The 43,266-nt window shown below is 69.5% G+C and carries 42 protein-coding genes and 4 pseudogenes; 17 read left to right on the forward strand and 29 right to left on the reverse strand.

Annotated features, from left to right (window positions below):
- A pseudogene (locus ACFVS6_RS14825) lies at positions 1-93 on the forward strand (fasciclin domain-containing protein); the annotation flags it as partial.
- Positions 94-197: 104 nt separating this feature from the next.
- Here ACFVS6_RS14825 and ACFVS6_RS14830 read toward each other — a convergent pair.
- Positions 198-920, reverse strand: a complete 723-nt coding sequence (locus tag ACFVS6_RS14830; RefSeq protein WP_389703874.1) for a TetR/AcrR family transcriptional regulator — start codon at positions 918-920, stop codon at positions 198-200.
- A 163-nt stretch (positions 921-1,083) separates the two neighbouring features.
- Here ACFVS6_RS14830 and ACFVS6_RS14835 point away from each other — a divergent pair, with 163 nt between their 5' ends.
- Positions 1,084-2,820: an amidase gene (locus ACFVS6_RS14835; protein WP_389703875.1), complete on the forward strand. Its 1,737-nt coding sequence runs from the start codon at positions 1,084-1,086 to the stop codon at positions 2,818-2,820.
- A 164-nt stretch (positions 2,821-2,984) separates the two neighbouring features.
- On the opposite strand, the gene ACFVS6_RS14840 is transcribed toward ACFVS6_RS14835, so the two are convergent.
- Entirely contained in the window at positions 2,985-3,353 is a 369-nt protein-coding gene (locus tag ACFVS6_RS14840) for a VOC family protein (protein WP_389703877.1), read from the reverse strand.
- Positions 3,354-3,642: 289 nt separating this feature from the next.
- On the reverse strand, positions 3,643-5,253 hold the full coding sequence (locus tag ACFVS6_RS14845; protein WP_389703878.1) for an ATP-binding protein: 1,611 nt from the start codon (positions 5,251-5,253) through the stop codon (positions 3,643-3,645).
- A gap of 119 nt (positions 5,254-5,372) precedes the next feature.
- Here ACFVS6_RS14845 and ACFVS6_RS14850 point away from each other — a divergent pair, with 119 nt between their 5' ends.
- Positions 5,373-6,149 (forward strand): response regulator, encoded by a 777-nt coding sequence (locus ACFVS6_RS14850; protein WP_389703880.1) that lies wholly within the window; start codon positions 5,373-5,375, stop codon positions 6,147-6,149.
- A gap of 446 nt (positions 6,150-6,595) precedes the next feature.
- On the opposite strand, the gene ACFVS6_RS14855 is transcribed toward ACFVS6_RS14850, so the two are convergent.
- Together ACFVS6_RS14855 and ACFVS6_RS14860 are read right to left on the reverse strand one after the other, a co-directional pair.
- Positions 6,596-6,799 carry an EF-hand domain-containing protein gene (locus tag ACFVS6_RS14855; protein ID WP_389703882.1) on the reverse strand — a complete coding sequence of 68 codons (204 nt, stop codon included), beginning with the start codon at positions 6,797-6,799 and terminating at the stop codon, positions 6,596-6,598.
- Positions 6,800-7,258: 459 nt separating this feature from the next.
- Entirely contained in the window at positions 7,259-7,714 is a 456-nt protein-coding gene (locus ACFVS6_RS14860) for a DUF3592 domain-containing protein (protein ID WP_389703883.1), read from the reverse strand.
- A gap of 274 nt (positions 7,715-7,988) precedes the next feature.
- Between ACFVS6_RS14860 and ACFVS6_RS14865 the strand changes: the two genes are divergently transcribed.
- Together ACFVS6_RS14865 and ACFVS6_RS14870 are read left to right on the forward strand one after the other, a co-directional pair.
- On the forward strand, positions 7,989-9,560 hold the full coding sequence (locus ACFVS6_RS14865; RefSeq protein ID WP_389703885.1) for an alpha/beta hydrolase: 1,572 nt from the start codon (positions 7,989-7,991) through the stop codon (positions 9,558-9,560).
- Positions 9,561-10,147: 587 nt separating this feature from the next.
- Entirely contained in the window at positions 10,148-10,291 is a 144-nt protein-coding gene (locus tag ACFVS6_RS14870) for a hypothetical protein (protein WP_389703887.1), read from the forward strand.
- 121 nt (positions 10,292-10,412) lie between these two features.
- Here ACFVS6_RS14870 and ACFVS6_RS14875 read toward each other — a convergent pair whose 3' ends face one another.
- The 7 genes from ACFVS6_RS14875 to ACFVS6_RS14905 form a co-directional block, all read right to left on the reverse strand.
- A complete protein-coding gene (locus tag ACFVS6_RS14875) occupies positions 10,413-10,679 on the reverse strand; it encodes a hypothetical protein (protein WP_389703889.1) in 267 nt (88 codons plus the stop codon).
- Between the two features lie 108 nt (positions 10,680-10,787).
- A complete protein-coding gene (locus ACFVS6_RS14880; protein ID WP_389703891.1) occupies positions 10,788-10,976 on the reverse strand; it encodes a hypothetical protein in 189 nt (62 codons plus the stop codon).
- A 5-nt stretch (positions 10,977-10,981) separates the two neighbouring features.
- Entirely contained in the window at positions 10,982-11,557 is a 576-nt protein-coding gene (locus ACFVS6_RS14885) for a DUF5994 family protein (protein WP_389703893.1), read from the reverse strand.
- Between the two features lie 386 nt (positions 11,558-11,943).
- Positions 11,944-13,449, reverse strand: coding sequence for a SpoIIE family protein phosphatase (locus ACFVS6_RS14890; protein ID WP_389703895.1), 1,506 nt, complete (start codon positions 13,447-13,449; stop codon positions 11,944-11,946).
- Between the two features lie 256 nt (positions 13,450-13,705).
- Positions 13,706-14,218 carry a hypothetical protein gene (locus tag ACFVS6_RS14895; protein WP_389704193.1) on the reverse strand — a complete coding sequence of 171 codons (513 nt, stop codon included), beginning with the start codon at positions 14,216-14,218 and terminating at the stop codon, positions 13,706-13,708.
- A 568-nt stretch (positions 14,219-14,786) separates the two neighbouring features.
- On the reverse strand, positions 14,787-16,250 hold the full coding sequence (locus tag ACFVS6_RS14900; RefSeq protein WP_389703897.1) for an MFS transporter: 1,464 nt from the start codon (positions 16,248-16,250) through the stop codon (positions 14,787-14,789).
- A gap of 376 nt (positions 16,251-16,626) precedes the next feature.
- Entirely contained in the window at positions 16,627-17,568 is a 942-nt protein-coding gene (locus ACFVS6_RS14905; protein ID WP_389703899.1) for an alpha/beta hydrolase, read from the reverse strand.
- A gap of 109 nt (positions 17,569-17,677) precedes the next feature.
- On the opposite strand from ACFVS6_RS14905, the gene ACFVS6_RS14910 reads away from it, so the two are divergent.
- Together ACFVS6_RS14910 and ACFVS6_RS14915 are read left to right on the forward strand one after the other, a co-directional pair.
- The gene (locus ACFVS6_RS14910) at positions 17,678-18,313 is read left to right on the forward strand and encodes a TetR/AcrR family transcriptional regulator (protein ID WP_389703901.1); all 636 of its coding nucleotides are present in this window, start codon (positions 17,678-17,680) and stop codon (positions 18,311-18,313) included.
- Positions 18,314-18,655: 342 nt separating this feature from the next.
- Complete coding sequence (locus ACFVS6_RS14915; RefSeq protein ID WP_389703902.1) at positions 18,656-19,648, forward strand: DUF4344 domain-containing metallopeptidase; 993 nt, start codon at positions 18,656-18,658, stop codon at positions 19,646-19,648.
- Positions 19,649-19,768: 120 nt separating this feature from the next.
- Here ACFVS6_RS14915 and ACFVS6_RS14920 read toward each other — a convergent pair whose 3' ends face one another.
- Both ACFVS6_RS14920 and soxR read right to left on the reverse strand, forming a co-directional pair.
- Entirely contained in the window at positions 19,769-20,293 is a 525-nt protein-coding gene (locus tag ACFVS6_RS14920) for a VOC family protein (RefSeq protein ID WP_389703904.1), read from the reverse strand.
- Between the two features lie 369 nt (positions 20,294-20,662).
- Complete coding sequence (gene soxR, locus ACFVS6_RS14925) at positions 20,663-21,127, reverse strand: redox-sensitive transcriptional activator SoxR (protein WP_389703906.1); 465 nt, start codon at positions 21,125-21,127, stop codon at positions 20,663-20,665.
- A 94-nt stretch (positions 21,128-21,221) separates the two neighbouring features.
- On the opposite strand from soxR, the gene fdxA reads away from it, so the two are divergent.
- Positions 21,222-21,578: a ferredoxin gene (fdxA, locus tag ACFVS6_RS14930; protein WP_389703908.1), complete on the forward strand. Its 357-nt coding sequence runs from the start codon at positions 21,222-21,224 to the stop codon at positions 21,576-21,578.
- A gap of 326 nt (positions 21,579-21,904) precedes the next feature.
- Positions 21,905-22,315, forward strand: a complete 411-nt coding sequence (locus ACFVS6_RS14935) for a RidA family protein (RefSeq protein WP_389703910.1) — start codon at positions 21,905-21,907, stop codon at positions 22,313-22,315.
- A gap of 92 nt (positions 22,316-22,407) precedes the next feature.
- Here ACFVS6_RS14935 and ACFVS6_RS14940 read toward each other — a convergent pair whose 3' ends face one another.
- Together ACFVS6_RS14940 and ACFVS6_RS14945 are read right to left on the reverse strand one after the other, a co-directional pair.
- Positions 22,408-23,067 (reverse strand): response regulator, encoded by a 660-nt coding sequence (locus tag ACFVS6_RS14940; protein WP_389703911.1) that lies wholly within the window; start codon positions 23,065-23,067, stop codon positions 22,408-22,410.
- On the reverse strand, positions 23,064-24,260 hold the full coding sequence (locus tag ACFVS6_RS14945; protein ID WP_389703913.1) for a sensor histidine kinase: 1,197 nt from the start codon (positions 24,258-24,260) through the stop codon (positions 23,064-23,066). The genes ACFVS6_RS14940 and ACFVS6_RS14945 overlap by 4 nt, the downstream gene beginning before the upstream one ends.
- A gap of 130 nt (positions 24,261-24,390) precedes the next feature.
- Between ACFVS6_RS14945 and ACFVS6_RS14950 the strand changes: the two genes are divergently transcribed.
- The 3 genes and pseudogenes from ACFVS6_RS14950 to ACFVS6_RS14960 form a co-directional block, all read left to right on the forward strand.
- Entirely contained in the window at positions 24,391-25,353 is a 963-nt protein-coding gene (locus tag ACFVS6_RS14950) for an SDR family NAD(P)-dependent oxidoreductase (protein WP_389703915.1), read from the forward strand.
- Between the two features lie 360 nt (positions 25,354-25,713).
- Positions 25,714-26,388, forward strand: coding sequence for a hypothetical protein (locus ACFVS6_RS14955; protein ID WP_389703916.1), 675 nt, complete (start codon positions 25,714-25,716; stop codon positions 26,386-26,388).
- 84 nt (positions 26,389-26,472) lie between these two features.
- Positions 26,473-26,796, forward strand: a pseudogene (locus ACFVS6_RS14960) (copper resistance protein CopC); the annotation flags it as partial.
- 44 nt (positions 26,797-26,840) lie between these two features.
- On the opposite strand, the gene ACFVS6_RS14965 reads toward ACFVS6_RS14960, so the two are convergent.
- The gene (locus tag ACFVS6_RS14965; RefSeq protein WP_389704205.1) at positions 26,841-27,020 is read right to left on the reverse strand and encodes a hypothetical protein; all 180 of its coding nucleotides are present in this window, start codon (positions 27,018-27,020) and stop codon (positions 26,841-26,843) included.
- A 201-nt stretch (positions 27,021-27,221) separates the two neighbouring features.
- Here ACFVS6_RS14965 and ACFVS6_RS14970 point away from each other — a divergent pair, with 201 nt between their 5' ends.
- Together ACFVS6_RS14970 and ACFVS6_RS14975 are read left to right on the forward strand one after the other, a co-directional pair.
- Positions 27,222-27,890 carry a DsbA family protein gene (locus tag ACFVS6_RS14970; protein ID WP_389703917.1) on the forward strand — a complete coding sequence of 223 codons (669 nt, stop codon included), beginning with the start codon at positions 27,222-27,224 and terminating at the stop codon, positions 27,888-27,890.
- A 62-nt stretch (positions 27,891-27,952) separates the two neighbouring features.
- Positions 27,953-28,426 (forward strand): DUF3093 domain-containing protein, encoded by a 474-nt coding sequence (locus ACFVS6_RS14975; RefSeq protein WP_389703919.1) that lies wholly within the window; start codon positions 27,953-27,955, stop codon positions 28,424-28,426.
- A gap of 116 nt (positions 28,427-28,542) precedes the next feature.
- Here the strand turns inward: ACFVS6_RS14975 and ACFVS6_RS14980 are convergent.
- The 11 genes and pseudogenes from ACFVS6_RS14980 to ACFVS6_RS15030 all read right to left on the reverse strand — a co-directional run.
- Positions 28,543-29,070: pseudogene (locus tag ACFVS6_RS14980) on the reverse strand (DUF6584 family protein); the annotation flags it as partial.
- A 141-nt stretch (positions 29,071-29,211) separates the two neighbouring features.
- Complete coding sequence (locus tag ACFVS6_RS14985) at positions 29,212-30,027, reverse strand: ABC transporter ATP-binding protein (protein ID WP_389703921.1); 816 nt, start codon at positions 30,025-30,027, stop codon at positions 29,212-29,214.
- A complete protein-coding gene (locus ACFVS6_RS14990) occupies positions 30,027-31,055 on the reverse strand; it encodes a FecCD family ABC transporter permease (protein WP_389704194.1) in 1,029 nt (342 codons plus the stop codon). The genes ACFVS6_RS14985 and ACFVS6_RS14990 overlap by 1 nt, the downstream gene beginning before the upstream one ends.
- A gap of 84 nt (positions 31,056-31,139) precedes the next feature.
- A complete protein-coding gene (locus tag ACFVS6_RS14995) occupies positions 31,140-32,129 on the reverse strand; it encodes an ABC transporter substrate-binding protein (protein ID WP_389703922.1) in 990 nt (329 codons plus the stop codon).
- 152 nt (positions 32,130-32,281) lie between these two features.
- Positions 32,282-33,265 (reverse strand): PLP-dependent cysteine synthase family protein, encoded by a 984-nt coding sequence (locus ACFVS6_RS15000; RefSeq protein WP_389703924.1) that lies wholly within the window; start codon positions 33,263-33,265, stop codon positions 32,282-32,284.
- Positions 33,262-34,404, reverse strand: coding sequence for a histidinol-phosphate transaminase (gene hisC, locus ACFVS6_RS15005; RefSeq protein ID WP_389703925.1), 1,143 nt, complete (start codon positions 34,402-34,404; stop codon positions 33,262-33,264). Before hisC ends, ACFVS6_RS15000 begins: the two co-directional genes overlap by 4 nt.
- The gene (locus ACFVS6_RS15010; RefSeq protein ID WP_389703927.1) at positions 34,401-35,924 is read right to left on the reverse strand and encodes an MATE family efflux transporter; all 1,524 of its coding nucleotides are present in this window, start codon (positions 35,922-35,924) and stop codon (positions 34,401-34,403) included. The genes hisC and ACFVS6_RS15010 overlap by 4 nt, the downstream gene beginning before the upstream one ends.
- The gene (locus ACFVS6_RS15015) at positions 35,921-36,901 is read right to left on the reverse strand and encodes an ornithine cyclodeaminase (RefSeq protein WP_389703929.1); all 981 of its coding nucleotides are present in this window, start codon (positions 36,899-36,901) and stop codon (positions 35,921-35,923) included. Before ACFVS6_RS15015 ends, ACFVS6_RS15010 begins: the two co-directional genes overlap by 4 nt.
- A gap of 76 nt (positions 36,902-36,977) precedes the next feature.
- A complete protein-coding gene (locus ACFVS6_RS15020; protein ID WP_389703931.1) occupies positions 36,978-38,372 on the reverse strand; it encodes an alanine racemase in 1,395 nt (464 codons plus the stop codon).
- A gap of 688 nt (positions 38,373-39,060) precedes the next feature.
- Positions 39,061-39,297 (reverse strand): hypothetical protein, encoded by a 237-nt coding sequence (locus tag ACFVS6_RS15025; RefSeq protein WP_389703933.1) that lies wholly within the window; start codon positions 39,295-39,297, stop codon positions 39,061-39,063.
- 331 nt (positions 39,298-39,628) lie between these two features.
- On the reverse strand, positions 39,629-40,537 hold the full coding sequence (locus ACFVS6_RS15030; RefSeq protein ID WP_389703934.1) for an NADP-dependent oxidoreductase: 909 nt from the start codon (positions 40,535-40,537) through the stop codon (positions 39,629-39,631).
- Positions 40,538-40,962: 425 nt separating this feature from the next.
- Between ACFVS6_RS15030 and ACFVS6_RS15035 the strand changes: the two genes are divergently transcribed.
- Both ACFVS6_RS15035 and ACFVS6_RS15040 read left to right on the forward strand, forming a co-directional pair.
- Entirely contained in the window at positions 40,963-41,319 is a 357-nt protein-coding gene (locus ACFVS6_RS15035; protein ID WP_389703935.1) for a MerR family transcriptional regulator, read from the forward strand.
- Between the two features lie 286 nt (positions 41,320-41,605).
- Positions 41,606-41,974: a VOC family protein gene (locus tag ACFVS6_RS15040; RefSeq protein ID WP_389704196.1), complete on the forward strand. Its 369-nt coding sequence runs from the start codon at positions 41,606-41,608 to the stop codon at positions 41,972-41,974.
- Between the two features lie 330 nt (positions 41,975-42,304).
- On the opposite strand, the gene ACFVS6_RS15045 is transcribed toward ACFVS6_RS15040, so the two are convergent.
- Complete coding sequence (locus tag ACFVS6_RS15045) at positions 42,305-42,496, reverse strand: DUF4236 domain-containing protein (protein WP_389703937.1); 192 nt, start codon at positions 42,494-42,496, stop codon at positions 42,305-42,307.
- A gap of 565 nt (positions 42,497-43,061) precedes the next feature.
- Between ACFVS6_RS15045 and ACFVS6_RS15050 the strand changes: the two are divergent.
- A pseudogene (locus ACFVS6_RS15050) lies at positions 43,062-43,266 on the forward strand (hypothetical protein); the annotation flags it as partial.

Raw genomic sequence — 43,266 nt, forward strand, 5'->3', positions numbered from 1 at the left:
AAGGTCAACGACACCTCGAACGTGGTCTGCGGCAACGTGAAGACCGCCAACGCCAACGTCTACATCGTCGACACCGTCCTCATGCCCAAGTAGCCACCGAAACGACACTGACGGAATCGTGTGGGCCGGACCTCTCCTGAGGTTCGGCCCACGGCCGTGTACCCACTTGCGCCCGCCAGGCCTCGTCGGGCGCGGTGTCATGCCTCAGCGGGTGGACGCAGTTCGCGTTCGAGGGCGGAGAGGGCGAAGGTGTGCGCGGAGGTGTGCTGCCAGCGGGACCGTCCGAACATCACGTCCTCGGAGAGACCGCTCAGCATGGCCACGGCCCGGATGGTGAACTCGGGAAGGTCGACGTCGGCGAACTGGCCCACGTCCCGACCCTCGCGAAGGATGGCTTCCAGCCGTTCGTCCCAGCCGTCCAGGAGCGCGGTGAGGATGTGGCGTCCCTCGGCGTCGTGGCGCTGGGCCAGCACCTGCGTCCACAGCGCGTAGCGTTCGTCGCCCTGGTGGCGGGGCAGGTAGTGGCGGACGAACACATCGAGCTTCTCGGCCGGGGACGCCGCCCGGTCGGCGGCCTCCTGGAATCGGGCCCAGAGGTCCGCCTGGCTCCAGGCGAGGACTTCGAGCAGGAGCCGGTCCTTCTTACCGAAGTGGTAGAGGATGTGCCCGGTGCTCATACCGGCCCGCTCGGCGATGTCCGACATCCGCATGCCGGCGGTTCCCTTCTCCGCGATGACGCTGATGGCGGCCCTCATCGCGCGCCCGCGCGCCTCGTCCCCACTGCGCTGACGCTTCCTGTCGGCCGTGAGTCGGGCGGCGGGCCGGGAAACGGCCTCCGCCTCGACATCCGCCGACCCGACCCCGTCGCGCGGTGGGATGAGGCGCTCGGGCAGCGCGGGCCCGGTCTGCGACGTAGCCATGAGCTCACTTTCGGTTACGGAAATCCAGGCTCCAAGTCTACTTCCGAGAATCTAGATTCCTAGTCTAGACTGAAAATCTAGTTAGCGTGGAGCGCGTGCCGTTTGTGCGAGCGGTGCGCCCCCAGCCGCCGCCTGTGCGAGCAACCCTCAGGGAGAGACCTTCATGACGCGCGGATTCGATGTTGTGGAAACCTGTATCGCCGACCTGCGCACGGCGCTGGAAGAAGGGCGGACCACCGCGGTCGCGCTGCTCGACGCCTACCTCGCGCGGATCGACACGTACGACCGGCCCGGCACGGCCACCGCCCTCAACGCGATGGTCGTGATGAACCCCGACGCCCACACGGAGGCGCGGGCCTCCGACGCGCGCCGGGCGCGCGGCGAGACGCTCGGCCCGCTGGACGGCATCCCCTACACCGCCAAGGACAGCTACCTCGCCAAGGGACTGACGGCCGCCGCCGGCTCGCCGGCGTTCGAGCACCTCGTCGCCCAGCACGACGCCTTCGCCATCGAGCGGCTGCGGGCGGGCGGAGCAGTTCTCATCGGACTGACCAACATGCCGCCCATGGCGAACGGCGGCATGCAGCGCGGCGTCTACGGCCGTGCGGAGAGCCCGTACAGCGCCGACTGGCTCACCAGCGCCTACGGCTCCGGCTCCTCCAACGGGTCCGGCACCGCGACGGCGGCGTCGTTCGGCGCGTTCGGCCTCGGCGAGGAAACCTGGTCCTCCGGCCGGGCACCCGCCTCCAACAACGCGCTGTGCGCCTACACACCCAGCCGCGGCGTCATTTCGGTCCGCGGCAACTGGCCGCTCGTCCCGACCATGGACGTCGTCGTCCCGCACACCCGCACCATGGCCGACCTCCTCGAACTCCTCGACGTGATCGTCGCCGACGACCCGCACACCCGCGGCGACCTGTGGCGCGCACAGCCGTGGGTGACGCTGCCCTCCCCCTCGCAGGTACGGCCCGCCTCGTATCCGGCCCTCGCACCCGTCGACGCCCCGGCCGCCCACGAGGCGCTCGCCGGCAAGCGCGTCGGGGTACCCAGGATGTACATCAACGCCGACCCCGACGCCGGAACGAACCCCGCCGGGGGCATCGGCGGTCAGACCGGACAGCCGGTCGACACCCGCCCCTCGGTCATCGCCCTGTGGGAAGCCGCACGCCGCGACCTGCAGGCCGCCGGCGCCGAGGTCGTGGAGGTCGACTTCCCCGTCGTGTCGAACTACGAGTCCGACCGGCCCGGCGCACCCTCACTGCTCACCCGCGGGCTGGTCGGCCGCGACTACCTCACCTTCGAGATCGAAGACCTCTCCGCCTGGGCCTGGGACGACTTCCTGCGCGCCAACGGCGACCCGGCGCTTCCCACCCTGGCGAATGTCGACGGCGACCGCATCTGGCCCAAGCAGGAAAGCGAACTGCCGGACCGCTACGAGGGCTTCGACGACACCATCGGTGACTACCCGCGCATCGTGCGCGAACGCCCGTACGAGTCCCTCACCGACATGCCGTACCTCCAGCAGGGGCTGCGGGGCCTTGAGGAAACCCGTCGGGTCGACCTGGAGGTGTGGATGGACGCACTGGGTCTGCATGCGGTGGTGTTCCCCGCGGTCGCCGACGTGGGGCCCGCCGACATGGACGTCTCCCCGGCGTCCGCCGACCTCGGCTGGCGCAACGGCGTCTGGGTCGCCAACGGCAACCTGGTCCCCCGCCACCTCGGCATCCCGACCGTGACCGTGCCCATGGGCACGATGACGGACACCGGCATGCCCGTCGGGCTGACCTTCGCCGGCCGCGCCTACGACGACAACACCCTCCTCACCCTCGCGGCGGCATTCGAGAAGACCGGCACCAGGCGCACGGAACCCGCGCGCACACCGCGCCTGCCCGCACAGTGACCCGCCACGGAACACCGGCAACACCCAACAGCCGCTGACGGAAGCGGCGGCCCGGCAAGGAGCCCCGCCGCCGCACCGTCGGGACCGCCGCGGCCGGCGACGCCCACCTGACGGCCGGCTCCCGGGTCAGGGATCTCCGGTACGCCGGCCGTCGATCGAACCGGCTATTCGGGCCGGTGACACACCGCTTCCACGTTGTTGCCATCCGGATCCCTGACGAACGCCCCGTAGTAGGCGAGGTGATACTCCGGCCACGCCCTCGGTTCGTGGAGAACCTCCGCGCCCGCCGCGACCGCCGCTTCGAAGAACGCGCGCACCTGGGCCCGGTCGGCCGCAGCGAACGCGACATGAAGCTCGCGCACCGCCCCCTGCGTAGTCACCGGGCCGATCCAAAATCGCGGCTGGGTGGCACCCCAGCCGATCACCTGGCCGAATTCCATCAGCCGCTTGCCACCGAGCGGTGCGAGGACACGGTCGTAGAAGGAAGCTGAGGCCGCCGGGTCCGCCGCCTGGAGCGAAATGTGATCGAGCATGCTCAGATCGTGGCACACCCGACCGCATGGCAAGGGCAGTTGCCGCCCGCGCGCACCGGTGCCTTTCGGCTGTCCCGGACCTCCACTCGCGCACCCGCAGGTTCTGGGTGGGCCGGCGCGCCTCGGCGAAGTCGGTCCCCTTGGTGAACTCGAACCGCAGGCCCGTGTCGTGGAGGAGTTTCTTCGACGAGCAGGGCGTCGCCGTCTTCGTCCTCCGCGAGGAGGTCGCGGCAATGCGGCTCTTCGATGCGGTACAGCGGCTCTTGACGGACGGGGTCGGGCGTCGCGGTCATCGCTGGGGCTCTGCGCCGGCGCGGGTCGCCTCGGGCATCGTGGGGGGCACGGCCCCCTGCGTCGCCGGCTCGGAGGCGAGGGTGAACGTGATACGGGTGCCGTCCCGGTGGTCGGGGTCGACTGCGATCTTCCCGCCATGGAATTCGACGATCTTCTTGCACATGGCGAGGCCGATTCCGCTGCCGGAGTACGCGTCCTTGGTGTGGAGCCGCTGGAAGATCACGAAGACCTTGTCGGCATACTCGGGGTCGATGCCGATGCCGTTGTCGGTGACCGTGAACCGCCACAGGTCACCTTCCCGAGCCGCAGTGACATGGATCCGCGGGGCCTGGTCCGGGCGGCGGAACTTGACGGCGTTGCCGATCAGGTTCTGCCAGAGCATGCCCATCTGGGTGGGGTCGGCCGCGATGATCGGCAGTGGGTCCGAGGTGACGCTCGCCCCCGACTCCTCGATGCTCACCTCCAGGGACGAGAGGGACCGCGCGAACACCTTGTCCAACTCGACCTGCTGGAGCTGCTGGTGGACCCGGCCGACGCGGGAGAAGTCCAGGAGGTCGTTGATGAGGGTCTGCATCCGGTTGGCGCCGTCGACGGCGTAGTCGATGTACTGATCGGCCTTTGCGTCGAGCTGCCCCCCGTACCGTCGTCGGAGCAACTGGGTGAAGCTGGAGACCTTGCGCAGTGGTTCCTGGAGGTCGTGGGAGGCGACGTACGCGAACTGCTCCAGTTCGGCGTTGGAGCGCTGCAGGTCGGCGGCCTGGGCGTCGAGGCGCTGCCTGGCCTCCTCGGTGAATGCCAGTTCCCGCACGAGGCGTCGGCGCATGAAGTCGATCTCACCACTGAGATGCCGGAGGTCGGCGGGGCCGGTCGAGGTGATGGGGTGGTCGAAGTCGCCGCCGGCGATGGTCCGTGCGTCCGTCCCGAGCTGTTCCAGCGGGGTGGTGATGCCGCGGCGCAGCCCCTCGAAGACGAGGACGGCGAGGAGGACGATGACTGCGGCGATCGTCACGAACACCCAGTTGCGCAAGGTCATCATGGCCAACAGGTCTTCCCTGGCCTGGGCCCGGTCGGTGCGCAACCGGTCCTGCTGGGCGGTCATGGCCGCGCGCAGCGGGTCGAACGTCGTCTTGCCTTCCGCGGCCAGCTCCGAGGCCAGCGCGGAAGGCTGTCCCGCCGGTGAGGCGGCGATCGGCCGGGCGACCCGTTCCTGCCATACCGCGACCGCGTCCTGCACGGCTTTCAGGTCCGCGAGACCGGCACGGTCGCCGCGCAGCAGTTCCTGGAGCCGGGTGGTGAACTCCTTCTCCTCGGCGAGCCCCTTCTGATAGGGCTCCAGGAACTCGGTCGTGCCGGTGAGGCCGTAGCCGCGGATGCCGGTCTCCTGATTGAGGAGGGCCGATTCCAGGCGGAAGGAGGTGGTCAGTGCGGGAGACCGGGTGTCCACGAGCTCCTCGCTCAGGGAGGCGGTGCGCCCGAGCACCCAGGCCCCGGTCATGCCCAGCAGGGCCAGGATCACCAAGGCGGCGGACACGCCGACGCGCAGCCAGCGCCGGGTCGTCCAGTTGGCGAACCTTCGTGCGCGCGAACGTCCTTGATCGCCGGTCATCGTATGCACCCCTCCGAAGTAGAAGCCGTCCTCGTCGGGGGAGTGCGGCCCGCACACTCTAGAGGGCCGACGACAACTTGTGTTGTCCAGGGCCGGCCCGGGGGTCTACAGTGCCCGGTATGCCAGGCAACGATTTCGTATTGCGGACCGGTCCGCAGGAGACCGCCGCGGCCGCGGACGCGGCGGTCGGCAGCATCGCCCGGCGCCTCGCCCTCGACCTGCTGGAAAGCCCCGCCCATCCGGCCCCGGATGATCCGGCGCGGGCCCTGGCCGTGCTGCACCTGCTGGATCACCTCCGGCAGGCAACGGAACGGCTGCAGCGGGAGGCCGCGCAAGCGGCCGCCCGCGCGGGGGCCGGCTACCCACAGCTGGGCGCCGCCTGCGGCATGACCCGGCAAGGTGCTCGCCGGCGCTGGCCGGGACTTTTCAACCACACCGACGAAGCACCCACTCCCACGGAGCATCCGATGATGACCACCCCCGCCCGGCCGTTCGACGTACTCCTCGTCGAGGACGACATGGCCGATGCCCTGCTCATCGAGGAAGCCCTGTCCGAACGCGGAGCCCGCAACCTGGTCCAGGTCACCGACGGGATCGCCGCGCTGGAGCACCTGCGCACCCCGGGCAGCATCCGCCCCGACCTCATCGTCCTCGACCTCAACATGCCGCGCATGAACGGCCGCGAACTGCTCCGCGTCCTGAAGGCGGACGAGAACCTCCAGACCATCCCCGTGGTGGTCCTCACCACCTCCTCCGCCCCCGACGACGTCGCCGGCGCCTACAGCAGCCACGCCAACGCCTACGTGACCAAGCCCGTCAACCTGGACGAGTTCGAGCAGGCCGTGCAGAGCATCGACGCCTTCTACCTCGACACCGCGGCCCGCCCCCGCCCCTGATACAGCCCGGGATCACCCCGGGCCACGACAGGCCACCAGTATCGACGTACAGCCGTCGCCGGACTGGGTCCGGGCCGCCGGAGGACAGGCGAACCGGTCCTGGGCTCGGGGTGACTGCCCCTGCGCGCGACGGCGCGTTGCGACCTGGGGGTGGTGAGGGTGAGCGTGCGTCAGGAACCGGGCCGTCGGGCGCACGACGCCCACGTGATCCCGACGGGCTCGCGCGGCGTCGGTACTCAGCCGGTGGGGGTCGCCGGTCCCTTCTCAGGTCGCGCCTGCATCCCGGTCCGCGACGGACAGGATGCCGGCGAACCCGGTGTTCGGGAACGAATCTTCGCCGGCATCCTGCGCTACGGGCGCCGGCGCCCTCAGCATGGCGGGCAGGCATTCCCACGGGCGACTGGCCCAGGCTCCCCTGAGGCTCGCCCAGGCTGTCAGGCCCGCCGCTACTTCAGCAGGGTGCTGAACTCTTCGAAGTCGAGGACGCCGTCGTGGTTCGCGTCGGCCACCATGGCCTTCTTGACCTCTTCGGAGAGGTGTCCCTGGGCTCCCTCGGCCTTGAACCTCTCCGCCAGTTCGACGATGCTGATCCGCCCGTCACCGTCCGTGTCCATCTCGGCGAACAGCGTCCTGAGCTCGGCCTCGTTCATGGCATACCCCTTCTCACGTTCACGGGCCCCGAAGGGCCGCCTGCCCCACCACCCTGCCACACCATCAACGTCAGTTCGGCGGGCAGGCCTTGGACCTACCGCCACGCTCCGTCCGTAGTGGGCAACCCTGCCTCGCAGGTGCCTTGCCCAGGCACTTTGCCTTGCCCAGCCGCCAACTCCCTGAGTCGAGGGGTGCGCAGTCGGCACGACGTGGGTGCTCCCGTGGTGGGGGGGGCGGCAAGCCAGGGTCCGAAGGCGGTGAACGGCAGGGGGAAACGACTCAGGGGCTCCACTTCAAGGCTGGAGGGCCTCCGCGCCATCGTTACCGGGATCTTCGGTGTGCCGGACGCGGGATCCGTCTGTCCTGGACTTCACTGACTTCACTTACCTCTGGATCGTGCCCGGGTGCCACCATGACGGCGATCGCGTCGGCTCAAGCCCCAACCAGGGCAAGGCCCCTTACGACAGGCCTCCTATGGCGAACCCCAGCCCCAACGCGACGAACAGCGCGCCCAGTACGGTGAACAGCCACCAGAAGGCGGTGCCCTCGGCCGGGAGGATCCAGCGTGACGGGTCCGCCTCGTCGTAGCGGACCTCGACGCGAGCACCGACGCGAAGGGTCCGGTCCTTGGGCCGAGCGATGTTCGTCCTGGTTTCCATTGCGCGGCCGTCGCCCGTGCTCCACGCGATGACCGGGTAGTACACGGTGGTTCCGACGCTCCGGCTGGTGCCACCGCTATCCGAGGCCGGCGCGATCCGGGTCTCCTCGAGACGGGTCACCACGCCCCGCGCGGTACTGCCCTCCCTCAGCAGGAACCGGACGCGTCGGATCTTGAGGGAGGCGACGACCCCGACGACCGATCCCGCGACGGTGAAGATCGATGCGAAGAGCAAGAGGGTTTGGGGAGTGGACACAGGGCTGCCTCGATTCTGGAGCCGAAGAACTCCTGACAGCATGCCAGTGCGGGCGATCTCCCCCTGCGGCAGGGCGTGCGGCCGGTAGGGCCCCCAGCGCGGCCCCGCAGACGGTCTCCTCCCGAAGGAGGAGACCGGACCGGGCCGCAGGTCCCGGGCCAGGGGGTGGACGGGACCGGGGTCCTCGTGCCCTTGGGTGATGTGCCGTACAGGGGCGGGTTCCTAGCCTCGGGGCATGCGATCACACCAAGCGGACGATGCTCAAGAAGGCCGATTGGCCACTGTCAGCCCCACCGCACGCCGAGCCTTGGCCGTGGGCCTCACTCTCGCCGCCTGCCTCACGTCCTCCCCCGTACTGGCCACGGCCGCCGAGACCCCCGCCCAGGGCAGCCCCGGGGACGGACTGGATCGGTACTACCGTCAGCACCTCGGCTGGGGCAGCTGCACCAAGGGCCCCGACGACACCACGGGCCGTGATCTGGACCAGGCGGGCGTGCAATGCGCTGACGTCACCGTGCCCCTGGACTACGCCGACCCCAGGGGGCGCACGATCACCATGGCGATCTCCCGGCTCAAGGCCACCGACTCCCGCAACCGCATCGGCGCGATCCTCCTCAACAACGGCGGTCCGGGCGGTCCCGGACTCCAGTCCCCGCCGCAGGCCCGCGCGTCGATGAAGGAGGTCGGCGCGCGCTACGACATCGTCGGCTTCGACCCGCGCTTCATCGGACGCAGTACCGCGCTGGACTGCGGCTTGCCCGTGGGCATGACCTGGCTGTCCGCCGGCGCCGGCCGGGCGGGCTTCGACCGCCAGGTCACCCTGCAGAAGAGCCTGGCCGACAAGTGCCGGGCCACCGACGCCGCGGTGCTCCCCCACATCACCACGCGCAACACGGCCCGCGACATGGACGTCATCCGCGGCACGCTCGGCGAGCGGAGGATTTCCTTCCTGGGCTACTCGTACGGCACCTACCTGGGCACGGTCTACACGCAGATGTTCCCCGGCCGACACGACCGGATGGTGCTGGACGGGGCGATCGACCCGAGCGACTACCGCCCCCGGCTGTTGAAGGGCACCGAGCACGCGAACGAGAAGGCGCTGTCCGACTGGGCCGCCTGGGCGGCGGAGCACCACGACACCTACGGCCTCGGTCGCAGCCGTGCCGAGGTGCTCGCCGCCGTCGACCGCGTCGTCGCGGCGGCCGCGCGCGGGCCGCTGACCATCGGCGCCGGCGCCGATGCCTTCCGGATCGACGACAGCCAAGTGCCACTGCTCCTCTTCTCGGGCATCGCGGACGACACCGCCCCGGCGCGGGCATCGTTCGGCGAGCTGGTCTCCGTACTGGCCGAAGCCGCGGAGGGCCAGCCGACGGCGGTGCCGCCGATGCTCGTCCCGGAGCTCCGCTACGTGCTGCGCGGTGAGGGCGAGCCCACCGGCGCGCAGTCCGCCGTCATCTGCGGGGACGTGGCCGCGCCGCGCGATCCCGAGCTCTACTGGCGGGACATCGAGCGCAATCGCAGCGCGCACCCGTTGTTCGGCGCTCTGACCAACAACATCAACCCGTGCGCCTTCTGGGACTCGCCGCGCGAAGAACCCACCCGGGTGCGGCGTGATGCCCCTGCACTGATCGTCGCCGCCACCGGTGACCCGCGTACGACGTACAAGGGAAGCGTCGAGCTGCGCAAGCAGCTGCCGAGCTCCAGGCTGGTCACCCTGGAGGGCGCCAACCGGCACGCCCTCTTCGGGCGCTACGGCAACGCGTGCGTGGACGACCAGGTCAACCGGTACCTGGCCACCGGCAAGCTGCCGGCGAGGGACCGGACCTGCGTCAAGGAGGCGGGGTAGCGACCCACGATCCGCGGTTCGCCTTCCGCGCGCGCGGGCCGGCAGCACGATCCAGCAGGTCACCGCAGACGCTGACGGCCCGTGCGCATCGCACGTGCGGCCCGTCGCCATATCGAGGAGGCGCCTACCGGGCTCCGCTGCCGGGGGTGCCGTCCCGCCCGAGCGTGGCCCGCGGGCTCTCGTGAAAGGCCGGGCGCGAATCCGACTCAGGCACGGGACGGCATTCCCGTGTACGACGTTGCGGGCATCGACCCGCCGGCGGCCGGCTCCGGAGGTCACGACGTCGGCGAACGGCGGCACAAGCGGCCGGGCCTTGGGCCATGACGGGGGCGTCGCCCGGCGCGTTGCCCTGCGCGTGCTCCCTCACCTCCGGGACGGTCCGGAGCTCGATGACGTAGGCCGTGCCACCCGTAGTCAGGCCGACTGATCGAAGCCTGCCCCTCCCCTTCCGCTTTGCGACGGTCACTGCCGACCGGGCGGCCACGACCACCGATCCCGCGCCTGGGACCGGTAGGGGTTCACCATCCAATCCGTTGGCACGTGGGCCACGAATCATCGATGCGAGAGAGTTTCCTGAGGTGAGTGCGATGACCGACGAAGAGTTCGAGCGGCTCATGTCCCAAGCGCGGGCCGAAGCGCGCCGAATAGTGTTCTCGGCCCCGGCATCGGACGACGACGCGGAATACGCCTTCCATACGCAGCACGCGGAGTTCGGTGCACCCGCACACTGAGTAGCGAGGCTGTCGCCCTGGACCACCCGGCCCTCGCGCTCCCTGCTCGGTGAACCATCAGCTCCTGGCATCCCCCAGGCGTCGGAACGGCCGGACCCGCGAGCACGGAGGGCCCTTCCGGTCAGACCTCGTCGGAGTGGGCACCGGCGCCGACCGGGGTAGGTCCGGCGGCCGGCCGGGATCGGTCGGGGCCTGCAGGCGTGGCCGTGTCCACGGTGAGGTGGAGGCGGGTGCCACCGTCGGGGCCGGGATAGCTGCGCTGTTCCGCTCCGGCAAAGCAGTGGCGCAGCGCCTGCGCTACCGCTCGGGCGGCTTCGGGCGTCCGCGCGATGATCCGGACCTCGGCGTGCCCGAGCGACGACGAGGGCTGGGTCTGGATGTGGTTCACGTGAGCGGGTTCCCTTTCGGAGTGGGAGGGGAGACGACGGGGCCGGACGCTGTGGCGCCCCGTCCGTTGCCCCTGGTCGGAGGTAGGTCCGTCCGTTGGATGCCTAGGTCACCGGATGGTGTTCGTGCGGTGGGTTTCGCTACCGGTGTCGTGCGGCAGGCCGGGAGGTCTCGGCAGGGGGTCGCTGAAGCGGTAGGCCTCGATCCGTGCGTCGTGCTGGGCGTTGAGGAGGTGGATCAGGCGCATGCCGATGCCGATCACGAGGATGATCACGGCGATGAGGACGAGGGTCTCCACTGAGCTCAACTCCATTCGATCCCGGGCAGCGACGGGCTTCTTCGCTCCATCGGAATCCCGATGGGGGACATGCAGGCCCCGCCCTCGCCCTCCCAGCCGGCTTCCTGGCGCTGGGCATCGCGGACACCGCGTCCGATGGCGGCTTCGTTGGCCATGAGGACGCCTGCGGTCAGGACGCTCCCCGGGACCGCGGCGGCGGACATCAGCCGGGCCGCGGCAGTGGGCTCGGTCTCGGGCGGTATGACGAGGAGGTCCCAGCGTCCGACGCGGTAGGACAGCAGGATCAGTTTGTCGGGGTCCTGTTCGGTGAACCAGCCCACGTGCAGCGTGCGCCCGTCGACGGCGACGGTGTGCGGTACGACGGGCCAGCGGCTGGGGTTCACGGTGACGCGCGTGACGCGGCCCCAGGATTCCTCCAGGGCGGCGGCGAGCGCTGGAAGCTCAGCTACGAGGTCACGGGAGCGGGGCCACCAGGCCCCGTCCAGCCGACCGGCGAGCATGGTTTTCGGGGTGAGGGACAAGCGTGCCGGGAGCTCTGTGGCGAGGTCGCGGGGCGCGGTCCGGTCAACGGTGGTGGTCATGATGCGGACCTGCCCCCGGGCTGCCCGTCAGCAGCCCGGTCTTTAGGCGATCGCCGGAAACGACACCCGCGTGAAAGCCGGTGTGCGAAGTGCTTCCGGTCATTTCACTGTACGCCCGCTCGACGGGCTTTGGACGGTATGACGAGTACCATCCGGCGTTCCTGCCTGCATCCGGGTGGGGCGTATCCGGAGTCCTCCGCTGTCGTGCGTGGCCGACGCGCTCCTCGTCTCTCCCGCTGCCCAGCTGATCGCGGTGGCGCGGCACCCGGACCACTGCTGCGGCACGAAAACCTCGCCGCCCGGGACCTGCGCTCACCGGGCTCAGGCTTCCGCATCCCGCTCATGTCCACCCGGCCACTCCCCCGGTCAGCGGCGGCGATACTCCTTCAACCAGTCGGTCCCGCCGTCGGCGTGGCCCGGGCGATCAGTAGGGCCACGTCGTCGTGGTCTCCCGGGTGGCGCAAGGTTTGCAGAAGTTGATCGCAAGTGGCGTCCAATGAACGGTGTGGGTCGTTGAGGGCGGTGAGGAGGACCGCAAGGCGGGCGTCGATCGGCTCGTCGCGGGTCTCGACCAGACCGTCTGTGTAGAGGACCAGCTGTTCGCCGGCTCCGAAGGCGAGGCTGCTGGAGTGGAAGGCAACGCCGCAACCGCCCAGCGGCGCGCCGGTGGGCAGGTCGAGGAACTCGCGGCTGCCGTCCGGGTGGGAGAGAACCGGAGGCAGGTGCCCGGCGAGGGCAAGGTGAATCTGCGCGGTTCGGGGGTCATAGACCGCGAAAACACAGGTCGCGATGGTGTCCAGGCCCTCGGTGACGTGGTCGAGGTGATGCAGGACCTGCGCAGGGTCGAGATCGAGATCGGCCAGTGTTCGGGTGGCGGTGCGCAGCTGGCCCATGGTGGCTGCGGCTGCGACTCCGCTCCCCATGACGTCGCCGACGACGAGAGCGGTCCTGTCGCCGCTGAGGGGGATCACGTCGAACCAGTCGCCGCCGATCTCCATGGTGGCCTGGGCGGGCCGGTAGCGTGTGGCGACCTCCAGGCCCGGACGCCACGGTGGTGTGTGCGGCAGCAGGCTGTGCTGGAGGGTGAGGGCGGTGTGGCGTTGTTCTTCGACCGCGCGGTGACGCTCGGTGACATCCACGCTGGAGGTGGCCACGCCCAGCACATTTCCGTTCGGGGCTTCCAGTCGGTAGAACGAGATCGACCAGGCATGGTCGTGATCCGGGTCGGCAGGAGTACGGCCGACGGTGTACTGATCCACGATGGGAATGCCCGTGGCCAGGACTTCGCGCATCGCCGCTTCGAAGGACGCGTCCACGGCGGGCAGCACCTCATGGACGTACCGCCCGATGTGCTCGGCGGCCGGCACCCCGTTGAGTCGCTCCTCCGCGGGATTGACCGAGACGTAGCGCAGGTCGGTGTCCAGTACGCCCAGTCCGATCGGCGACTGGGCCACCAGCCGAGCGGATAGGGCCAGGTCGCGTTCGACCTGCCGTACCGTCGCCTGGTCCGCGGCCAGTCCCAGGGCGTAGTAATCCTCCTGGGAGTCCAGCAGCCGCATGTTGCGGAACTCGACCATGCGCGTGCTGCCGTCCTTGTGCCGGATGGGGAAAGTGCCGACCCAGTTGCCCCTGCCCTCCATGACCTGCGCGAACATGTCCAGGACGAGCGCCAGGTGCTCTTCATGGATCAGCAGGCGGCCCGCGAATTCGCCGAGCGCCTCTTCGGCGGTGTAACCGAACAGGTCCTCGGCCTGCGGGCTCCACAGGTCGATGCGGCCTTCGGCATCGAGGAGAACGGCCGCCACACCCAGCACATCGAGCAGGCCGCCCGCCCCGGACTCGGCGGTCCGCACCCGGTCGGTATCGCCGCGCAGTGGCTCGGTGGCATCCATGCTCCGGACTCCTTCCGGCCTCCTACGGCCGCAGCCTCCTGCGAGGCCGGGCCGTGGACCGGCTCCTGCGTTCGTTCCCATCCCATCGTCCCCCTCCACCGGCCGTACGTGCGCGCCATGCTGTTGAGGGGCATGTCGAGGTCACCCACGCTCGCGTCGCCGCTTGTACCGCCTGCCCGACAGGTTCCCCGGGGCACAGCGACGGCGCGCCCGGCCCGGACCACGGCCGCCGTGACCGCGCCGCTGCCCGTCGCATTCAACGGTTCAACGGGTACCGGACGTATTCAGGCGGGGCCGCACCGACCTCGATGCGGTTCTCATCGAGACCATTGACGATCCGCAGACGGCCTCCGCCGAAGACGAACTCCACAGCCACCGATCCGGCCGCCAGGTCGGCGGCTGCCGGGCACCATTCGAGCAGCGCGACCTCGTACAGCTCTTGGCCGACGAACGGCTCGATGAGCTCATGACGGCTTGACCACCGGGGCGTGAGCTCGAACCACTCCCATCCGGTGACGGCCACCGTGGTGTCGATCGTGTCCCAGCCGATCGAGAGTTCGTCGAACTTCGAGTGGCACACCTCCAGCTGCACGTCGTCGAAGTCCAGCAGCACCGGGCAGTCGGCATACCAGTCATCGTCCTCGGCGAAGCGCACCAGCGCGAACCGCGTGAGTCTGCGGCCGGCAAGCTCCGCCAGCCGTGGCCCGTGCGCGTGCCGAACCAGTTCGGTGCCGACCAGAAACGACGGCTTGAAACCAGAGATCCCCATGTCCACAGGGCCCGAGTCTCCCCGGTTTCAGCCCGATCGGCCAGCACGTGCGGCGGAAGAGCATTCGACCGCTGCCTGTTCCTCGTCGCTGACGGCGCGATCCGGGAGACGTCGGAGACGGTGCGCGCCGAGCGGTGGCCGGCCCGGGCTGGGTGAGCCGTACCCGTACCGCCGCCCGGCCGTCCGTGATGCGCCGACGGGCCGATCCGGCCGGTCGACAGGCGTTCGGAATCTTCGTGATCGGTCAGAACCCAGTGACGGTCTTTCGTGCCGTCCGTGTAGGGCACCAGACCGACGGCAGTGCGCAGATCGAGATCCTGCACCGCGTACGACGACCGGGTGAACCGGGCCGGACCCTCAAGGCGAGAGTGTGCGTTTCGATAGCGGGGCTGCGCCGGCGCCTGCGTCCCGTCGGTGCCGGCTGAACAGGACCGAGGCCTGTCCCGCCGCGTCCGCAGCGACTTGAGCCGGTGGTCCCAACCCGGCTCATCCGCCGCCGGACCCCGGCGGAGCTTGGTCTGTTCCGCTCCGCGGGCCTGCTGATCTCCGACGAGCCGGCGGGCCGCTGTCAGCAGCGGCGGGTCTGGTACGGCACCGGGGTGGGGAGCGGTTCTGTGGGGGTCGGGCATCGGGTCACGGCCACGAGGAACGTCAGGGCGATTCCGCCGGCCACGACGAAGAGCGTGTTGCTGATTCCCTCGGCGGTGGCGATGCGCAACTGTTCGCCCGAGAGGCCGTCGAGATCCGCCGTCGCCACCAGGACGAGGAGGGCGAGTCCCACGGCTGCGCCCGTGCCCGAGCCGGTGGAGGCGATGCCCGAGGCGATGCCTTGCTGTCGGTCGGGGATCGCGGTGGCGGCGGCGATGAACATGGCGGTGAAGACCACCCCGTCGCCGACGCTGAGCACCACGAGGCCGGGGACGAGTTCGGCATACGTGCCGTCGGGCGAAATCGCGAGGCCGAGTGCGACCGCGCCGAGCGCACCGACGGCCAGGGCTCCGGCCAGTGTGCGCCTGAGGCCGAAGCGCGTCACCAGACGGCCCGCGATGGTCGAACCGGCCACCACCACTGCTGTGGGGATGAGGAAGCCGGCGCCGGTCTGCAAGGCGTCGTAGCCCAGCACCTCCTGGAAGTGGATGGACAGGAAGTAGAGCACGGAGCCGAAGGTCGCCATGAACATGAAAGCGATGACCACGCCGGTCACCAGGTTGGGGTTGGAGAGCAGCCGGGGCGGCATGAGCGGGTCGGAGCTACGCCGCTCGATGACGACGAAGGCTCCGATCAGCAGGAGACCTGCTGTCGCGCTCCCCAGGATGCCCGGCGAGAACCAGCCCCATCCAGGACCCTGGACGAGGGCGAACACGATGAGGGTGACGCCGAGGGAAATGCTGAGTGCGCCGGGCAGGTCGAACTTGCGTCCCTTCTCGCGTTCGCCGTCCCGAGGGATCACCACGAAGGCGAGCAGCAATGCGGGGCCGGCCAGCGCGACGTTGACGAAGAAGACCGCTTCCCAGCCGAAGGCCTGCGTCAGGAGGCCGCCGAGAAGTACACCGATGACGAGTCCCGCCGCGCCCGCCCCTCCCCAGATCCCCAATGCGCGGTTGCGGGAGCGGCCTTCGGCAAACGTGGTGTTGATGAGGGCCAGGGTGGTGGGGAAGACGAGGGCGCCGCCGAGGCCTTGGACCGCGCGGGCGACGAGCAGTGTTCCGGGGCCCGTCGCGAGTCCTCCCACGAATGCCGCCCCGGCGTAGAGCGCGAGGCCGGCGACAAGGACGCGGCGGCGGCCGAGCAGGTCCGCGGCACGTCCGCCGAGCAGGAGGAACCCGGCCGAGGCCACGGCGTAGGCGCTGATGACCGACTGGAGCGTCCGGGCGGAGTAGCCGAGGTCGCGCGCGATGTCGGGTAGCGCCACGACCACGATGTACTGGTCGAGCGAGACGATCAGCATGGCGAACGACAGGAGCACCAGCGTCGCCGTCCCAGGACTACGACCGGGTTCGCCCGGCACGGACGGATTCTCCACGGGGGCCATGGCAGCACTCCTGACGGCCGGTCCAGTCTGCGCCGGTTCCGAGTTTCCCTGCCGGTCTTCGGCCCGTGCGCAGGCCCAGGCGCAGGCGCAGGCCCAGGCGGGAAAAGACTAGGGGCCCTCAGCATGTCGACCTGCGGGGCACGCCGGCTCCGGGTGATTTCGATTGCCACCTCGCGCTTCTCCCTCCACGTCGGCTCCAGCTCCTGGCGCGGCGGGACCGCGAAGCGCCGGCGCCGACCGGACGGTGCGGCCGGACCCGATCGGCCAGGCGTCACCGAACAAGCTGAAATCAACGCCGTCGGGTGAGGACTTGGGCCATGGCCAGGGTCTTCGGCGGCCTGTCCCTGGTCGTCTCACAAGTGGCGGGCTCAGTGGGTCAGTCGTTGAACGCCGCGGCCACGGCATCTCCGAGCTGGTTCAAGACGTCCCGTGAGAGCTGCACCGACCCGGTGAACGAGAAGAAGGCGTGGGTGGCACCCTTGATCGGAAGGTGTATGACCGGCACGTCGGCGTCGGCGAGCTTCCGCGCGTACCGGTCGCCCTGGTCCCGCAGCGGATCGTGTTCGGCGGTGACGATGACGGCGGGAGGAAGCCCGGCCGGCTCGTCGGAGCGCGCCGGCGAGACGCGCGGGTCGGCGCCTTCGTCGGGAGTGTTGAGGTAGAGGCCCCAGAACCACTCGAGCCAGCTGCGGCTGAGCAGCGGGCCGGCCATGTTCTCGTACATGGAGGGGCTGTCGTCGAACCGGTCGACCGCCGGGTACGCCAGTACCTGCAGTGCGATCCGAGGTCCCCCGCGCCGCTGGGCTTCCTGCACGAGGACCGCGGCGAGGTTGCCGCCGGCGCTCTCGCCGAACACCGCGATGTTGTTCCCGTCCCCGCCGAAACTTTCGGCGTTGGCCGCCACCCATGTCAGGGCGGCGTACGCGTCTTCGATCGCCGCCGGGAAGCGGTGTTCGGGCGCGAGCCGGTAGTCGACGGAGACCACGATCGTGCCGGAGCGGTTGGCCGTGATGCGGGCGATGTGGTCCTGGCTGTCCAGGTCTCCGAGTACCCATCCGCCGCCGTGGAAGAAGACCGTCACGGGCAGCGGCCCGGAGCGCCGGACGGTGGCGGGGGCGTAGATGCGGACGGGGACTTCGAGGCCTTCGGCGGTGGCCACCGCGTCGTGCACGCTGCCGACCGGTTCGACGTCGCCCGCGAGGGTGGCGAGGCTGCTCGCGAGGTCGCGGTTCTCCTGGACCGTTCGACTCTCCGGCGCCGGTTCGCCTCCTGCGGCCAACTTTGCGAGCAGGACATCGATTTGGGGGTCGAGGGACATGATGAGGACCTTCCTGGAGCGGCCGGGACGACACGGATTGGAATGACTGCTCCAAGTTCTACAAGTCGCAGGATTGGAATGGCAATTCCAATGCCGGTACGGTGCAGGTATGAACTCGCCAGCGGACGTCAAAGGGCCTGAGGGGCGCCGACTCACCAAGCCCGGCCGGAAGACCCGTGACCGCATCATCGAGGCCGCCGCGGAACTGATGTTCCACCGCGGCGTCGGGGGTACGAGCATCCCGGACGTCCAGTCGGCCGCCGGGGTCAGCGCGTCGCAGATCTACCACTACTTCGGTGACAAACAGGGCTTGGTCCTGGCCGTCGTTGATTTTCAGACGGACACCAAACTCGACCAGCAGCGCCCCCTGCTGGACAACCTGGACAGCATCGACGCGCTGCGGGCCTGGTGCGCCGGCGCGGCGGACCGGCAGGACGCCATGGGGTGGGTGGGCGGCTGCGAGATCGGCTCGCTCGCCAGCGAACTCGCCGAGACCAACCCCTCGGCCCGCACCGATCTCGCCGCGTCCTTCGACCGGTGGGAAGGACCCATCAGGTCGGGGCTGGCCCGCATGCGGGATCGCGGCGAGCTGAGCGAGGGCGCCGACGTCACCGCACTGGCCACCGCCCTGCTGGCCGCCGTCCAGGGGGGCATGCTGCTGTCCCAGGTCCGCCGGTCGAGCACCGCATACCGACATGCCGTGTCGGCGGTGATCGACCACATCGAGAGCTACGTCCCTCGGTAACCGCTCGGGCCCCGCCGCTGCTCTCGACCCCCGGACCGCCGAGGCGACGGGCCATCCGTCCCCGGCGCCCACTGAGTCGTTCCGACAAGGAATCGCCCCGTGGATCCGTGGCCCCACCGCGCTCCGGTGGTCTGCGCCATGGGCACCTCGGGGGGGGCGGCGTGATGGCAGTCGCCCTGCTCGCACGATGTATCGCTCGTCGCAACGGCGCCCACCTGTCCGGGCGGCCTCCCGAAGGTCGCCCGCACGGCGAACGGTCCCCCGTACGGGCGGCTCGACGGGCACCCGACTGCGGGCGGCCGGAGGATCAGTGCGGGGAAACTCGACGGGAGCCAAACACGGATGCCGAACACCACCGGTCGCTCGAAGAGGGCGCGCATCGTCCTGTCCGCTGCGCTGCTCCTCGCCGGGGTCGTCTCGACCGGGTGCGGCGGCGAGGTCCACGACGCCGGGCAGGGGCCCGGAGCAGGGCCCCGCCCCGAGGTGGCGCGCTCCGGCAAAGTCACCGTCGTCTACGAGCCCCGAACGGTCGAACCGGAGGACCGTGAGGCCGTGGCACTGATCCGGAACTCCCGCGTACTGGAGCGTACGGCCGACTGGGTGAACAGATCACTCACCCTGCCGCACGACCTGGTCGTGCGGGTCACCGCCGCCGTGCCACCCGGCGTCACCGACGCCGTCACCCAGCCCGACGGGAGGACGATCTTCGTCCCGCCGCCGTTCCTGACCGAGATCGAGAAGGCCCTCGCCGACGTCGTGAAGACCGTCGAGCGGCCTGCCCCGTTCCCTGCGTCCGAGTACAACACCGACGGCCTGACCATTTTGTCGACCGAGTTCATCTTCGGCCACGAGATGGGCCATGCCCTGCAGCGCCAGCTCCTCCTGGCCAACCTCGGTCTCGAAGAGGACGCGGCGGACGGCTTCGCGTCCTTCTACACCGTCAACGAGGTCGGGCCGGGCCCGTCGCTGGCCGCCGCGATCCTCTTCGACGAGATCGCACGCAAGGAAGGCACGCCGACCCTGGAGGGCATGTCGAGCGACCACCCCGTCACCCAGCAGAGGGCGTTCAACTTCCTGTGCTACCTGGAGGGCAGCGATCCGGAGAAGTACCAGCGGTCCCTGGTCGACAGCGGGTATCTCCCGAAGACCCGCGCCCCCCTCTGCCCGCAGGCGTGGGCAATGCTGGACTACGGCTGGTGGACCCAGCTCCAACCCCACTTCAGCGAGGGGTTCAGGGCCCGGGGTGCCGAGGAGCAGAAGAAGGCTCACGGGCAGCTGATCGCGGAGACACAGGCTCTGGCGCAGCACATCGACGAGATCCGCACCGGTCAGTGACGTGAAAAACGCGGACCCCGTCGGTCTCGTACGTGTAGGAGTGCGGCTGGGTTCCGGGGACCATCGCGGGATCGGCGCCGAGGCGGTGTCCAAAGCTCCACACCACGAGCCCGGAGAGGCTCAGTGGGTCGGGCGCCGTGGGGCGCTCGCCACCCCTGATTCCCGGCCGCTCAGTGTGGCGTCCAGCGTCTCCTGGGCCATGCGCATCGCCTCGGCGTACTTCGGCTCGGACATGCGCTCCCATGCGCGGTCCGGTTCGACGTCCTCGACCCGGCTCACCACCCACCAGAAGTTGCCGAACGGATCCCGCACGCGGCCGCCACGATCCCCCCACGCGCTGTCAGCGACCTCGGTGATCACCTGCGCCCCGTGCGCAACAGCAGCGGCCATGGCGGCGTCCGCGTCCGGGACGTAGACCCGCAACAGCGAGGGCATCACCGGCCAGTCGGGCCGTCGGTCGAAGGCCAGCACCACCGTGTCGCCGACACGGATCTCACCATGACCGATGGAGCCGTCCTCGACCGGAACCCGTGCGATCTCCTCGCCACCGAACGCGGCAGTGATGAAGTCGAGCAGCGCACCGGTGTCATCGGTGACGAGCCACGGTGCAACGCTGGTGTACCCCTCGGGCGCGGTGTGCCTCATCAGCCTCGTCCTCTCATACGGTCCCTCACGATGCGACCACCCTAGGACCCGATCAGGACAACTTCGGACCTGGATCGGGCGCGAGAGCAGCACCATCCTCATCGGCTCTCAGGCCGTGGTCCTCCCGCGAATCCCGTGCCGAGGCGGCAAAGGCCCACTGATCGTCTCCGGGTACCGAACTGCGGGTTCGCGCGCTCCGCCATGGCGGTGCATGCACGGACGCCCGTACCACTCGCGGAGCCTCCGTTGCAGCGCTACCCGGACAACCGCCACTGTCCGAGCCGTCGTCGCCCCGAAACCCGCCGACTGATCAGGATGGAAATGGCTCCGTGCAGTGAACGCGCGAACTCTCCGGTGCGACGCGCCGTCTCACAGCCGTCGGGGGCCGACCCCGTCCCCGGCGAGCGTGTCTCCCGGATTCAGCAGAGCGCACGCCCTCATCGAGAGACATCCGCATCCGATGCATCCGGTGAGCTCGGCCTCAAGCCGCTCGATGGTCTTGCGACGCTCCTCCAGTCGACGCTTCCAGCTCCGCGAGGCACGCTGCCACTCCTGGTGACTCGGCGGACGGTCGAGCGGTACGTCAGCGAACGCCTCTCGAAGGTCCTGCAACGGGATGCCGATCCGTTTGGCCACCGAGACCAACGCGACACGACGCAGCATGTGCCGAGGGTAGCGACGCTGGTTGCGATCGTCGCGTTCGGACGCGATCAGGCCGAGCTCTTCGTAGAACCGCAGGGCGGAGACGGCCGCCCCGGTGCGGGCGCTCACCTCGCCGATGCTCAGCCAGTCGTCCGGGGTGGCCCGGACGGCGCCGGAACGATTGCTCGTCATGAAAGGCCTCCTGTTGACCTCAAGGCTACTTGAGGCCATACGGTCGGCTGCGTTGGAACGGCAAGCAGGAACCACCTGAGAGGACGGCAGTTCGATGACGTTTGTGATCGCTTTGCCCTGTGTGGATGTCAAGGACAAGGCATGCATCGATGAGTGCCCCCTCGACTGCATATACGAGGGTGAGCGCATGCTCTACATCCAGCCGGACGAGTGCATCGACTGCGGAGCTTGCGAGCCGGTGTGCCCGGTCGAGGCGATCTTCTTCGAGGAGGACACGCCTCAGGAGTGGCAGCACTTCAACACCGTCAACGCCGAGTTCTTCTCCGATCTCGGCGCCCCTGGCAGCAGCGCGAAGCTCGGTCCGATCGAACGGGACCATCCGATCGTGGCAGCGCTCCCGACTCCGGGGGCCGCCGTCCCTCCGGTCCTCGCGATCCCGCCCAATGCTTGAACGGCCGTGGGCCTCCCGCCCGTGAAAGGACGGCTCACCTCCTACCAGGACGTGCTTGCCCATCCGAACGCAGACTTGGGATCCACCACGTGCCAAGGCCATCGGACGGACACATGACGGGTTCCGACTCCGGCGGCGATCTCGACCGGACCGGTCCAGCTCACGAACCAAGCCTCTCCCCACCTCCTGCCCAGGACCGCGGCGGGCTTGCCCATGCCCTCGGTGGGAGGTTTGGGGTGGTCCTTGGCCTTTGAGGTGCCGCCGGTGCTGCTCGGTGGAACGAATTGTGATGCGAACCGGCAGCGGGGCCGGTCAAACTCTCAGGCATGACTGCGAAGATCACGCGTATCAACCCCGAGCAGCTGCACGAGACGCCCGGCTATCACCACATCACCGTGGTGGAGAGCGGTCGTACGGCCTACCTTGCGGGGCAGTGCCCTCTCGATCGGAGTGGCTCCCTGGTCGGTGCCGGATCGCTCGAGCCGCAAGTCGACCAGGTTGTCGCGAACGCGCTCGCTGCCCTGGCTTCGGTTGGTGCCGAGCCGAATCACGTGGTGCGCTCGGTGATCTACGTGCGGAGCGACGACAGGGACGATCTGGGCGCCGCTTGGCGGCGGCTCACCGACTCGGCTCTCGGGCCGGCGTTCACCACCGCCAGCACGCTGTTGGGTGTTGCGCAACTCGGCTTCACGGGGCAGCTCATCGAAGTGGACCTCACCGTGGCGCTGCCCGACTGATCCTCGTCGCCTCCACGTATCGAAACCAGGGCGTGTTTTGGAAGTCCCGCCTGGCCCGAACCGCTCAACTCGGCCGCGCACACGAAGCGATGTCAGTTCGGGGTGATGCCGGTGAGGACCGCGAGGACAGCGAGGCGGATGCGGTTGTCCCGGCCCGTTTTCGCCATCAGGCTGGCCACGTGCGTCTTCACGGTGGTGACCCCGAGGTGCAGTCGGTCGGCGATCTCCTTGTTGGACAGGCCCACCCCGAGCAGTCCGAGCACCTCCCGTTCGCGCGGGGTGATGGCCGGCGCCGGCGTGTCCGTCGCCGTCGGAGTGTCCGAGGAGGAACGGGTGTGGAGGGCGCGGGCGACGAGGCGGTCGAGGACGTCCCGGCTGAAGGGCGCCTCCCCGTTGGCGGCCCGGCGTACGGCCTCCAGGAGTTCGGCCGGTGGGGTGTCCTTGACGAGGAAACCGCACGCTCCGGCCGCGAGCACCGGATACAGGTGGTCGTCGTCGTCGAATGTGGTGAGGGCGACGATCCGGGTGGCGGGGCGTGCGGACAGGATGCGGCGGGTGGCGGTGATGCCGTCCATGCCGGGCATTCTCAGGTCCATGAGGACGACGTCGGGGGTCAGGCGTTCCGCCAGTCGTACGGCCTCCGCGCCGTTGTCCGCCTCGCCCAGGATCTCGATGTCCCGCGCCTGCTCGAAGAGCATGCGCAGTCCCATGCGGACGAGCTGCTGGTCGTCGACGACGAGGATGCGGATCACAGGTGGGGCTCCATGTCGGATGCGAGGGAAGGAAGTTCGGCCGTGAGCCGCCAGCCCTGGGCGGCGGGGCCCGCGTCGAGTCGGCCGCCGAGCAGGTCCACCCGTTCGCGCATGCCGATCAAGCCGTGTCCGGAAGGGCCGGGGGCCGGTGGCCGGGCCCTGCCGGCGCCGTCGTCGTGGATCGTCACGTGAACGGCGTCATCGGCCACCCGTACGGCCAGCTCGGCGTGTGCGCCGGGTCCGCCGTGCTTGGCCGCGTTGGCCAGGCCCTCCTGGGCCAGGCGCAGGACCGCGAGGCCACGTACCGCGTCGAGCCGTGCGAGGCGGGGATCGACGGAGGCGGTTACCGTCAGGCCCGTCCGGCGGCTGTGTTCCACGACCGACTCCAAAGCCGCGGGTAGCGCTCCGGGCTCGACCAGGGGGCCGGTGCCGGGACCGGACCGGTCCGGGGCCCGCAGTACGGCGACCAGGCGCCGCAGGTCGGTCAGTGCCGCGCCGGCGCTGGCGTGCAGGTCGTCGAGGACCTCGGTGATCCGCGGGTCGGTGGGAGTGCCGGTGGCCGCGGTGACGTGCCGGGCCACCCCGACGCGCAGCACCATGGAGGAGACGTGGTGGGCGACGAGGTCGTGCAACTCGCGCGCGATGGTGGTGCGCTCCGCCGCGCGGGCGGCCAGCAGCTGTTGTTCGGCACGGAGCTCCTGCTGCCGCGCGTGTTGACGGGCGTGCGCCGCCGCGTCGCGGGTCACGCGTACGTACGCGCCCAGGAGCAGCGGCAGACCCGCGACGATCCCCATCTTGTAGAGCACAGGCAGGAGTTCGCCGGGCAGGTCCTCGAAGCGGTTCACGGCGACGGCGAGTGCCAGTGCCGTCGCCGCGACGGCGAGGCGGCGTCCCGACTGCCGTACCGCGAGCTCGAAGAGGGTGACGGCGGCCAGCACCTTCAACGAGGCGACGGTGCTCGCGCCCAGCGCGTGTGCGGCGACGAGCAGGACGGACTGCGCCAGGAGCGCGCCGAACAGCCATTTCCCCGCGGCCAGGCACAGTGCGAGACCGACTGCGGCGAGGGCCCGGTCCCCTGTCCCGGACGGCCGCTGCAGTAGGAGTACGTAGCCGACCATGACACCGGCGAGCACCAGGATGCGCGGACCGGCGAACCTTCTGTCGAACGCGGGCTCGATCCAAGCTCTGTTCACTCCCCCACGATAGGCGGACGCCGGTGCGTCCGGGTCCTGCCGTGGGAGGAGGCCGACTCCTCCCACCGGCCGGGATGTTCGGCCCGTGGAGGGAGTCGGGGCCCCTGGTCGGAAGGCGAGAGTGATCGGCATGGATACCAATGCGCATACCTCCACGAGCTCCGACGCCGACGCGGAATCCCCTGCCAGGGGGCGGCGGTCCGTCCTCGGTGGTGCGGCCGCTCTGGGGCTGGGGATCGCGGCGTTCGGCACCACCGCCCACGCGGCCGGCGACCCGTCGAGGTCCCGTGACAAGGCCGGCCGCTTCCACGGGAAGTCCGTGCTCATCACGGGTGCCACTTCGGGCATAGGCAGGGCGGCGGCGAGGGCGTTCGCCCTGGAGGGCGCCCACGTCGGGTTCTGCGGCAGGCGAGCCGAGTTGGGGCGCCAGGTGGAACGCGAGATCCGGGACGCTGGAGGCGAAGCCGCGTACATCGAGGCCGATGTACGCGTGGAGGACCAGGTTCGCGGCTTCGTGGACCGGGTCGCGAGCCGTTACGGCGGCATCGACGTCGCCTTCAACAACGCCGGCATCGGCGGCGGCAAGCTGCCCCACGAGATGAGCGTCGAGGAGTGGGACGACGTCCAGGCCACCAACGCCCGGGGAGTGTTCCTCGCGATCAAGCACGAGATTCCGCACATGCTCAGGGCGCAGCGCGGCGTCATCATCTGCACCTCGTCATCCGCGGCCGAACAGGCGCGGCCGAACAGCGCCGCGTACACCGCGAGCAAGAGGGCGGTGCAGGGTCTGGTGAAGTCCGCGGCCCTCGCGTACGGACCCAAGGGGATCAGGATCAACGCCCTGCTGCCCGGTACCACCGACACCCCCTTCGTCCGCCCGCCGGGCATTCCGGACGCGGATTGGTTGAAGTACAAGCAGGCTTGGGGGCCGCTCAACGTCGACGGTTTCGAGCGGATGGCCGAAGCGGAGGAGATCGCGCGGGCCGTGCTCGGGCTCGCGTCCGACGACTTCCCGTACATGACGGGTGCGTCGATCAGCGTGGACGGCGGAAGCACCGCGGGCCGGAAGATGATCCAGCCGAGCAGGACGTGAGGGCGGGCCCGCCCGGGGACGGCTCCTGCTCCTGGGGGAACCGCCGTTCATGCCTGCTCGATGGCATGTGAGGTACGGCGCTTGAGCGGGGTGTCGGATTCTCGTGACCCCTGTTTGTGGCTGCGCCCGCGGCCCGAGCCAAGGAGGGGGCCACCAGCCGAAGGCGGTGGCCCCCTCCTTCATCTCCGCGACCGTTGTGTCGGAGTCCCCGCTCGGAATCGGATCCGGTGTGAGGACGGCAAGGGCACCGGGATACTCTGCGAGTGGTCCTCGGATTCTGCGTGGGTCGCAGGTCCACCTCCGCTTCTGCGTGAGTCGCAGGTCCACTTCCGCAAGATCTCCTCGAAAGTGCAGCAGCCCATGTCCGTCACCTTCCTGTCGCGGCGGCCTTCGCCGGCCGGCGGAGTGGTGCGCGGTCTGCGGGCCGGCGCCCTGGCGGCATTGTGCGTACTGCTGCCGTGGGCGGGCCACCTTCTCGCGCAGGGACACTTGCCGCGCTGGGCCTTGCTGCTGGGCATGGCCGCGATCGCGGTGCCCGGCGCGGTGTTGCTGACCCGGCACAAGCTCTCCGACACCCAACTCATGGCGGCCCTGACCGGCGCTCAGCTGGCGTACCACGCGGCGTACTCGCTGCCGGGTGCCTGTGCGGCGGTGGCCGGTTCTCGGGGGCCCCTGGCCGTGATCGAGCATGCTTCGGCGGCCGGTGTTCCGCCGGAGGCCTTCTTCGCCGGACACCTGGTCATGCTGGTCCTGACCGCGCGTCTGTTCGGGCTGACCGAGAGACTGCTGTGGCACGGCGAGCCCGTCCTCGATGCGCTGCGCGCCCTGCTGATGTTCGTGTGGCCGCTGCTGCCCGCGGGCATCGGGCCGAAGGCGGCCCTGCGGGATCTGGAGCCGGGCGCGATGCCGCCGTCGGCGATCGTGGTCCGGCTGCGCGCCGGACGCGCTCCACCGCGGGCCGGGCGCGCCGTGTCGTGGCGTGCCCCTCTCCCGACGACCGGGCTGTCGTCCGGCGGAGGTTTCCGCGTGGCCTAGCGGCCGGGTGGAGGGGCCGTCCGCGGGCGGTGGCGTGTCCTGCTCCGGCTGGTCCGGGCAAGCACAGAGAGACCTCTCCTTTTCATGCATGCCTTTTCCCGGCGTGCCGCCCGTGTGGCGGCACGCACCCTCGTCGTACCCCTGAGCGCGGCGTTGCTCTGGGTCGGGGCTCCGGCCGCGTCCGCGCACACCGACCTCACTGCCAGTACTCCGGCCGACGGCGAGACGCTGGAGGCGTTGCCTCCGAGCATCGGGCTGACCTTCAGCGACCCGATGACGCAGGAGTACGCCAAGGTGGCCCTGACCACTGCGGACGGATCGCCGGCGGGCGCCGGGGAGCCGCAGGTCGACGGCAGGAACGCGGTGTTGGTGGTCAAGGCGGGTCTGCCTGCGGGCAGGTACACCGTCGGCTACCGGGTGGTCTCGGCCGACGGTCATCCCGTGTCCGGTTCCTACAGCTTCACCGTGCGGTCCGCGGTCCCGGCCGCACCGAGCTCCACGCAGTCTTCGCGGACGCCTTCGCGGACGCCTTCGCGGACGCCTTCGCCGATGCCTTCCCCGACGCCCGGTGCTTCGGCCGCGAGTGCGTCGGCGGCGACGCCCGGTGCCCGGTCCTCGTCGTACGGCTTCAACGCACTGTTCCTCCGGGTGCTGCTCGTAGCGGGTGTCTGTGCCGGTGGCGTCCTTCTCGTGGTGCGCCGGGGATCCGCTGGCCGCCTACAACGCGTACCTGGCGAGCCTGCACGCCCGCGACCGCCGTCCGCACGGGCGGGCAGGCCGGCCTGCCGGCTATCGAGCCCACCCGGCCGAAGACCGAACCGAGTAGAGGAATCATGACGAGACTCAAGAAGAACCTGCTGGCCGTCGTTGCCGTCGTGGTGGTCCTGGCTGCCGCCTTCGGGACGTTCCTGCTGGTCAAGCCGGACGACTCGACCACGGCGGCTCCACCCCTGCCCTCCGCGGGTGAGGCGCGGGTCGTGCGTGAGGACAGCCATCGGCTGACCACTCCGCGGAGCAGTGAGATGACCCTGGTGGAGTTCCTGGACTTCGAGTGCGAGGCGTGCGGAGCCGTCCATCCGACGGTCGAGAGGCTCCGCGCGGAGTACGGCGACCGCATCACCTTCGTGGCCCGCTACTTCCCGATGCCCGGCCACCGCAACAGCCGGACCGCGGCCGTCGCCGTCGAGGCCGCGGCGCGGCAGGGCAGGTTCGAGGACATGTACGGGAAGATGTTCGCCACGCAGAAGGAATGGGGCGAGCTCCAGGACTCCCGGGCGGACCTCTTCCGTACCTTCGCGGAGCAACTCGGTCTGGACATGAACGCCTACGACACCGATGTGCAGGACCCGGCCACCGAGGAACGCGTCAAGGCCGACCAGAGGGACGGCATGGGCCTGAACGTGCAGGGAACCCCCACCTTCTTCCTCGACGGCGAGCGCATCCGCACGCCCCGCACCTACGAGGCGTTCAAGGCGTTGATCGACGAACGGCTCGCCGAGTGAGCGGGGCCGGGCCCGCCGACCCACCGACCACCGCCTTCCCGCACGAGCAAGGACCCGCCCCCATGACCTCGCCCATGACCTCACCCGTGCCGCTCACCTACGACGAACGGCTCACCGCGCCACGCACCTGGTGGCTGATCGCGGTGGCGGTCGGCTTCGCCACGGCCCTCATCGTCATGCCGTACGGGGGCCTCGCCGCCCTCGGCGGATTCGCCGTCGGCACCCTCATCTCCTGCCTGTGGGTCAGCGCCCAGGGCTCCTCCCGCATCCGGGTCACCGGCGGACTGCTGGTCGCCGACGACGCACGGATCCCGCTCGGCGCGCTGGGCGAGGTGCACGTCATGGAGGGCGAGGAAGCACGGGCCTGGCGGACGTACAAGGCGGACCTGCGCGCCCACATGCTGATGCGCAGCTTCGTCACAGGGGCGGTCCGCATCGAGAACAGCGACCCGGCCGACCCGACCCCGTACGTCTACCTGTCGACCCGCACCCCGCAGGCGCTGGCCGACGCTTTGCGGACGGCCAGGACGCTGTGAGTTCCCGTTCGCCGCGGCGCTGACCGTTCGGCCTGCGCAAGGCTCGCCCGGTCCCGTGGAGCAACGTGGGGAAGCCGGGGCGGCTCCCCCGGCCGGCCGCTTGGCGATCGGGGTCGGTCGAAGAGGGCGACGACTCCGTTCACCCAGATCGCGAGGAACGCGAGGACCCCCACCAGGAAGCCGCCGACGGCCAGCACGCCGCCGACCGTCCACGGCTCGGAGGGGGCCTCCTCGTACTTCTCCTCCAGGCCGTCCAGGTAGGAGGCGGGGTCGTCCCAGTCGACGGGGTGCCCCAGCTCCTCGGCGCAGGCGGTCCGCGCTGCGACCAGCTGCTTCTCCGCGAAGGAGGTGGCAGCCATCGCCTCGGGGCCGCGCCAGGCGAGGGCCTTCATCCGCCACCACGGAGCCCCGTACCGCGCTTCGAAGGCGACGGTCTCGTCGACGTCGCGGTCCTCTTCGAGGTACATCCAGCGTCCGGCCTGGGTGACATCGCCGTGGAGCCGGTACACCTCGCCCAGACGCCGACGGAGCGTCAGGTCGTGCGGGAAGGACGAGACGAGGCCGCGCAGACGCTGGCGCGCGACGGGAACCCGGCCGGCGGCCAGGTCCGCGTCCACTCGGGCAAGGGTCTCGTTCAGAGGCATGAACACATGATCGGATATCGCACCGATCCACGTCGACCTGGTTGTTCGCTCAGCACCGCTCGCTCTCGACGGCCCCCACCGCGAGGGAACACCCTCCCCTACGGGGACAGCCCTTGAGGGACGGCCGGCAGCTGATGGGTCCTACCGGAGGTCGAGTCGAGTCGCCTCCCGTGCGGTCGGTCGCGCGGCTGTGGAAGCCAGGTAGGTGATGCGGAGGGTGCCGGTGGTGGGCTCGCGGTCGACGAGCACGTCGACGCCGTAGACGGACCGGATCAGGTCCGGGGTCAGCACGTCCGCCGGTGCGCCCGCTGCCGCGACCCGGCCGTGGTCCAGGACGACGACGTGGTCGCAGTACCGGGCGGCGAGGTTGAGGTCGTGCAGGGCCACGACGCAGGTGGCGTCCAGGGTGGCCAGCAGGTCGAGGAGTTCGAGCTGGTGGCGTATGTCGAGGTGGTTGGTGGGTTCGTCGAGCAGGATCTCCCGGGGCTCCTGGGCCAGGGCGCGGGCGAGTTGCGTGCGCTGTTTCTCCCCTCCGGAAAGGGTGTGCCAGATCCGGTGCTGCTTGTCGGTGATGTCGGCGCGTCGCAACGCCGCGTCGACGATCCGCCGGTCGTGTTCGGTCAGGGCGTCGAAGCGGCCGCGGAAGGGGGTGCGGCCGAGTTCCACGACCTGTCGGACGTTGACGTGGTGGTGGGCGGACACGTCCTGTTCGACGACGGCGAGCCGTCGGGCCAGCATCCGGCGGCCGAGGTCGCCGAGGTCGGTGTCGTCGTATCGGATGGTGCCGGTGTCGGGGCGGCGCAGGCCGGCGAGCAGGCGCAGCAGTGTCGACTTGCCCGATCCGTTGGGGCCGAGGAGTCCTACGGTCTTCCCTTCGTGGGCTTCCATCTCGATGTCGTCGAGCAGTCGGTGGCCGTTGACCGACCATGAGAGTCGGGTGGTGGTGATGCGGCCCATCAGGACTCCAGACGCTTCAGGACCAGCGCGAAGGCGGGTGCGCCGAGGAGCGCGGTGATGACCCCGGCGGGCAGTTCGTGGGGCGAGAACGCTGTCCTTGCGAACACGTCCACCCAGATGAGGAAGATGGCGCCGACGATCGCGGACATGGGGAGCAGGGAGCGGTGCATCGGACCTGCCAGGATGCGGACGGCATGAGGGATGAGCAGCCCGATGAAGCCGATCGCGCCGGAGGCCGCCACGGCGGCCGCCGTGATGACCGAGGTCAGCACCATCAGCCAGATGCGGGCCGCCGTGACGTTGATGCCGAGGGCGGCGGCGGAGTCCCATCCGAAGGTGAAGGCATCCAGGGCGGGAGCGAAGAACTGCACGGCCGCCACCCCGATCAGGATGATCACGACGGTTACGGTCACCCCTTCCCACCGGGCGCCCCCGAGCGTGCCGAGCAGCCAGTAGGTGAAGCCGCGGGTGGAGTTCGCGTCTCCGCCGACCATGAGGACGACCGAGGTGACCGCGGCGAAGAACTGGGATACGAGCACGCCGGTGAGCACCACGCGGGAAGGGCCGGCGACGCGTCCTCCGCCGAGCAGGACCATCAGCAGTCCGAAGGAGACCAGGCCGCCGACGAAGGCTCCGGTGGAGAGGGAGATACTGCCGCCGATGCCCAGCAGGAGTACGGCGACCGCGCCGGTGGAGGCGCCGGAAGAGACCCCGAGCAGGTAGGGGTCGGCCAGGGGGTTCCTCGTGACCGCTTGCAGGACCGCGCCCGAGACCGCCAGGGCCATGCCGACGGCAGCGGCCAGCAGCACCCTGGGGAAGCGCGACTCCCAGATCAGTGCGTCCAGCAGCCCCGGTAGTGGTGGGTTCGGGGCGATGCCGCCCAGACCGACGTGCCGCAGAATCGTGGAGACGACATCGAGGGGCCCGATGTCGGCGCTCCCGAACAGCGACGCGGCGACGACCGACACCAGCAACCCGAGCCCGGCGAAGAAGAAGAGGGCGGCCGTCGTGGCGCGTCGCCGGCGCACCGGCGCCTTTTCACGGCCGGTGATCGGACTGCCGGCGGTCCGGGTCGTCATGTCTTCTGAGTTCGTCGTCATGGTGGTCACCGCTCAGCCGAGTTTGTTGAGGCTGTCGACCAGCGCGGGAACGACGGACGCGCTGCCGTAGCCGGGGTCCATGTGGGTGCCGGGGATGGAGATGAACCGGTCGCCCTTGACCGCGGCGAGGTTGCTGGTGAGGGGGTCCTTCTTGAGCAGGTCGATCTTCTCCTTGGCGGTGTCGTTGGGTTCGCCTCGGGTCAGGTCGGCCAGGATGATGACATCGGGGTTCCTGGCGGCGACCTCGTCCCAGCTGACTTCGGCCCACTTGGTCTTCGCGTCGGCGAAGACGTTCTGGACACCGACGAGTTCCGAGATGTGCTGTGGCAGACCGCCGGGTCCCGCTGCCCAGGGAGTGCCCTCGTAGGTGGAGTAGAACCACATCACCTTCAGCGGAGTGTCCCGCTTCTTGACGGCGCCCAGTGCCTTGTCCACCACGGCCCGCTGTTCGGTGGCCAGTTTCTCTCCGGCGGCGGGCACGCCCATGATCCTGCCGAGCCGGCGGTACTCCTCGTACATCATGTCGAAGTTCGCGCCGGTCACGCTCTCGTGGGACGAGCAGTCGAACTCGGTCAGGTAGGTGGGGACTCCCAGGTCGTGCAGTTGCTCCCGGTCGCCGGTCTGCTCCGCGGTGAACATGCTCGCGAAGGAGCCGTAGACGAAGTCCGGCTGTGCTTCCAGCAGCTTCTCGTGCTTGATCTCCTGCCCGGGCGCGGACAGCAGGGGAATCTTCTTGTACTGCTCGGCGATCGCGTCCGGTGTCTTTTCGATCTGGTAGCCCGATCCGGCGATTCGGTCGGCCACCCCCAGATGGATGAGGATCTCGGCGGCGGTCTGGTTCAGGGTGACGACCTTCTTCGGGGCGGCCTTGTAGGTCACGTCGATCCCGCAGTTCTTGATGGTGAGCGGGTAGGTCGTCGCGCGCGTCCCCGCCGCCTTCGACTGCTCGCCGGCGTCGGTGGCCGGGTCCGACGTGCACCCGGCGATCGCGAGCGCAGCCACGACCGTAACGGTTATGGACATCATTTTCGTTTTCATTGCAGGGAGGTACCCATTCGTGGTCGGGGCGGAAGGGTGCCGGCAGGTCGGGCGGACCGCCCGGCGGGGCCGGTCGAGGAACACGTCACAGGAGGGACGGGCCGTCGGGGCGGGAGTCAGCGCAACATCGCGGCGAGCCGGTGGACGACCTGCTCGTCGAACAGGCCGTTGGCCGCCATCCAGTCGTCGTTGAACACGGTGTCGAGGTACTTGTCGCCGCCGTCGCAGACCAGTACGACGATGGTGGCCTCGGGCCCGGCGCTCCGCGCCTGCTCCAAAGCCTTGTAGACCACGCCTCCCGCCGAACCGCCGATCAGGATGCCGAAGTTCCTGGCCAGGTAGCGGCAGGTTTCGAAGGCCTCCGAGTCGCCGGCCTTGATCCCGCTGTCGATCACTTCGTAGTCGACGACGCCGCCGATCTCCGAGCCTTCGGGCGTACCGGTGCCGGACTGGTGGTAGGGAGCGCCCTTGCCGCCGAAGACCACCGAGCCGACGGGCTCCACGCCGATGACCCGCAGGTTCGGGATGCGTTCGCGCAGGGCGCGGCCGGTGCCGCAGAGCGAACCGCCGGTGCCGACGGCCCCGTACAGGTAGTCGATGCCGTCACCGAGGTCGTCGTGCAGTTCGCGGGCGAGCGGCCGGTAGCCGTTGGGGTTCCCTTGATTGCGGTGCTGCGCGGTCCAGTACGCGCCGTGATCGGCGGCGAGTCGCTCGGCGACGGTGTCGCGTTCCGCGGTGGCGAGGCCCCCCTCGTCCCCGGCGACGTTGAGGATGTCGGCGCCGTACGCGCGCATGCCGCGCAGCTTGTCCGTGCTGGAGTGGTTGTCCACCACGGCGGTGAACTTGTAGCCGCGTTCGGCGGCTATGAGCGCCAGGCCGAGCCCGGTGTTGCCGGAGGTGGATTCGACCAGCCACCCGCCGGGGGTGAGCAGACCCGCCGCCTCCGCCTCGTCCACCATGTTCCTGGCCATCCGGATCTTGGCGGTGCCGGTGGGGTTGTACTGCTCCAATTTCAGCAGGACGGTTGCCGAGCCGTCCGGAACCGACAGCTTCAGCAGGGGTGTTCGCCCGATCAGATCGGACACCTTGCTCTTGATCATGAGGTGCCTTTCGCGCAGATTTCCGTCAGACAGCGCACGAAGACGTCGTTGTCCCCGCGGGTCGACAGAGAGGCTCGGATGTAGTTCTCGTATCCCGGTTCGCGCCACGCCTTGACGATGATTCCGGCGCGATGCAGCTCTTGGGCCACCCGCTCGGAGCGAAGTCCGGTGTCGATGAAAAGGAAGTTGGTCGAGGACGGGACCACACGCAGTCCCGCGCCGCGCAACCGCTCGGTGACCCTGTCGATCTCCAGACCGGTACGGCGGACGGTGTCGGCCAGGTGCGCGTGGTCCCCCAGCGCAGCGACGGCGGCTTCCTGGGCGGGATGGTTGACGTTGTAGGGGGTCCGGACCCGGTCCAGGGCCTGGACCAGGGCGGCGTCCGAGGCGATCCCGTATCCCACCCGCAGGCCGGCCAGGCCGTAGGCCTTGGAGAAGGTGCGCAGCACGATCCAGGGCCGGTCCAGTGCGCGCAGGACCTCCAGCCCGTCGGGGTAGTCCGGGTCGGTACGGGCGAACTCCCCGTACGCTTCGTCGAGCACCAGCAGGGCCGACTCCGGGGTGTCGGCCAGTACGCGCTCCAGTTGGCCGGCACGGAGCATCGCGCCGGTCGGGTTGCACGGGTTGGCGAGGAAGACGAGTTTGGGGCCTGCTGCCAGCGCGTCGCGCCAGGCGGCCGCGTCGAATCCGAATTCGGCCGTGACCGGGACCTTTTCGACCCGGGCGCCCATGACGCGGGGGAAGATCTCGTGCAGGCTGAACCCGGGTGCCTGGGTGACCACGAGGTCGCCCGGATCGAGTACGGCCTGGCACAGCAGCTCCAGGATGTTCTCCGAGCCGTTGCCGAGCACGACGTGCTCGGCGGGCACGTCCAGGCTCCTCCCGATGGCCTCGGCCAGTCTTTTCCCTGTGGGGTCCGGGTAGCGGGAGACTCCGTCGGCCAACCCCCGGCGGACGGCTTCGGCGACCGCCGGGGAGGTCCCGTACGGACTCTCGTTGTTGGAGAGTTTGATCACGCGGCGGCCGCCGCTGAGCACGGCCACCTCGTCCGCACCGGCGCCGGGATCGTAGCGGGGCAGGCCCGCCACCTCCCCGCGTATCAAGGAGGCGGATCCGGCGAGTCGCAGGGCTTGCTTCATGACGGCTCCGGTTCCTGGACGGATGGGGCGGACGTCTCTCGGTGGAGCCGGTCGACGCGACGCAGGAAGGCGGCCAACAGGATGGCGGCGGTGGCCGCGAGGCCGATGGTCTGGCCGATCCAGACGCCTTCGACCCCCTGGTCGGCGGTCACCCCGAGGAGGTAGCCCGCGGGCAGTCCGATCAGCCAGTAGCCGACGAGGGAGATCCGGAACGGCCCGACCGTGTCGCCGACGCCGCGCAGGATGCCGTTGCCGATGTTCTGCGCGGCGTCGAAGACCTGCATGAGGGCGGCGATCAGCAGTCCGGTGGCGGCCAGTGCGATGACGTCGGCGTTGCCGGCGTGTTCGGCCGGGAGGAACAGCGACACGATCGGGTCCGGAACCGTCAGGTACGCGACGGCGACCGCGAGCGTCGCGATCACTCCCCAGCCGGTGCCTAGGAGTCCCGTACGGCGTGCCGTCGTGTAGTCGCCGCCACCGGCGGCCTCGCTGATCTGGATCGACGCGGCGTGCGACAGCCCCGCCGAGACCATGAAGACGATGTAGACGATCTGGTTCAGCACCGTCTGCGCGGCCAGCGCGTCGACGCCGAGGGTGCCGATGATCAGGGTGAGCACGCTGAAGAATCCGGCCTCGGAGGCATAGGTGCCCGAGATCGGCAGGCCCAGGCGCCAGACGGAGCGGACCGCGTCCCCGTTCCAGCGCCGCGCGTCCGGCGAGGTGAGGAACGGGCGCAGGACGTCGTCGCGGAGGATCACCACGACGAAAGCCAGGAAGGACAGCAGGAACACCGTGACGGTGGCGATCGCGACGCCGGTGAATCCGAAGGCGGGTAGGCCCAATTTGCCGTGGATCAGTACGTAGTTCAGTCCGATGGTCACGCCGATGGAAGCCAGGGTGATGGCCAGGAGGGGCCCGGGGCGCTTGAGGCCGGTGGTGAAGTGCCGCAGGTTCTGGAACCACAGGCAGGGCAGCATGCCGGGCGCGAGGATCATCAGGAACTCGCCCGCCTTGTCGACCACCGCCGGGTCCTGGCCCAGCAGGACGAGCAGCGGGCCGGCCAGCAGGAGCGCCGCACAGAACACCAGCCCGCAGACGGTGGCCCAGAAGAACCCGGCGAACAGGAGCGCGCCGACGCGCTGCCGGTCGCCCTGCACCCGCGCTTGCACCACGAGGTTGCTCACCCCGGTGACCAGGCCGGTTCCGGTGGTGCGCAGTTGGTTGAACAATGCGATGGCCAGGCCGGCCGCGGCGATCTCGGCCGCACCGAGCCTGCCCAGCATGACGATGTCCACCGTCGTCAGCGCGACGTAGGCGAAATTGGTCAGGATAAGCGGGAGCGCGAGCTTGAGCAGTGGCCGCGAGTTGTGGACCCACCAGGCGGCGCCCGTCCGCGCGGTGTCGGGTGTACCGGTCGTGTCGGGTGTACCGGTCGTCCCCGGTGTACCAGTCGTGTCGGGTGTGCCGGTCGTGTCGGGTGTGGCGTGTGTGTCGGGTATATCGGGTGTGTCGGTGTTCACCAGAAGTTGACCTTTTCCCCGCGCCCGGCCGCCTGCGCAAGGTCGGCCATGTACCGGCCGAGTGCGGCGTCGGTGACCGCCATGCCGCTGTTGTAGGCGAAGACCACGTCGTCGGGGTGGCGGCGGGCGGGAGCCCGACCGAGCAGGATGTCCGGCAGTTGGGCGTCCACCGACGGCAGGCGGCCGTCGTCACCCCGGAGGTCTTCGCAGGTGGCGTGCATCTGGTTGGTGTCGGTGGCGATCCGGTAGTCCGCCCGGTGGCACACGTCGGCGTGTATCCCGTATCCGAGGAGGACCGCGACCGCGCCCGGCTTCATCCAGTCCCGGCGAACCTCCTGCGAGGCGGACAGGCCGGAGGCGCCGATGACGATGTCCGCTCCTCCCGTCGCCTCCCGTAGATCCCCGACGATCTCGACGTCACGGCCACCGGCGCTCTCCTGGACGGCACGCAGGCCCTCGCGGTAGGTGCCGAACACCTGCAGCCGTTCCAGCCCGGGCAGGGCCGCGAGCAGCATCGGCAGAGCCGCCTGCGCCTGTACGCCGGTGCCGACGACCAGGGCGCTGCGGGCGTCCGGGCGGGCCGCGCGGGCGAACAGCGCGGTGGTGGCCGAGGAACGGAGCGGGCCGAGCTTCACGACGTCCATCAGCGCGATGGGGGCTCCGGTGGTGTCGTCCACGAGGAAGACGAACGAGTGGAAGCTGTAGGCGTCGCGGCTTCGGCGCGGGTCGTGCTCGTGGACGGCCTTGAAGCAGACGGTCTCGCTACCGGCGTCCCTGGCCACCATCGAGTAGCTCAGTGAACGGTGATCGCCCCCGCCGATGACCGTCTTCACCGGGTTGTCCGAGCCGCCTTCCCGCAGGGCGCGGTAGGCCTGCTCGACCACCGTGATCAACTGCCGGCGGTCGAGGTCCAGGCCTTCCTGCTCGGACTGCGGCAGCAGCCACAACTGCCCGGGGGGTGCGTAGCTCCGTGTCATTCGGATTTCTCCTTCATCTGCTGTGTGGTGTGTGGTGTGTGCTGCTTGCTGTCTCAACAGCGGGCGTGACGTCGCATCAGATGCCGTCCAACCGCCAGCGTGGCGTGCCGTCACCGTCGCCGACCCTGAGTACGACCTTCCGCGGCAGGGCCACGTCGTGGAACGGCGATTCGTTGGAGTCCATCTGGTAGCCCGCGGTGTTGAGGTAGACCAGGCGGTCACCCCGGTGCACGGGCCGCGGGAAGCCGATCTTCCGCCAGGTCAGCAGGTCGCTCTCCAGACAGGTCGAGCCGGCGACGCATGCCGGGAACAGCTCGTCCGGGGCGGGCCGGGCGGACAGCAGCAGGGGGTCGGGCGCGTAGTCGCTGTTGAACCATTGCTCGGAGAGGCTGAAACTGCTGCCCGCGACGGTGACGATCCCGTACCCGTCGGTGTCGCGCCGGTCGTCCACCTGCTGCACGCGGTACATCGTGAATCCGGCCTGGTCCAGCAACGCCCGGCCGGGCTCCGCGAGGAACCGGACGCCGCTGCGCCGCGCCTTCGCCGCCAGGCTCTCGCTGCCGTCGACCGGGTGCGCCATGATCACCCGCACCGCCTGTGCCGCGGGCCGGCCGCCGTAGGGGTAGAAGCCCGCGAAGTCCTTGGCCGCGTGGTAGTGGGCCGGTTCGTTCTGCCGGAGGAATTCGTCCCAGAGCCGCGGTTCGACGTAGCGGACGGGCAGCCCGCCGCCGATGTCGACCAGGTCCGCGGAGGGCGAGCCCCGCCGTCTGGCGCCCAGGCAATGCTCGATCATCTCGTTCGCCGCGGTTGCGCGTTCGGCCGCGGAGTAGCCGTTCAGGTGGAAGGAGAAGCCGCGGAGGGCGATGTGGGGGGCGAGTTCCGCGCACAGGCCAACGGCGGTGTCACGCTCGGCTTGTGACAGGCCGAAGCGGCTCGCGGGTTGGCCGGCCGTCCGGGACCGCAGCAGCACATCGGCCTGCCGCCGGGCGAGACGCGCGGTCGCGGCGAGTCGACGGAGTTCACCGACCGAGTCGACGGCGACCAGGCAGCCGTGCTGCACGGCGAGGGCGTGCAGCACGTCGTCCTTCTCGGGGCCGGATATTCCGATGCGGTGTCCGGGAACCCCGCCGGCCAGAGCCTTTACCAGCTCGGGCGCGCTGGCGACGTCGACCCCGATGCCGAGGGCGGCGGCCGACGAGACGTAGCAGTCCGCCTTGTTCGCCTTCTTGGCGAACAGGATGTCGGCGGCGGCACCCGCGTCGGCGAACGCCTCCCGGAGCCTGACGACGTTCTCCTCGAAGACCTCGGGCAACACGATGTGCAGCGGTGACCCCAAGCCATCCAGGAGGTCGACCAACAGGTTGCGGTGGTCCTCCAGAAGAAGGGAGATCGATGGATGCCGGAGTGCGGTGAGCGCGAAGGGCCGCAATCCGGCCGCCCGGGGGCCCCGCACTTGTCTTGAGGTGAGCACTCCACATTCTTATATGATGATGACAGTCATTTTCAATAGTGGAGCGATGAACGGGTGCACCATCCAGGACAAAAGGGACAACACGCCGCCTGCGGCCTCCCGTCGAGCCTGAAAACAGCCCACGCTTGGAACGCAGCCCGGACAGAAATCCGCCGAAGCCCTGGCCTACGAGGACCTCAACCGAGGACCACGCTGCCCGTCGGGGCGCAGACGGACGACTTCGGCATCGATTTCGACTTCGGCATCGGCATCGGCATCGGCATCACGGAGCCCGCGCCGTAACGTGCTGCGCGGCGACCGGGCCATCGTCCGCGCAATCCGATGTCTACGGACAGCGGGTCCCCACACGGCCGAGCCGTACGAGCCGATCCGGACCACAAGCTCTCCGGACTGGCGGCTGCCGGTGTTCCAGCCTCTTGCACCCCGCCATGTGTCGGCGTACGACTCGATCCCGACCGGCCCCGCACGAGTGACGAGAACGTGCTCAAGGCATGCTGGGCCTGGACCGACCGGCAGCCGGTCCAGCGCCCGGCCAACGATGTGACAGCCCTGGGGCTGCCGCGAGCGTCGACGTCACCTGCTACGCCTCGCCGAACGCCGGGCCGGCGTCCTGTTCACGGTGCTCGGCAAACGGCGCGTTCCACGACCCGCCACCGGCAGAGGCCGGGCGACGGATCAGTCCCGTCGGTCAGTCCTCCTCCGGCCGAAGCCGTCGACGAGCAGCCTCAAGCCGCTGGTCATAGTCGGGCGCGAACAGCCCGGGGAGTGACTTGTCGAGCGTCCCGGCGATGCGATGGATCGGCGCCCAGACCGCCGGGTCGCCAACGACCCGGCTCAGGTCAGTCATCTGGAGCTTCTCCAGCCAGTCCGACAACACCAGCGCCTCGTCACTCGTGAGATTGATCGTGACCTGGCCATCATCCATGCCCACTCCTACGACTCGGCCCTTCCAGAGCACACGAACCCGCTGCTCCTCGACCTTGACCGAACACGCCCTCGCCCGCCATGTTCCGTCCCGCGCGACCATGCTGACTGAGCGCCAGGGCGAGAAGCTATCGGGTTGACTCGATGCCGACCGACGGGACAGGTCCCCCCGGTCTCCACGCCCCCGCCGCAAGGTTGGAATGCGACCGCGATACGACCGGGATGCGGTGATCGCCAGTCTGAGCCTGCCCTGGAACTCGGTAGTCGTCGAGGGAAATTCCAACGACGAGACGCCGTGGGGATCGGGCCGGTTCGAATACAGGCCCGCCTGTTCAGATGCAGATCACGATCTTCCCTCGGGTGCGTCCGCGCTCGGCATGCGCGTGGGCATCGGCGATCCGCTCCAGGGAATAGGCCTGTTCGATACGGGGTGTGTAGCGGCCTTGCCCGCCCAGTTCCGCCGCCGCGGACAGGAGTGCGGAGTCGTTCACCGCGTCGGCCACATGCGTGCCCAGGCGCTGCCCGCCCGCGTGATCGGCCACCGTCGCGACGCGCTTCGGGTCGCCCGCGATCGCGACGAGGTCCTCCAGGGAGCCTGAGGCCGCGGTGTCGAGCACGATGTCCACACCGTGCGGAGCGAGGGCGGCGATCCGCTGCGCGAGACCGGGACCGTAGGTGGTGGGAACGGCACCGAGAGAGATGAGGAACTCGTGGTTGCGTTCGCTCGCCGTCCCGATGACGGTCCCGGCGCCTTGTGCCACGGCGAACTCGACCGCCGCGCTGCCCACGCCCCCGGAAGCGCCCTCGATGAGGAGGGTGCGCCCCGTGAGGGGGCCGAGCGCCTGAAGCCCACGCATCGCGGTCACCGACGCCAGGGCGGCACCGGCGGCCTGCTCGTCGTTCCACGTGGCGGGGGTGTGCGCCCAGGCCGAAAGGATGAGCAGCTCCGCGGTCGCGCCGGTGACGCCGCCCAGCCCGAAGACCCGGTCTCCGATGCTCACCCCCTGCACCCCGTCGCCGATCTCGTCGACCACACCGGCGCCGTCCCGCCCGGGAATCTTGGGCAGGTCCAGGGGGAAGATCTGGCGCAGAGCGCCGGAGCGCAGTTTCCAGTCGATGGGATTGACACTGGCCGCAGCGACGCGGACACGAATCTCACCGGGGCCGGGGTGCGGGTCGGGGGCCTGCTCGATCACCAGGTTCTCCGCTCCGCCGTATTCGTGGAACCGGGCTGCGCGCATGATGGTCTGCCTTACTTCGATGGGCCGGAATGACGTGTTCATCCGACGCCGGTCACTCTAAAACCTGACGTTGACGTGAGGTGCAAGCCCCATGTGCCGCCCGATCGGAGGAGGGCAGGCACGGATGGGTGTGGTGGCCGAGCGGGTGGGAGTGAGCATGGGGCGTGCGCCACCAGGAGGGATCCCGCCGCCCGCCACGGTCGACGTTCAAGTGTCCTCGGGCCGGCTCGGGCTCCCGGCAGGATGCGAGGACTGACGTGCGTACGTGAACCGCGTGAATGCTCTTGGGTCCACCAACGCGGCATGATCAATCCCGGCGCCGCAACGGTTCGCTTGGCTCCAAGGGCTGTTCCCGGAGCCAGTCTTGCTAGCCTGAACCTGACGTGAACGTGAGGTATGCGAGCGGGAAGGGAATGGCCTACGTCATGCGCATCGGACAGCTTGCGAGGCGGTCAGGGGTCAGCGTGCGGGCCCTGCGTTACTACGAGGAGCAGCGGCTCCTGGAATCGGCGCGAACTCCTGGTGGGCAACGTGAGTATCCCGAAGAAGCCCTGGAGCGGGTCCAGCTCATCCAGGACCTCTATGCGGCCGGCCTGTCCAGTCGTACCGTCATCGAACTCCTGCCGTGCGTGAGCACCGGCGTCGCGACCCCCGCCATGCTCGACCAACTCGTCATCGAACACGACCGCATCGCCACGCGCATCGAGGACTTGACCCGGGCCAAGACCAAACTCGGCCGCGTGATCGAGAACGTGACCGCGGCGAAGAGGGAACAGGACTGATCACGTCGTCCCGAGGGACGGTGCCTCGACTCATCCCAGAGGCGCGATGACCGCGAGCCCTGCGCAAAGAGCCCGCGTCGAGCCGAACGGTGGCACGCCGTCTGGCGTACTTCGAAGCCTTTGCAGCCATCACCGCGAGTGTGGAGGCAACTCCGTGTACTGACACTGCGGAGTGTCTCGGAGCCAGACGTGGACGTAACCTGACAGGCCGTCTCGTGAGACCGGACCGGGGACCAGCTCTTAGGGTGTGCAGCAGGAAAGTCTGCTGATCAGCTCGGAGATGCCGATGTCCTTGCGAATGAAGTTGAGCGCGATAACGCTCGATTGCCCCGATCCCCTCGTGCTGGCCGCGTTCTACCAGCAGGCCACCGGCCTCACACCCCACCCGAAGTCGGACGCCGACTTCGCCGGTCTCAACCGTGAGGATGGGCTCCTCATCGGTTTTCAACGAGTCGACGACCACCAGCCGCCGACCTGGCCTGATCGGGGCGTTCCCCAGCAGCTTCACCTTTGCTTCGACGTCGTGGACCTGGACGAGGCCGAGGCCCGGCTGCTGGAGCTCGGCGCAGGCAAGCCGGACCACCAACCCCATGCAGACAGGTGGCGGGTCCTCACCGATCCGGCCGGGCATCCCTTCTGCATCGTCACGGTCTGACGAGGGGCAGGAGGGTCTCAAGCACATCGAAGCGGTGCTCAGCTTCGTCACGCGCCGGGCCAGCAACCGCCATCTGGCGGCGGGCATCCTTGTCGCCGCGATGGGATCGGCCGACGACTACCGTCCCTCTCGGGGGGCTCCGTGGCGCAGCACACCCGTGGGCAAGCTCGCGAGAGCGACGCGATGGCACGGCTCAGTGGTCGCCGCCTGCTGGACGACGGGGACATCGCCGCCCTGGAAACACGCAACGACGCGGAACCGACCGTACACGCGCCACGCCCCCGGCCTGTTCCGCCGGGGGCGTGTAGTCGGTGGGTGCCCGCTCGCGGATCAACCTCGGCGGGTCTTACGCCAGCCGAAGGGGCCGGGCAGGTCGATCGAGGTGGTTCGGCGTCCGGTACTGCTGTGGGTCCGGCGGGGGCCGTGCTTGCCTCCGCCGGTGGTGATCGACCACGACTTGCGGTTGATGTTGAGCCGGACACCGGGCAGGATCCTGAAACTCTTGCGGAATGTCAGCGGCATGTCGTCCCACTTCCTCGGTGTACGTACGGGCTGGCTACTGAACTGTGTCTGCATTTGAACTGGGCCTGGATGCTTACGGGTTGACGTACCGACCGTATGTCCGGCGATTGCCGTTCCATGCACCCGCTGTGTTCGGAGCTCGCCTTGAGAGGGGCTTCGCCGAGGTGGCCGAGTAGATCTGGTGGGCTCGATTTGCTCCACCACCACGCTGAGAGCGCAAGAGCCGGTCCGCGGAGAAGCCGGTGCCTCGGTCGGTGACGAAAAGCTCCGCCTCACGTCGTCACTCACGGTTTGGGGCCTCCAACCTCGCGAGAGAGAGGTCGACTTCCACCTCCGGAGGCCGCCGGCCGGATGACCAGGGGGCACCGGCAGAGCGCACAACGCGCCCGGGGCTACCGCGCCAAGAACACCCCTGGCCCGGATACCTTGCCGCCACAGGCCTCGGGGCTGAAGGAATTTGTAAGACACTGACAAGGCAGCTCTCGATTGGGATGCCTGCCCGTATGAAGGACAGGGGGCACAGCGTCCATCGGATCGAGGAGTGTCCATGTCCCGAAAGCGGACTATGAGTTCCAAGAAGAAGCTCGTGCTCACTTTGGTCGCGGGAGCTCTGGCGACAGGCGGATTGGTCGCCACGATGGCACCCGGCAATGCCGCGGTCCCCGAGGCCGTTTGCCCGGGGTCGACGGTGACGTTCTCGGCGGAGGCGGGTCCGCCGGCAGCAACCAGCGGAACATTCCCCACAGGAACAAAACTGAAAGTAACGAACC

Origin of the sequence: Streptomyces sp. NPDC057939 (assembly GCF_042887545.1) — a bacterium.
Classification (GTDB): Bacteria; Actinomycetota; Actinomycetes; order Streptomycetales; family Streptomycetaceae; genus Streptomyces.

Bases quoted from the DNA above. Each gene is read 5' to 3' on its own strand.
- ACFVS6_RS14975 (WP_389703919.1), top strand. From the start codon at position 27,953: ATGACCTCGCCCATGACCTCACCCGTGCCGCTCACCTACGACGAACGG.
- ACFVS6_RS14835 (WP_389703875.1), top strand. From the start codon at position 1,084: ATGACGCGCGGATTCGATGTTGTGGAAACCTGTATCGCCGACCTGCGC.
- ACFVS6_RS14855 (WP_389703882.1), bottom strand. From the start codon at position 6,799: ATGAACGAGGCCGAGCTCAGGACGCTGTTCGCCGAGATGGACACGGAC.
- ACFVS6_RS15000 (WP_389703924.1), bottom strand. From the start codon at position 33,265: ATGATCAAGAGCAAGGTGTCCGATCTGATCGGGCGAACACCCCTGCTG.
- ACFVS6_RS14935 (WP_389703910.1), top strand. From the start codon at position 21,905: ATGACTGCGAAGATCACGCGTATCAACCCCGAGCAGCTGCACGAGACG.
- ACFVS6_RS14840 (WP_389703877.1), bottom strand. From the start codon at position 3,353: ATGCTCGATCACATTTCGCTCCAGGCGGCGGACCCGGCGGCCTCAGCT.
- ACFVS6_RS14870 (WP_389703887.1), top strand. From the start codon at position 10,148: ATGACCGACGAAGAGTTCGAGCGGCTCATGTCCCAAGCGCGGGCCGAA.
- ACFVS6_RS14955 (WP_389703916.1), top strand. From the start codon at position 25,714: ATGTCCGTCACCTTCCTGTCGCGGCGGCCTTCGCCGGCCGGCGGAGTG.
- ACFVS6_RS14985 (WP_389703921.1), bottom strand. From the start codon at position 30,027: ATGGGCCGCATCACCACCACCCGACTCTCATGGTCGGTCAACGGCCAC.
- ACFVS6_RS14890 (WP_389703895.1), bottom strand. From the start codon at position 13,449: ATGGATGCCACCGAGCCACTGCGCGGCGATACCGACCGGGTGCGGACC.
- ACFVS6_RS14905 (WP_389703899.1), bottom strand. From the start codon at position 17,568: ATGTCCCTCGACCCCCAAATCGATGTCCTGCTCGCAAAGTTGGCCGCA.
- ACFVS6_RS14900 (WP_389703897.1), bottom strand. From the start codon at position 16,250: ATGGCCCCCGTGGAGAATCCGTCCGTGCCGGGCGAACCCGGTCGTAGT.
- ACFVS6_RS14895 (WP_389704193.1), bottom strand. From the start codon at position 14,218: ATGGGGATCTCTGGTTTCAAGCCGTCGTTTCTGGTCGGCACCGAACTG.
- ACFVS6_RS14970 (WP_389703917.1), top strand. From the start codon at position 27,222: ATGACGAGACTCAAGAAGAACCTGCTGGCCGTCGTTGCCGTCGTGGTG.
- ACFVS6_RS14885 (WP_389703893.1), bottom strand. From the start codon at position 11,557: ATGACCACCACCGTTGACCGGACCGCGCCCCGCGACCTCGCCACAGAG.
- soxR (WP_389703906.1), bottom strand. From the start codon at position 21,127: ATGACGAGCAATCGTTCCGGCGCCGTCCGGGCCACCCCGGACGACTGG.
- ACFVS6_RS14845 (WP_389703878.1), bottom strand. From the start codon at position 5,253: ATGACCGGCGATCAAGGACGTTCGCGCGCACGAAGGTTCGCCAACTGG.
- ACFVS6_RS14830 (WP_389703874.1), bottom strand. From the start codon at position 920: ATGGCTACGTCGCAGACCGGGCCCGCGCTGCCCGAGCGCCTCATCCCA.
- ACFVS6_RS15025 (WP_389703933.1), bottom strand. From the start codon at position 39,297: ATGGATGATGGCCAGGTCACGATCAATCTCACGAGTGACGAGGCGCTG.
- ACFVS6_RS15015 (WP_389703929.1), bottom strand. From the start codon at position 36,901: ATGACACGGAGCTACGCACCCCCCGGGCAGTTGTGGCTGCTGCCGCAG.
- ACFVS6_RS15035 (WP_389703935.1), top strand. From the start codon at position 40,963: ATGCGCATCGGACAGCTTGCGAGGCGGTCAGGGGTCAGCGTGCGGGCC.
- ACFVS6_RS14850 (WP_389703880.1), top strand. From the start codon at position 5,373: ATGCCAGGCAACGATTTCGTATTGCGGACCGGTCCGCAGGAGACCGCC.
- hisC (WP_389703925.1), bottom strand. From the start codon at position 34,404: ATGAAGCAAGCCCTGCGACTCGCCGGATCCGCCTCCTTGATACGCGGG.
- fdxA (WP_389703908.1), top strand. From the start codon at position 21,222: ATGACGTTTGTGATCGCTTTGCCCTGTGTGGATGTCAAGGACAAGGCA.
- ACFVS6_RS14950 (WP_389703915.1), top strand. From the start codon at position 24,391: ATGGATACCAATGCGCATACCTCCACGAGCTCCGACGCCGACGCGGAA.
- ACFVS6_RS15045 (WP_389703937.1), bottom strand. From the start codon at position 42,496: ATGCCGCTGACATTCCGCAAGAGTTTCAGGATCCTGCCCGGTGTCCGG.
- ACFVS6_RS14920 (WP_389703904.1), bottom strand. From the start codon at position 20,293: ATGAGGCACACCGCGCCCGAGGGGTACACCAGCGTTGCACCGTGGCTC.
- ACFVS6_RS14910 (WP_389703901.1), top strand. From the start codon at position 17,678: ATGAACTCGCCAGCGGACGTCAAAGGGCCTGAGGGGCGCCGACTCACC.
- ACFVS6_RS14915 (WP_389703902.1), top strand. From the start codon at position 18,656: ATGCCGAACACCACCGGTCGCTCGAAGAGGGCGCGCATCGTCCTGTCC.
- ACFVS6_RS15040 (WP_389704196.1), top strand. From the start codon at position 41,606: ATGTCCTTGCGAATGAAGTTGAGCGCGATAACGCTCGATTGCCCCGAT.
- ACFVS6_RS15030 (WP_389703934.1), bottom strand. From the start codon at position 40,537: ATGCGCGCAGCCCGGTTCCACGAATACGGCGGAGCGGAGAACCTGGTG.